The organism is Gammaproteobacteria bacterium, assembly GCA_024235095.1.
In the GTDB taxonomy this organism is placed as follows: Bacteria; Pseudomonadota; Gammaproteobacteria; order Competibacterales; family Competibacteraceae; genus UBA2383.
On the sequence record JACKNC010000003.1, the window covers coordinates 574,459 to 632,129 of the forward strand.

Annotated in this window: 55 protein-coding genes and 6 pseudogenes (1 of these 61 running past the window's edge); 27 read left to right on the plus strand and 34 right to left on the minus strand. The window is 55.8% G+C overall.

What is annotated here, in order from left to right:
* From H6973_19695 to H6973_19725, 7 genes are all read left to right on the plus strand, one after another.
* A protein-coding gene (locus H6973_19695; protein ID MCP5127750.1) for an SDR family NAD(P)-dependent oxidoreductase crosses the window boundary here: on the plus strand, positions 1–3,298 show its 3' portion. Its footprint begins 1,142 nt before the window's first position; the window shows 3,298 of its 4,440 coding nt (coding positions 1,143–4,440); its start codon lies off the left edge, out of view; its stop codon occupies positions 3,296–3,298.
* Positions 3,295–7,386, plus strand: a complete 4,092-nt coding sequence (locus H6973_19700) for an amino acid adenylation domain-containing protein (protein ID MCP5127751.1) — start codon at positions 3,295–3,297, stop codon at positions 7,384–7,386. The genes H6973_19695 and H6973_19700 overlap by 4 nt, the downstream gene beginning before the upstream one ends.
* Before the next feature lie 67 nt (positions 7,387–7,453).
* On the plus strand, positions 7,454–7,741 hold the full coding sequence (locus H6973_19705) for a peptidase (protein MCP5127752.1): 288 nt from the start codon (positions 7,454–7,456) through the stop codon (positions 7,739–7,741).
* Positions 7,742–7,743: 2 nt separating this feature from the next.
* Positions 7,744–8,415: a response regulator transcription factor gene (locus tag H6973_19710; GenBank protein ID MCP5127753.1), complete on the plus strand. Its 672-nt coding sequence runs from the start codon at positions 7,744–7,746 to the stop codon at positions 8,413–8,415.
* Positions 8,412–9,770, plus strand: coding sequence for a sensor histidine kinase (locus H6973_19715; GenBank protein ID MCP5127754.1), 1,359 nt, complete (start codon positions 8,412–8,414; stop codon positions 9,768–9,770). Before H6973_19710 ends, H6973_19715 begins: the two co-directional genes overlap by 4 nt.
* A 63-nt stretch (positions 9,771–9,833) precedes the next feature.
* A complete protein-coding gene (locus H6973_19720) occupies positions 9,834–10,205 on the plus strand; it encodes a cytochrome C (GenBank protein MCP5127755.1) in 372 nt (123 codons plus the stop codon).
* Positions 10,206–10,266: 61 nt separating this feature from the next.
* Positions 10,267–11,517 (plus strand): FAD-dependent oxidoreductase, encoded by a 1,251-nt coding sequence (locus H6973_19725; GenBank protein MCP5127756.1) that lies wholly within the window; start codon positions 10,267–10,269, stop codon positions 11,515–11,517.
* Positions 11,518–11,585: 68 nt separating this feature from the next.
* On the opposite strand, the gene H6973_19730 is transcribed toward H6973_19725, so the two are convergent.
* From H6973_19730 to H6973_19740, 3 genes and pseudogenes are all read right to left on the minus strand, one after another.
* Positions 11,586–11,990, minus strand: a complete 405-nt coding sequence (locus H6973_19730; protein MCP5127757.1) for an acyl-CoA thioesterase — start codon at positions 11,988–11,990, stop codon at positions 11,586–11,588.
* A 221-nt stretch (positions 11,991–12,211) separates the two neighbouring features.
* Positions 12,212–12,639, minus strand: a pseudogene (locus H6973_19735) (TRAP transporter large permease subunit).
* Between the two features lie 12 nt (positions 12,640–12,651).
* On the minus strand, positions 12,652–14,745 hold the full coding sequence (locus H6973_19740) for a fibronectin type III domain-containing protein (protein MCP5127758.1): 2,094 nt from the start codon (positions 14,743–14,745) through the stop codon (positions 12,652–12,654).
* Positions 14,746–14,943: 198 nt separating this feature from the next.
* On the opposite strand from H6973_19740, the gene H6973_19745 reads away from it, so the two are divergent.
* On the plus strand, positions 14,944–15,117 hold the full coding sequence (locus tag H6973_19745) for a hypothetical protein (GenBank protein ID MCP5127759.1): 174 nt from the start codon (positions 14,944–14,946) through the stop codon (positions 15,115–15,117).
* 103 nt (positions 15,118–15,220) lie between these two features.
* Positions 15,221–15,406, plus strand: a pseudogene (locus H6973_19750) (N-carbamoyl-D-amino-acid hydrolase).
* Positions 15,407–15,517: 111 nt separating this feature from the next.
* Here the strand turns inward: H6973_19750 and H6973_19755 are convergent.
* Positions 15,518–15,781: a hypothetical protein gene (locus H6973_19755; GenBank protein MCP5127760.1), complete on the minus strand. Its 264-nt coding sequence runs from the start codon at positions 15,779–15,781 to the stop codon at positions 15,518–15,520.
* A gap of 89 nt (positions 15,782–15,870) precedes the next feature.
* Positions 15,871–16,893 (minus strand): glycosyltransferase family 4 protein, encoded by a 1,023-nt coding sequence (locus H6973_19760; protein ID MCP5127761.1) that lies wholly within the window; start codon positions 16,891–16,893, stop codon positions 15,871–15,873.
* Between the two features lie 132 nt (positions 16,894–17,025).
* Here H6973_19760 and H6973_19765 point away from each other — a divergent pair, with 132 nt between their 5' ends.
* Positions 17,026–17,979: an MBL fold metallo-hydrolase gene (locus H6973_19765; GenBank protein MCP5127762.1), complete on the plus strand. Its 954-nt coding sequence runs from the start codon at positions 17,026–17,028 to the stop codon at positions 17,977–17,979.
* Here H6973_19765 and mmuM read toward each other — a convergent pair.
* Positions 17,958–18,908 (minus strand): homocysteine S-methyltransferase, encoded by a 951-nt coding sequence (gene mmuM / locus H6973_19770; protein MCP5127763.1) that lies wholly within the window; start codon positions 18,906–18,908, stop codon positions 17,958–17,960. The genes H6973_19765 and mmuM overlap by 22 nt on opposite strands.
* A 105-nt stretch (positions 18,909–19,013) precedes the next feature.
* Positions 19,014–19,880 (minus strand): NAD(+)--dinitrogen-reductase ADP-D-ribosyltransferase, encoded by an 867-nt coding sequence (locus tag H6973_19775; GenBank protein ID MCP5127764.1) that lies wholly within the window; start codon positions 19,878–19,880, stop codon positions 19,014–19,016.
* A 142-nt stretch (positions 19,881–20,022) separates the two neighbouring features.
* Here H6973_19775 and nifH point away from each other — a divergent pair, with 142 nt between their 5' ends.
* The 12 genes from nifH to H6973_19835 all read left to right on the plus strand — a co-directional run bounded on the left by nifH (position 20,023) and on the right by H6973_19835 (position 30,011).
* Positions 20,023–20,913: a nitrogenase iron protein gene (nifH, locus tag H6973_19780; GenBank protein MCP5127765.1), complete on the plus strand. Its 891-nt coding sequence runs from the start codon at positions 20,023–20,025 to the stop codon at positions 20,911–20,913.
* Between the two features lie 67 nt (positions 20,914–20,980).
* Entirely contained in the window at positions 20,981–22,453 is a 1,473-nt protein-coding gene (nifD, locus tag H6973_19785) for a nitrogenase molybdenum-iron protein alpha chain (GenBank protein ID MCP5127766.1), read from the plus strand.
* A 28-nt stretch (positions 22,454–22,481) separates the two neighbouring features.
* Positions 22,482–24,047, plus strand: coding sequence for a nitrogenase molybdenum-iron protein subunit beta (gene nifK / locus H6973_19790; GenBank protein MCP5127767.1), 1,566 nt, complete (start codon positions 22,482–22,484; stop codon positions 24,045–24,047).
* Positions 24,048–24,120: 73 nt separating this feature from the next.
* A complete protein-coding gene (nifT, locus tag H6973_19795) occupies positions 24,121–24,333 on the plus strand; it encodes a putative nitrogen fixation protein NifT (protein MCP5127768.1) in 213 nt (70 codons plus the stop codon).
* Positions 24,330–25,043: a dinitrogenase iron-molybdenum cofactor biosynthesis protein gene (locus H6973_19800; protein MCP5127769.1), complete on the plus strand. Its 714-nt coding sequence runs from the start codon at positions 24,330–24,332 to the stop codon at positions 25,041–25,043. Before nifT ends, H6973_19800 begins: the two co-directional genes overlap by 4 nt.
* Positions 25,040–25,315: a hypothetical protein gene (locus H6973_19805; protein MCP5127770.1), complete on the plus strand. Its 276-nt coding sequence runs from the start codon at positions 25,040–25,042 to the stop codon at positions 25,313–25,315. The genes H6973_19800 and H6973_19805 overlap by 4 nt, the downstream gene beginning before the upstream one ends.
* A 34-nt stretch (positions 25,316–25,349) precedes the next feature.
* Entirely contained in the window at positions 25,350–25,874 is a 525-nt protein-coding gene (locus H6973_19810; protein ID MCP5127771.1) for a flavodoxin, read from the plus strand.
* A gap of 127 nt (positions 25,875–26,001) precedes the next feature.
* The gene (nifE, locus tag H6973_19815; GenBank protein MCP5127772.1) at positions 26,002–27,453 is read left to right on the plus strand and encodes a nitrogenase iron-molybdenum cofactor biosynthesis protein NifE; all 1,452 of its coding nucleotides are present in this window, start codon (positions 26,002–26,004) and stop codon (positions 27,451–27,453) included.
* Positions 27,446–28,882, plus strand: coding sequence for a nitrogenase iron-molybdenum cofactor biosynthesis protein NifN (nifN, locus tag H6973_19820; protein ID MCP5127773.1), 1,437 nt, complete (start codon positions 27,446–27,448; stop codon positions 28,880–28,882). Before nifE ends, nifN begins: the two co-directional genes overlap by 8 nt.
* Complete coding sequence (locus H6973_19825) at positions 28,836–29,333, plus strand: nitrogen fixation protein NifX (protein ID MCP5127774.1); 498 nt, start codon at positions 28,836–28,838, stop codon at positions 29,331–29,333. The genes nifN and H6973_19825 overlap by 47 nt, the downstream gene beginning before the upstream one ends.
* Positions 29,334–29,413: 80 nt before the next feature.
* A complete protein-coding gene (gene fdxB / locus H6973_19830; protein MCP5127775.1) occupies positions 29,414–29,734 on the plus strand; it encodes a ferredoxin III, nif-specific in 321 nt (106 codons plus the stop codon).
* Positions 29,735–29,864: 130 nt separating this feature from the next.
* The gene (locus H6973_19835; protein MCP5127776.1) at positions 29,865–30,011 is read left to right on the plus strand and encodes a TOBE domain-containing protein; all 147 of its coding nucleotides are present in this window, start codon (positions 29,865–29,867) and stop codon (positions 30,009–30,011) included.
* 26 nt (positions 30,012–30,037) lie between these two features.
* Here H6973_19835 and H6973_19840 read toward each other — a convergent pair whose 3' ends face one another.
* Positions 30,038–30,745, minus strand: coding sequence for a hypothetical protein (locus H6973_19840; GenBank protein MCP5127777.1), 708 nt, complete (start codon positions 30,743–30,745; stop codon positions 30,038–30,040).
* Between the two features lie 170 nt (positions 30,746–30,915).
* Here H6973_19840 and H6973_19845 point away from each other — a divergent pair, with 170 nt between their 5' ends.
* Complete coding sequence (locus H6973_19845; GenBank protein MCP5127778.1) at positions 30,916–31,227, plus strand: DUF2934 domain-containing protein; 312 nt, start codon at positions 30,916–30,918, stop codon at positions 31,225–31,227.
* 146 nt (positions 31,228–31,373) lie between these two features.
* Positions 31,374–32,648 carry a hypothetical protein gene (locus tag H6973_19850; GenBank protein ID MCP5127779.1) on the plus strand — a complete coding sequence of 425 codons (1,275 nt, stop codon included), beginning with the start codon at positions 31,374–31,376 and terminating at the stop codon, positions 32,646–32,648.
* Positions 32,649–32,713: 65 nt separating this feature from the next.
* Here the strand turns inward: H6973_19850 and H6973_19855 are convergent, their stop codons facing one another.
* The 3 genes from H6973_19855 to H6973_19865 are packed head-to-tail and all read right to left on the minus strand — an operon-like array spanning position 32,714 to position 35,318.
* Positions 32,714–33,382: a TrkA family potassium uptake protein gene (locus H6973_19855; protein ID MCP5127780.1), complete on the minus strand. Its 669-nt coding sequence runs from the start codon at positions 33,380–33,382 to the stop codon at positions 32,714–32,716.
* The gene (locus H6973_19860) at positions 33,379–34,842 is read right to left on the minus strand and encodes a TrkH family potassium uptake protein (protein ID MCP5127781.1); all 1,464 of its coding nucleotides are present in this window, start codon (positions 34,840–34,842) and stop codon (positions 33,379–33,381) included. The genes H6973_19855 and H6973_19860 overlap by 4 nt, the downstream gene beginning before the upstream one ends.
* Complete coding sequence (locus H6973_19865; protein ID MCP5127782.1) at positions 34,839–35,318, minus strand: hypothetical protein; 480 nt, start codon at positions 35,316–35,318, stop codon at positions 34,839–34,841. Before H6973_19865 ends, H6973_19860 begins: the two co-directional genes overlap by 4 nt.
* Positions 35,319–35,440: 122 nt before the next feature.
* Between H6973_19865 and H6973_19870 the strand changes: the two genes are divergently transcribed.
* Both H6973_19870 and H6973_19875 read left to right on the plus strand, forming a co-directional pair.
* Positions 35,441–36,547 carry an efflux RND transporter periplasmic adaptor subunit gene (locus tag H6973_19870; GenBank protein MCP5127783.1) on the plus strand — a complete coding sequence of 369 codons (1,107 nt, stop codon included), beginning with the start codon at positions 35,441–35,443 and terminating at the stop codon, positions 36,545–36,547.
* A 313-nt stretch (positions 36,548–36,860) separates the two neighbouring features.
* Positions 36,861–40,094, plus strand: a complete 3,234-nt coding sequence (locus H6973_19875) for an EAL domain-containing protein (protein MCP5127784.1) — start codon at positions 36,861–36,863, stop codon at positions 40,092–40,094.
* Positions 40,095–40,130: 36 nt separating this feature from the next.
* Here H6973_19875 and H6973_19880 read toward each other — a convergent pair whose 3' ends face one another.
* From H6973_19880 to H6973_19895, 4 genes and pseudogenes are all read right to left on the minus strand, one after another.
* On the minus strand, positions 40,131–40,733 hold the full coding sequence (locus tag H6973_19880) for a DUF938 domain-containing protein (GenBank protein ID MCP5127785.1): 603 nt from the start codon (positions 40,731–40,733) through the stop codon (positions 40,131–40,133).
* 179 nt (positions 40,734–40,912) lie between these two features.
* Complete coding sequence (locus H6973_19885; GenBank protein ID MCP5127786.1) at positions 40,913–41,848, minus strand: MBL fold metallo-hydrolase; 936 nt, start codon at positions 41,846–41,848, stop codon at positions 40,913–40,915.
* 60 nt (positions 41,849–41,908) lie between these two features.
* Positions 41,909–42,837: pseudogene (locus H6973_19890) on the minus strand (IS1595 family transposase).
* A gap of 115 nt (positions 42,838–42,952) precedes the next feature.
* Positions 42,953–43,342 carry a nitrogen fixation protein gene (locus H6973_19895; GenBank protein MCP5127787.1) on the minus strand — a complete coding sequence of 130 codons (390 nt, stop codon included), beginning with the start codon at positions 43,340–43,342 and terminating at the stop codon, positions 42,953–42,955.
* A gap of 495 nt (positions 43,343–43,837) precedes the next feature.
* On the opposite strand from H6973_19895, the gene H6973_19900 reads away from it, so the two are divergent.
* Entirely contained in the window at positions 43,838–44,227 is a 390-nt protein-coding gene (locus H6973_19900; protein MCP5127788.1) for a hypothetical protein, read from the plus strand.
* A 285-nt stretch (positions 44,228–44,512) separates the two neighbouring features.
* Here the strand turns inward: H6973_19900 and H6973_19905 are convergent.
* The 19 genes and pseudogenes from H6973_19905 to H6973_19995 all read right to left on the minus strand — a co-directional run bounded on the left by H6973_19905 (position 44,513) and on the right by H6973_19995 (position 57,471).
* Positions 44,513–44,635 (minus strand): annotated as a pseudogene (locus H6973_19905) (hypothetical protein).
* A pseudogene (locus H6973_19910) lies at positions 44,632–45,806 on the minus strand (IS630 family transposase). Before H6973_19910 ends, H6973_19905 begins: the two co-directional pseudogenes overlap by 4 nt.
* Before the next feature lie 62 nt (positions 45,807–45,868).
* Entirely contained in the window at positions 45,869–46,129 is a 261-nt protein-coding gene (locus H6973_19915) for a hypothetical protein (protein MCP5127789.1), read from the minus strand.
* A gap of 152 nt (positions 46,130–46,281) precedes the next feature.
* Entirely contained in the window at positions 46,282–46,587 is a 306-nt protein-coding gene (locus H6973_19920; GenBank protein MCP5127790.1) for an AAA family ATPase, read from the minus strand.
* Positions 46,588–46,674: 87 nt separating this feature from the next.
* Positions 46,675–47,957: pseudogene (locus H6973_19925) on the minus strand (UxaA family hydrolase).
* A 307-nt stretch (positions 47,958–48,264) separates the two neighbouring features.
* Positions 48,265–49,554: a glycerate kinase gene (locus H6973_19930; GenBank protein ID MCP5127791.1), complete on the minus strand. Its 1,290-nt coding sequence runs from the start codon at positions 49,552–49,554 to the stop codon at positions 48,265–48,267.
* A 205-nt stretch (positions 49,555–49,759) separates the two neighbouring features.
* The gene (locus H6973_19935; protein ID MCP5127792.1) at positions 49,760–50,095 is read right to left on the minus strand and encodes a transposase; all 336 of its coding nucleotides are present in this window, start codon (positions 50,093–50,095) and stop codon (positions 49,760–49,762) included.
* Complete coding sequence (locus tag H6973_19940) at positions 50,076–50,324, minus strand: hypothetical protein (protein ID MCP5127793.1); 249 nt, start codon at positions 50,322–50,324, stop codon at positions 50,076–50,078. The genes H6973_19935 and H6973_19940 overlap by 20 nt, the downstream gene beginning before the upstream one ends.
* 6 nt (positions 50,325–50,330) lie before the next feature.
* Positions 50,331–50,429, minus strand: coding sequence for a hypothetical protein (locus H6973_19945; GenBank protein ID MCP5127794.1), 99 nt, complete (start codon positions 50,427–50,429; stop codon positions 50,331–50,333).
* Complete coding sequence (locus H6973_19950; protein MCP5127795.1) at positions 50,426–50,614, minus strand: hypothetical protein; 189 nt, start codon at positions 50,612–50,614, stop codon at positions 50,426–50,428. Before H6973_19950 ends, H6973_19945 begins: the two co-directional genes overlap by 4 nt.
* 70 nt (positions 50,615–50,684) lie before the next feature.
* Positions 50,685–51,245 carry a hypothetical protein gene (locus H6973_19955; protein MCP5127796.1) on the minus strand — a complete coding sequence of 187 codons (561 nt, stop codon included), beginning with the start codon at positions 51,243–51,245 and terminating at the stop codon, positions 50,685–50,687.
* Between the two features lie 75 nt (positions 51,246–51,320).
* Positions 51,321–51,773 carry a hypothetical protein gene (locus tag H6973_19960; GenBank protein ID MCP5127797.1) on the minus strand — a complete coding sequence of 151 codons (453 nt, stop codon included), beginning with the start codon at positions 51,771–51,773 and terminating at the stop codon, positions 51,321–51,323.
* A 40-nt stretch (positions 51,774–51,813) separates the two neighbouring features.
* Positions 51,814–52,341, minus strand: a complete 528-nt coding sequence (locus H6973_19965) for a DUF91 domain-containing protein (protein MCP5127798.1) — start codon at positions 52,339–52,341, stop codon at positions 51,814–51,816.
* Positions 52,342–52,525: 184 nt separating this feature from the next.
* Positions 52,526–53,224: an SDR family NAD(P)-dependent oxidoreductase gene (locus tag H6973_19970; protein MCP5127799.1), complete on the minus strand. Its 699-nt coding sequence runs from the start codon at positions 53,222–53,224 to the stop codon at positions 52,526–52,528.
* Positions 53,225–53,602: 378 nt separating this feature from the next.
* Positions 53,603–54,886 carry a Fic family protein gene (locus tag H6973_19975; protein ID MCP5127800.1) on the minus strand — a complete coding sequence of 428 codons (1,284 nt, stop codon included), beginning with the start codon at positions 54,884–54,886 and terminating at the stop codon, positions 53,603–53,605.
* Positions 54,887–55,101: 215 nt separating this feature from the next.
* A complete protein-coding gene (locus H6973_19980) occupies positions 55,102–55,488 on the minus strand; it encodes a nuclear transport factor 2 family protein (GenBank protein MCP5127801.1) in 387 nt (128 codons plus the stop codon).
* Positions 55,489–55,867: 379 nt separating this feature from the next.
* A complete protein-coding gene (locus H6973_19985; protein MCP5127802.1) occupies positions 55,868–56,212 on the minus strand; it encodes a hypothetical protein in 345 nt (114 codons plus the stop codon).
* Positions 56,213–56,298: 86 nt separating this feature from the next.
* Positions 56,299–56,838 carry a hypothetical protein gene (locus H6973_19990; protein ID MCP5127803.1) on the minus strand — a complete coding sequence of 180 codons (540 nt, stop codon included), beginning with the start codon at positions 56,836–56,838 and terminating at the stop codon, positions 56,299–56,301.
* A gap of 78 nt (positions 56,839–56,916) precedes the next feature.
* The gene (locus tag H6973_19995; protein MCP5127804.1) at positions 56,917–57,471 is read right to left on the minus strand and encodes a hypothetical protein; all 555 of its coding nucleotides are present in this window, start codon (positions 57,469–57,471) and stop codon (positions 56,917–56,919) included.
* Between the last annotated feature and the right edge of the window lie 200 nt (positions 57,472–57,671).

Genomic DNA, 57,671 nt, shown 5'->3' on the forward strand with positions numbered 1-57,671 from the left:
GGGCATCGCCGGTCTGGTCAAAGCGGTATTGACGGTCCGCGAGGGCGTGGTCCCACCAAATCTGCATTTCCAGAGGCTTAATCCCAATATCCAAATGGATGGATTCCCAGTGGTTTTCCCGAAAACGCCTACGAGTTGGCCGGCTGGAAAAGGGCCACGCGCCGCAGGCGTGAGTTCGTTCGGATTTTCCGGAACGAATGTGCATGTAATTGTGGAAGAAGCACCGAAAAATAAGGAGATAGCTGTCGACCGCCACGCGCCACTTGCTACTCGCTACTCGCTGCTTTGCCTGTCAGCCCGCGACGAGGCGGCGCTGATTGAGTTGCGCCAGCGTTACCTGGACATTTTGACCGATGAAGCGGACTTCCCGGCGATCTGCCGGACGGCGGCGTTGGGCCGGCGGCATTTTGAATACCGGTTGGCGGTCGTGGCTGAATCAGCGGCGGAAACACGAGCGTTGCTGGTCGAGGCAACCCCGACGCGGATTGCAACGCGACCGCGCGATTCTTCCCCGGTCATCCCGTCGCTGACAACCATGGATGAGCCACGCACCACGCTGCAAGCGGTGGCGGCGCGCTATGTCCACGGTTTGCCGATCGATTGGGCGACGCTGTTTGGCCCTGGCGCTCGCGCCCCCGCGCCGACCTATCCTTTTCAGCGCCGGCGCTATTGGCGCGATGTGGCCAAAATCCCCCCTAACCCCCCTTTTGCAAAGGGGGGGACTGAAGGGTTACGGTTGGGCGAGAAGGGAGAGCGCTGGTTGCCGGGAACTTGCCTGATATCGCCCGCACCGGAAACCCAGTTCCAATTGCCGATCGGACTCGACCGGTTTCCCTGGTTGAGCGATCACCGGGTGCAAGATTTGGCGCTGGTTCCCGGCGCTTTTCAAATCGCCTGCCTGCTGGGCGCTTGGCAGTCCTTGCACAGTTCCGCGCCCTGCCAAATGACTTCCCTGGTTTTCGCCCGGCCACTGATTGCGCCAGAAACGGGAAGCATTGATGCCTGGACGTTGTTGGCTCCCGATGGCGCTGCCCGGCTGGTCAGCCGCGACGGCGATGCCTGGTTGGAACATGCTGAAGTCTTTATCGCGCCGTCTGCCAAACGGGCGCCCGAAAAGCGCAACCTTGACGCCCTGCGCCGCCATTGCATTGAAGCCGTCGCGCCGGAAGCGTGGCGTCGTGAACTCGAAGCCTTGGGCATCACCATTGGTCCGGCGTTTCAAGGCATCCGGCAGCTCTGGCGTTCCCCCGGCGAGGCGCTGGCTGAAGTGACTTTACCGCCGGGCTTGCGCTGCCCAGACGGAGCGCTGCATCCCGCTCTGCTCGATGCCTGTTTGCAAGTCGCGGGCGGAGCGGTTGCAGATCAGGCTCAGGGACAGGCTCTGCTGCCTGTGGGAATTGATCGGATCGAGATCGCAGAAATTCCCACAAGTTCGGTTTGGGTTCATGCGCGCCGCACTCGCGCCGATGCTGTGATCAGCGCTGATCTTGAGTTGCTGGACGCCGCTGGACGCTGGTTGATGCAGATTCAGGGTCTGCATGTCAAACGCGCGCCGCAACGCCTGGGACGGATGGAGCGAAGCGCGGACTGGTTTTACCGCGTGGAATGGATCGACCAAGCGCCGCCGCCCGTCGCAGAGGGAACAGCATCCCGGCTGATTCTGGCTTCCGACGTTCCTGCCGGTTTGGAACTGGCGCACCGACTGAACGGCTACAACCGGATCGTCACGCCTGCTTCCGCTCTCACACAGATAACCCCGAATCACTGGCAAGCGCCGCCGGAAGCGATGGGTGAACTGGTGGGTCGACTGGGCGATGTGACCGACGTGGTTGATTTGCAGAGCGCCACTGGCGAAGAAACGGGCCAACCGGCATTGACCATGATTCGCGCCTTGTTGGCGACGACGGCTCGCCCGGCATTGTGGTTCATCACCCAAGGCGCGGTTCTGGAAACGCCACACCCGGAGCAAGCGGCGCTATGGGGACTGGGCGCGACGTTGGCGTTGGAGCATCCGGAATGGTCCTGCCGCTGTCTGGACGCCGACACTCTGGACGCAATCGCCCATGAATTGTCCGCCGCGCCATCGACCCCGGAAACAGCGATGGTCTGGCGACATGGCCAGCGCCGCGTTCCACGTCTGGTTCACGCTCGACCGAACCGGATGGCATCGCTACCGGCTTTACGCGGTACAGTGTTGATCACCGGCGCATTCGGCGGGTTGGGACGGCGAGTTGCCAATTGGGCGGTGGAACGCGGGGCGGAACAACTGGCGCTGGTCGGTCGCCAGGCGGACCGACCGGATGCTTGCGCCTTCGCCGAATCGTTCGCTGTTCCCGTGCGCCGGTTCGCGGTCGATGTCAGCCGCCGCGAGGACGTAGAACGCCTGATCGCTAGTTTGGCTGATCTGCCGCCCTTGCGCAGTATTTTGCACCTGGCCGGAACCCAAGCGCCGGGACTGCTGGCGGGCTTGGACGGGGTCGATTTTCGCGCCGCACTGGACGCCAAGGCTAACGGCGCGCAGTGGCTGCATCAGGCGACTTTGGGCCAATCTCTGGATCATTTCGTGCTCTTTTCTTCCATCGCTTCGGTGCTGGGCGCCGCCGGTCAAGGCGGTTACGCTGCCGCCAACGCTTTGCTCGACGCGCTGGCCCGACAGCGCCGTTCGCAGGGGCTACCCGCGATATCCATTGCCTGGGGACGCTGGGCGGGCGCAGGCATGGCGAATGAACTCGATACAGCCACGCTGCAACGGATCGAGGCGCTGGGTTTGTTACCCATGCCGGTTGATCAGGCGCTGGCGGCGCTCGATCAGGCGCTGATTGCTGATGAGGTCAACCCGGTGATTGTCGACATCGACTGGAATCGCTATCGCCAGCGGCACCCGTCAGGCCGACCCCCAGCCTTGCTGGATCAGTTGGAGAGCACAACCGCTCCACCACCGACCCAGGCCCGCCTGACGGATCGGTTGACCGGGCTGACCGAAACCGAACGCGTCACAGTTCTGCTGGAAGGACTGATTGAGGAAACGCGGCTCGTTTTGGGTCTGGATGCGGATCGCGCCCTGGACATCCACCGTCCGCTGATTCAACTGGGCCTGGATTCGTTACTGGCGGTGGAATTGCGGAATCGACTCCGGACTGCATTGGGGAATGCGCCCAGCATTGCCGTATTGTTGGGTGGAGCCAGTTTAGTGGAACTGGCGGCGGTGATTGCGCCCTTACCCCCAACGCCTCCCCCAGCGAATGAGGAGCGTTCATCGCCATCAACCGATACCGACTGGGAGGAATTGACGCTATGAGGGCCAGCGAAATCATTGAGGCGCTGCGTCGCCGGGGCGTTACCGTGGCGCTCGACGGGGAACGCCTGAACATCCGCGCCCCCAAAGGCGTGCTGACCGAGGACGATAAACAGGCGCTGGCTCTGAACAAGAATCCGATTCTGGCCCGGTTACGCGCGGAACGGGAAGAACCGGAAGAATTCCCGCTGACCGAGATTCAGCAGGCTTATTGGGTCGGGCGTCGCTCCATGATGCTGGGCAACGTCGGTTGTCACGCCTACCGAGAATTTGTTAGCCCGGAATTGGATCCAGCTCGTCTGGAAGCGGCCTGGCAGACGCTGATTGCGCGCCATGACATGCTACGTGCGGTGATTTCCGAAAATGGCCGTCAACGCGTGCTGGCCGAGACGCCGCCTTATCGAATCGAAATTCTCGACCTGCGCGACTGCGCCGATGCGCCGGAACAACTCGCCGCTCTGCGAGAGTCGCTTTCTCACCAGACCTTCGATCCGGCCCGCTGGCCGCTGTTCGATATCCGTCTGGTCCGCCTTGACGGGCAAACCCGCGTCCATATTGGCATGGACCTGCTGATCGCCGACGCCGCTAGCATGTTGCAGCTTTACCGGGAATGGGGAGCGCTTTATCAGAATCCGCAGGCCGTTTTGCCGCCCCTGCATCATCGCTTTGCCGACTATGCGCGTTCCGGCAGCGCTTCGCTGGAAGAGCAGGCCAAGGCTGAAGCTTATTGGCGCTCCCGGCTGGACACCCTGCCTGGCCCACCGGAGTTGCCGCTGGTCAAAGCGCCCGCGCAAATTGAGCGACCCCGCTTTACGCGCCACAGCCATATCCTGTCCGCGCCGATCTGGGCGGCGCTGCGGGAGCGGGCGCGCGCCGCTGGTCTGACGCCCTCCAATCTGCTGGTGGCCGCTTATGCCGATATTCTAGCGACCTGGAGCAAGACCCAACGCTTTTTGATCACACTGACCACGTTTCGCGCCCCAGAGGAATACGCGGGGGTTGTCGGCGATTTTACTTCAACCCTGCTGCTGGAAGTGGACGCTCGCGCCGAAACCTTCACCGAACGAGCTAAAACGCTGCAAACCCGGTTGCTTCGCGATCTGGATCACGACGCCTGGAGCGGGGTGCGAGTGATCCGCGAACTGGCCCGCGCTCGTCACGGCTTGACTGACTCGATCCCAGTGGTGTTCACCAGTGCCCTCGGTCACCGTCGGGCGACGGAAACGGCGCTGCCCACCGCCTGGTTAGGCCACGCCGACTACGCGATTACCCAAACCCCGCAGGTGTGGATTGACCACCATGTCATCGAAGACGGCGACCGCCTGATTCTGTCCTGGGACGCGGTTGAAGAACTGTTCCCTGCTGGCCTGATCGGGACGCTGTTTGCCGCGTACCGCCATTTTGTCGAAGCTTTGGCGGTGGAAGAATCGGCCTGGAACTGGCCGCTGGGCGCGCACTTGCCGGTCGAGCAACGTGAGCGCCGCCTGCGCGCCAACGCCACCACCGCGCCCTTGCCAGACGGTTTACTGCACCAAGGTTTCTTCGCCTGGGCCGAACGCCAGCCCGAACGCCTGGCGGTAGTGACCTCGCAACGTAGCCTGAATTACGGAGAATTGGCCGCGGTGGCCCGCCGGGTTGCGGAGATTGTGCGAGCGGCAGGTTGCGGTCCCAACCAACTGGTCGGCATTGCCATGAACAAGGGCTGGGAACAGGCTGCCGCCGCGTTGGGCATTCTCGCTGCGGGGGCGGCTTATTTGCCCATCGATCCCGCTTTGCCCGAGCTGCGCCGCCGTTATCTGGCCGAGAATGGCGCACTGACCCTGGTGTTTACCCAATGTTCTCCCCAGCGGGAAATGACCTGGCCAGAAAATGTGCAAGTTGTGGCGGTGGATGAGTTAGCGCCCGATGACGAACCTTTAGCGTCGTTACCCAGCACCCAGTCATCAGACTTGGCCTACGTGATCTATACCTCCGGTTCAACCGGTCAACCCAAAGGGGTGATGATCGAACACCAGGCCGCGCTCAATACCCTGATGGATATCCATCGCCGCTTTGGCATTGGCGCGGATGACGCTGTTCTCGGGCTGTCCTCGCTGAGTTTCGATTTGTCGGTTTACGACCTGTTCGGTCTGCTGGGTTGCGGCGGACGGCTGGCGCTGCCTGATCCCGAACGCCTGCGCGATCCGGGTCACTGGCTGGAGTTAATGACCCGCCACCGCGTCACCGTCTGGAACACCGTACCTGCGTTGCTGGCGATGTTGCTGGAATATGGCCAACCCTTGCCGGACGGCCTGCGCGTGGTGATGCTGTCCGGCGACTGGACGCCGCTGACCTTACCGGGACGACTCAAGGCATTAGCGCCGAACGCAACGCTCTACGTCCTGGGCGGCGCGACGGAAGCGGCGATCTGGTCAAATTATTTTCGCGTTGATCAGCTTGATCCCGCCTGGCGCAGCATTCCCTACGGCTGGCCGCTGGCGAATCAGACCTATCATATTCTCAACGAGGCGCTGGAGCCGACGCCCGATGGCGTACCGGGTCGCCTGTTTATCGGCGGGGCTGGCCTGGCGCGCGGTTACTGGGGTGATGTGGCGCGCACCGAGACCAAGTTTATTCATCACCCCGGTCATGGCGAGCGCCTCTACGAAACCGGCGATCTCGGCAGCTATCTCAGCGACGGCGCCATCGAATTTCTGGGCCGCGAAGACTTCCAGGTCAAAGTGCGCGGCCACCGCATTGAACTGGGTGAGATAGAAATCGCGTTGCGCACACATCCCGGCGTCGGTGATGCGCTGGTCATCGCCCAGGGCGATCCGGGTAGCGAACGCCGATTGATCGCTTACGTCGTGCCTGCGCCCACGGCTTCTGCGGAACCGGAAAGCGCGCTGGAGGTCGGCGATGTGCTGATGGATCCGGTGGAACGGTTGGCCTTTCGCCTGCGTCGTCCGGCCCTGCGTCCCGCGACCGATCATAACCAAATCGCCTTGCCGGGCGCTGCGCCCGATCCGGTGATCTGGCGGCGGCGCCGCACCGTGCGCCGTTATACGCCCGATCCTGTGCCGCTGGATCGACTGGCGGAACTGCTGGGCGTTTTACGCGCTTTGTCCAGCGCAGACACCGGATTGCCCAAGTACCGCTATGCTTCGGCGGGAACAGCGTACCCCGTGCAACTCTGGTTGCATGTCCAGACGGGGCGTGTGGATGAACTGGCCGGCGGTCTTTACTACTATCACCCGGATCGCCATAGCCTGGAACCGATCGCTGCCGGACTGGATCTGCCGGATGAACTGCATTTGTCCGGTAATCGACCGATTTTCGCCAGTGCCGCTTTTTCCCTGTTCTTCATTGCCGAATACCCGGCCATCCGCCCGCTCTACGGCGCGCTGGCCCGCGACTTTTGCCTGCTGGAAGCCGGTTACATGGGACAGTTATTAATGGAGGAAGCCGCCCGGTTGGAACTGGGATTGTGCGCGATCGGCGCGGTAAACCCGGATCGGTTGCCGGACAGGCTGGAATTGGGCGAGGACCGCGAGTTGTTGCACAGTTTTCTGGGCGGCCTACCGGCGGAAGATGAGCAGAACGCGCCAGGCGCACAACCTTTAAGTACGCTGATCGAGACGCTCAAAGGCTGGCTGGCTGAACGATTGCCGGACTCTATGACGCCCGAGGCGATCATTCCCCTCGATGCGTTGCCGCTGACGGCCAACGGCAAGATTGACCGTGGTCGCTTGCCCGGCATTGCTCCGTCAATCCCGCGGGACCCGGCGCCGCTGCAAAGCGCGCTGGAAGCGACCATTGCGGGTATTTTCGCCGAAGTGCTGGAATTACCTGCGGTGGATCGTGAGCGGCAGGTGTTTGAACTTGGTGGCACATCGGTTCATATCGTGCGCATCCACCGCCGGCTGAGCGAGATGTTGGGGAAGACGCTCGATATCGTGGAATTGTTCCGCTTTCCCAGTGTGGCCCAGTTGGCTGTGCACCTGGAACGGCGAGGCGAGGGCGCCGATTCTGCGGTGACTGGCAGCGCTCGGGGGGCAGCACGGCGGGCGGTTCGCAGCGAGACGACCGGACAGGAGAAAGTTTTACGATGATCGTCGATCTCCCTATTATCGCTGCTGGAATACGTCAATGTCCTTTCTTCTTTCCTCGATCGCTGCGCTGTTGTTAATCGTGGGTCTCTCCAGGCCAACAATCGCTGGGCGCGATCATGACGAAATTCGCCGTCTGCGCAACGCCGGCGAAATCCTGTCTCTGGAAATCATCATCGCTAATCATCGCCGCCAGCACCCACATGGACAATTGCTGGAAGCCGAACTGGAGCTGGAAGAAGGTCGATATGTGTACGACCTGAAGTTTCTGAGCCAGAACGGTGTAGTGCAGGAATTCGAATACGATGCCCGCACGGGTGAGCTTTGGCATATCGAGCATGGTGAAGAGGACCATTAATCATGCGTCTGCTACTGGTCGAGGATGACGCGCGGTTGAGTGGACGTTTGCGCAGCGAGCTGGAACAGGCCGGATTTGCCGTGGACATCGTGGCGAACGGTGTGGACGCCGAATTCATGGGCGGCAGCGAACCCTACGATATAGCGGTGCTGGATCTGGGTCTGCCCGGACGCTCCGGTCTGGATGTGCTGCGCCACTGGCGGAAAGCGGGGAACCTCCTGCCGGTGCTGATCCTGACCGCCCGCGACGCCTGGCATGAAAAGGTCGATGGATTCAAGGCTGGCGCCGACGACTATCTGGGCAAGCCCTTTCATACCGAGGAATTGCTCGCTCGCCTGCAAGCGCTGCTGCGGCGCGGCGTCGCCCGACCGCATGGACCGCTGCGCGCCTCGGGCCTGGAACTGGATGAGGCGACGCAAACCGTGCGGATTCTCGCCACAGGCGAACGATTTGACTTGACCGGCGTCGAGTTTCGACTGTTGCGCTATTTTATGCGCCATCCCGGTCAAATTTTGTCCAAGATCCAATTGGTTGAGCATGTCTACGATTTCGATACGGAGCGCGACAGCAACGTACTGGAGGTCTACATTAACCGGCTACGGCGCAAGTTTGGCCGGGCACTGATCGAAACCCGACGCGGCCAGGGCTACATCTTCGGCGTTGATGCGACATGACCTCTTTGCAGGCGCGTCTGTCCGCCGGCCTGATTGTAGCGTTGGTCCTGTTGACCGTATTGGTGGTCGCGGTTGGCGGCTATTCCCTGCGGCGGTTGGCGGAAGATTTCGTAGCAACGCGTCTGGAACACGATCTGGAAACGCTGCTGGCGGCGCTGGAATTTGATTCGGCGGGCCGGCCACAACTGCCGGAGCAGCGCATCAGTCCCACTTTTCATCAACCTTTTTCAGGGCATTATTACCAGATTGAAACTTCCAGCGGCGAACTCTGCTCCCGTTCTCTTTGGGATGTCGATCTGACCTTACCGCCGCTGACCGCCGACCGAGTCACCCGCCGTTTTATCAGCGGCCCGCAAAACCAGGAACTGTTATTGATCGGGCGCGCTTTCCAGGTTCGGGATCAACCGGTGGCCATTGTCGTCGCCGAGGATTTTACCCCGGTGCGCCAGGGGATTCGCCGCCTGTTGTTGCAAGGCGCCGGCATCGCCTTGCTGGTCTTCAGCGCATTGTTGCTGTTCCAGCGGGTGATGGTGCGGCGCAGTCTGGCGCCGCTGGAACAATTAAGCCGGGAACTGCCCCGGCTGGCGCGGGGTGAAATTCCCCAATTGCCGGTCAATGCCCCTGACGAGGTACGGCCGTTAGTCATGGAACTGAATCGGTTGCTTACCCTGCTCGATCAGCGTCAGCGACGGTCCCGGAACGCCCTGGGCAATCTGGCGCACGCCCTGAAAACGCCTTTGACCGCCTTGACGCAACGAGCTGAGCACCCGCCATCGTCGAACGAAACCTCGTGGTGGGTGGAACTGTGCCAGAACATTCAACAGATTCGCCATCTCACGGAACGTGAACTCAAACGGGCGCGGATCGCCGGCGGCGGGACGCCAGGACAGCGGGTGTTATTGGAACGGGAAATTGACGACCTGGTCGACACCTTGCGCCGGATTCATTGCGACCGGAGTCTGCGGTTCGAAATCCGTATTCACCCAGGTAGCCAGTTTCCTGGTGATCGCGACGATCTGCTGGAGCTGCTGGGCAATCTGCTGGACAACGCCTGCCACTGGACGGCCCAAACGATCCGGCTGACGGTTGAGGTCAACACCGAACGTCTAACGCTATGTGTAGAAGATGATGGGCCAGGTTGCCCACCGGAGCAGTTGGCGTGGCTCCGCCAGCGCGGAGTCCGGATTGACGAATCCCGCGTCGGGCACGGGTTGGGGTTGGCCATCGTTGGGGATATCGTCGAGCAGTATGACGGAACGCTAACCTTGGGGCGTTCGGAGGCCTTGGGCGGTTTTCTCGCCGAGGCCGCGTTACCGCTGGCGGCTGCCTCCTCGACATTTTTCAGTTTGAATTAAGGTTTCGATTATATATTCGGGGCGCTGCTGACGATTTGCACCCAAACCAAAGGAGGTAGCGCCATGCTTCCACGCCTGAACCGGAGGTTAACCGGTCTTTCCTGCCTGATTTTACTGGCGCCGCTGGCTGGTCAGGCGGCGCCGCCCGCTGGCCGGCTGCTGGCTTCCCAATGCGCTCAGTGCCACGGTACGGATGGCCGGGCCGTCGGTGATATCGACAGTTTGCGCGGGGAAAGCGCCTGGGAACTTTATGAAGAAATGCTGGAAATGAAATACGGGAATGAATCCAACGACATCATGCATTACCAAGCCAGAGGCTACACCGAGGGGCAAATTCGTCTGATCGCTGACTACTATGCTAGCCTGAATGCGGGCGGTGGTGGAACCGGCGGCGAGGGCGAGCATGAGGAACATGGGGAGGAACACGATGATTGATCCGTATCTTTTTCTCTCATCCCTCTCGATTCCACGTCACTGAACCAGGAAGCGAAACGCCATGAATACCTTCTCTCGTCGCCACTTTCTGAAACTGGTCGGAACCTCCGCCGCGCTCGCCGCCACGCCAATGCTGTTGAAAGCGCAGACCGCCGCCAGTGGGCGGGTGGTTATCGTCGGCGGCGGTTTTGCCGGCGCCACCGCCGCCAAATACCTGCGCCACTGGAGCAGCGGCAACGTCGACGTCACGCTGGTGGACGCTAATCCAGAGCATGTTTCCTGCATTCTCAGCAATCTAGCGCTGAACGGCTCGCTGGGCTTGTCGCAGATTACTTTCAACTACGAAGCGCTACAGCAAAAATATGGTGTCACGGTGCTGAAAGGCCGGGCCGTGGGCGCCGGGAACGGTCAACTGCTTCTGGAAGATGGACGCAAGCTCGATTATGACCGCCTGATTCTGGCGCCTGGCATTGATTTCGCGCCGATTCCCGGTTTGGATATGGACCGGATTCCCCACGCTTGGCAGGCCGGTCCGCAAACCACGCTGCTCAAGAATCAGCTGAAGGATATGCCTCCAGGCGGGGTTTTTGTCCTCACCATCCCGCCGGCGCCCTATCGTTGCCCGCCGGGACCCTATGAGCGGGCCTGTCTGGTCGCGGATTATCTGAAGAGGAACAAACCAGGATCGAAGGTGATCGTGCTGGATGCGAATTCGAAAATCATCGCTGAAGAACACACCTTCAGGAAAGCGTTCGAGCAGACCCATGCGGGAATTATTGAATACCACCCCAATGTTCTTCTCAAAGAAGTTGATTCCACAAACCGCGTCGCTAAAACCAGCCAGGGAAACTTCAAGGCCAGCGTCCTGAATGTCTTACCACCCCAGAAAGCGGGCAAGATTGTGTTTAATCTGGGACTGACCGAAGGGAACTGGGCTCCGGTGAATCCGCTGACCTACGAATCTACGGCATCCGGGGCTGAAGGCATTCACATCATTGGCGATTCCCAGGGCACCAGTCAGCCTAAATCCGGCCATATCGCCAATTCCGAAGCCAAGGTTTGCGCGGATGCGATCCTGCGGGCGTTCGCTGGTGAAGCCCCCGATCCGGCGCCGACCACCAACTCGGCTTGCTACAGTCCCATCACTGCTAAAACCGCTTCCTGGCTAACGGCCGTCTTTGCCTATGATCCGGAAACCCGAGCTATGAAACCGGTTCCGGAAGCCTTCGGCGAAGCGCCGGACGCTACCAAGGAGAATTACGAAAAGATGTTCGACTGGGCCAGCAACCTGTTCGCCGATACGTTCGCCTGATCCGAAAATGCGTTGTTCTGGGGCGACGAAGGGTTGCAGGAGTCACAAGGACTCTTCCAGAAGATTTTCTAATCCATCATTCTTTCCATCGCAGCGCGCAGTTCGCCCTCCAGGACAACCGCCTTTTCGGAACGGGTGTCGACGATGACGAAGGTGACGTCAGCATCGGCGACCACCGTGTCAGTTCCCTTGAGGGTAATAAGTTGATACATGACGCAACTACGGTTACCGATGCTCTTCATGGACGTGTCGATTTGCAGAATTTCGCTCATGCCGGCGGCGCGGCGGTAGTTGATGTTGATGTTGACCGCCACGAAGGAATAATGCCCCCGTTCCAGAAGCTCCAGAGCGCCCCGGCTTTCCAGGAAACTCCAGCGGCCTTCCTCCAGGAATTCCAGATAGCGGGCGTTGTTAACATGACGAAACAGATCGAGATGATAGCCCCGCACTTTGATGTCGATGACGTTGCTCATGGCGGATGTTCCCTTGATGACGATGAAAGGCGTTTAGTGTAGGCAATTCGCCGTCTGTACGCAGGATCATTTCGGTCGCGGTATCATTTTCCAGCGGAGCAGGGGTTCCCGCGAACCGATTTTCAGCGAAGGAGAGGTCATGGAATTGCCGGTGATTCCTTTAACCCGCCGGACCTTTGCACCACCCTATGGCGATGTGATCGAAACCGAGGGCGTGGAGGTTATCCGATTAATAGGGGAGTGCGCCTTTCTAGCCAGCGGTCGCCAGGGATGCAGCCGAGGACTAGCACCGGCATAATGAGTGCCAGGATGCTGACTCGCAGCGCCGCCCACAGGTGTTTGAAGGTCGGGCGCTCGCTGCCCTTGGGCAGGTTCCAGCGCTTGCCAAAAATCGCGATCACCGCCATGCAGATCAGCGCGATCAACAAACCCGGCAGGATGCCGGCAGCGAACAGGCAGGCGATAGACACGCCCATGATCGAGCCGTAAATCACCATCAGCGTCGAGACGGAATGGTCGGGTCAATGATCGAGCCGGCGGCAGTAACCGCGCAGGCGAAAGAGGGCGTTTTTTGCGGACTGCCTTGAGGATGGATACGCCTCGATTGATTCATGCCTGTTTGAGCCGCTTCATCATCGGTGTGATCCATCCATGGGGCAGGTTACTGCGCCGTGGAAGTGGCGAATCCACTGTCGATGTTACTGAAGTCGCTACAACCTGCGTCATTGCAGGCTTTCGCTGAATACCAGTAAGTCGTTTCCTGGACAATATTAAAGTCATTCAGGCTGGTATTCTGCATCTGTCCAATCTGCGCGCCACCGCCACTCGATGAGGTGGAGCGATAGACTTGATAGTTGGTTGCTTCGGAAACGATATTCCAGGTCACACTGATCCGATCTGAAAAAAGACCATCGCTCGCGTTCAAACCGGTGGGCGCCGATGGAACCGTAACAGGTGGTGCGGGAGGAATCGCATCCCCAGCTTGCGCTTCACGGGTTCGCAATATTTCTGTGGCGGGAGTCAGGCAACCCAGGCTGCTATCAGCCGGATTGCAAGGCGCTTCAGCAATATCCGCATCGAACTGCAAGGACTGTTGCGCCACCGGATCGGTTTGGTCAGTCAAGTCGTTATTTGTAGTCTGGCGCAGGCTGGCAAGCAATAGAAAGGCTTTGATCAGAGGGGAGTCGCACGCGGTCGATGCCACGACGTTAGCAACGCCAGCGGCAGTGGCCGCTTTCTGGACGGCGCACAGGGTCTCAGCAGTGGCCAGGCTACCGTACCAGTACGCATTCACAAACAGACTGTTAAGCGAAAATAGCGGAGACGTTTCGGTTGTAGCGGGAGTCGATCCGGAAAGTGACGCGGAAGGGGTCAAGCGCGTTTTCTGCGCAAGAGATGCGGCGGATTCTGTTTTGAACAGATTGATAATCTCCTGAAGCGCCTGCAATACGCTGGACTGAATCGACACAGTGACAGGTTCCGCCTGTGGATTGTCATTCGAGTCCACAAATTCCACGGTAACCGTCATCTCGGTGAAAGCGCTGAAACGCGCTCGGGTCCCGGAGGAGTCCTGGTACCTAGCGGGAAGGCCATCGTCGCCCAGAATCAGATCGGTGGATACCCTGGCATCGGTGTCGGCCCAGTTGACTCCGCCGATCTGCAAGATCTGTCCGACCGTATCCTTGATCGTCAGCAACCCGGTTGCTTCCTTTGAAGTGGAGCTGGCGCCGGTGACAGCAATGGGATTGCTACGGTCGGTGATGGCCGCAATGGTGGCGATTTTCGCAGGCGTCGCGGTGGTTTTGGACACCACAAAGTTTTGATGCGGTTCCGACCAGCGCACATTGGTGGTCTGATTCACTTCGGGGAAATTGGCTAACTTGAACTGAGCGTCGAGGCCGGTAAGAAAACCTTCGCTGATGGTGGTGACTGCGAAATTAACATTAGCAAACTCCACGCCATCAGCGAAAGCGCGCAGGTTATGAGCGCCGTCGCCAATCTGGTACCAGGGGAATGTGAGTCCAAAGCCGTTATCGCTATCGCCGCACACGTCTTCGGTGTCGCCGCGCTTGGTGCCATACGCCGTCGGACGCAACGCCTCGCCGTCGATGCTGACTTCGACTTGCGACGCTTCGCACACCCAGCCTCGGATTAAACCGATGCCGCTTTCATAGGAGCCTTGGGTGGGTGACTCCAGATGCGCCCGGGGGTGGGAAGGGGGATTGGGATTATCGGGAATCGAAATGGAACGGACAAAGACAAAATTCTGGTGCGGTTCGGACCAACGGATTCTCGAAGAAACTCCGGCGCTGGGAAAATTCGCCAGCGGGTATTCGCCACTGAGACCGGTAAGAAAATCCTCGCTTAGCGCGACGACGGTGAAGTTGACGTCGGCGAATACCACCCCATCGGCGAAAGCGCGCAGATTATGGACGCCATCACCGATCTGGTACCATGGAAAAGTCAAGCCAAAACCATTGTTGGTGTCGCCGCACACAGCCTCGGTGTCGCCGCGCTTGGTGCCATACGCCGTCGGACGCAGCGCTTCGCCGTCGATACTGACTTCGACTTGCGTGGCGTTGCAGACCCACCCCCGGATCAGGCCAATGCCACTCTCAACAAAGGCTTCCGGCGAGGGTGATTCCAAATTGGCCTGCGCCTGAGCGCGCAGCGGAACACCGCAAAGAACCAGGGATAGTCCCGGCAGCAAGGACGAGAGGGCGACGAAAGATCGGGAAACCGCTTTATCGGACATAGCGAGGCGCTCCGCTTTAAGTCTGAAGATGCCGCAAGATGCGAGTGGAAACATGGAAAACCAAAACAGGAAGTAGAATTACCTAACGTCTTGCAAAACATAGTACATGCATAAAATAGGTCAAGTGCAATCGGCAATTGATGTGGACTAAACAGTCCATGTTGACACTTCTCAAAATTATTTCATCCTGGAGTCGCCATGCCTGCCCTGATCACGGTTCGCGCTCATGCTTTCAGTAATCCCGCTGCACTCGAAGCCATTATCAGCGAGCACGGTCTTGAAGACGCGCGCGTCGTGAAATCACCGCTTGGCCTGGTTACGCGCCAACGTCACTGCGCTGGCTCGACGGGCTGGCTTGCGCTGCTGGACTGAACACACTGTGGTACAAGGATGAAAACGAGCGCTTTGGACTGGGCAGGGACTAGTTTTGGAACGCGGGAATTTCGACATCGGCGCAGTGGAAGGGGTACGGGGCATCATCGCGCCTTCCGGGGAAATTGTCGCCGCCTATTCCATCAAGGGTGATGAATTGGCGATTGCCCGCTGCGATCTGAACTTGTGCGCGTCGTATAAAAACACCACGTTCAACTTCGCCCGTCATCGTCAGCCCCATGCTTATCGGCTGATCACCGAACGAGCCAGCGCGGTGATTAAGGTGTAAGAGGCTGTAAAAATAAGGTTCTTTGATAGTAGGTCGGGCATAAACGTAGCATTGCCCGACCTACGGATTGCTCCCCTCGCCCCTGCGGTGGTCAGAGACGCATATCCTCTTCTAATGCGCGTAATGGCGCCGCAGATAATGCTCCGTTGTTCCAGCAACAAACTCCGCGCCACAGGTCAGGCACGAGTAAGCATAGACCGCATAGGATTGCTCAGGACCCTGCCAGGAATAAGGAATAGGTCCGCATTCGACGCGGGTGCTTTGCTCAACATGTGGGCCGCAACAATTTGGACACTTTATCCCCACCTGAGTACGCGGCGCCGCTCGCCGATCCGCCCATTCATATTCATGCTGATGCTGCAAGATAGTATTCATGGCGCACCTCACTTGCTCTTCCTGCTTCCATAAGCACAAATCATTATAGCACAAATGGCCAAATTTACCTTATAAAAATACAGGGAAAACTAATGCGTCGGCGCATAACGCCGCTGCTCCAACCAGGACACGCCCCGAATTAGCAGTCCATAAACCAGAACCCAGGCCGTTACCAAAATAGTCTGGCCCGCCAGCGACCAATGCACCGCCAGCAGCGTCGAACCCGCGCAAGCCAGCATCAGCGCATATTCCGCCAGCACGGTGCGGCGATGTCCCCAACCCAACAACACCAGACGTTGGTAATAATGACTTCGGTGCGCCTGCCAAACCTTCTCGCCCCTTAGTAAACGTCTCACTAAGGTGACTGTAGCGTCCACAATGAAAGGGGAGAATACAAGTAGTAACGCCCAGAAGGGGAATAGTCCTTCTCGCTGGCCCCAAAGACCGCAGGCCGCGGCCAGGAAGCCCAGTATTGTGGAACCGATGTCGCCCAGGAAAATCCGGGCCGGGGGAAAATTAAAAACTAGGAAACCGGCGTTGGTTGCCGCTACGATCAAACAAACCGAGGAAAATCCGGCATCCGCCCGTCCCAGCCAGGCCAGCGCGGAAAATCCGATGACCGCCATGCCGCCAGCGAAACCATCCATGCCATCCATGAAGTTGTAGAGGTTGATCATCCACACCACGAATAAAGCCGTCAGAATCACGGCGATCCACTCGGGGAGTGGCCATGATCCGCCAAGCAGGCGCAACCACCGTGGAGCCAGATCAAGTAAAACCAGACTGAGGGCGGCCCAGACATGAACCGTGAGACGCCAGCCCACGGCGATTCCCTGTTGGTCATCGAACCAGGCGACGGCAATTAATGGCAACAGTCCAGGCAACAGCGCGATCAGTAGAGGATGGGTAGCTGGAACGAAGAACGCCAGCAGGAAGCCGCCAGTCAACCCACCTACCAGAACCGCTATGCCGCCAGTCCTGGGGGTTGGACGCTGGTGCAGGGAACGGTCATTGGGATGATCAAGCCATTGCCAGCGGGCAGTAGGCCGGGAGAGCAGAAACGTCAGCGCCAACGCGGTCACAAAAGCCGCCAACGTAGTCAGGATGTTCATTTCAATAAGAAAAATAAGATATTATTGATAGGAGCTAGGGGTCAGGAACTGAAAATTGTAACATTGTGTTCAGCCATCCAGGCTCCTGTTAATCAGGCTGCGCCTTTCATTACTTCCGCCATGAGAATTCCCATGCTCGAACTGCTCCGCTACGACTACGGCATTTACGCGCTCGATGCCGCTTACATTCGCCCCCAACTGGCCGCTATTCACTTCATCGTCGAAAATGACCAGGTAGCGATTGTCGACACTGCAAGCTATACCTCCCTGCCCCGAGTTCTGGACGCACTTCAGTTCCTGGGACTGACGCCAGCGAATGTAGCCTATGTGTTTCTGACTCACATTCATCTCGACCACGCTGGTGGCGCTGGGGTCATGATGCAAGCCTTTCCGGAAGCGCGCCTCGTGGTCCATCCTCGCGGGGCTGCGCACATGGCCGATCCAACCAAATTGTTCGCCGCGGTGGGCGCAGTGTATGGTCCAGAGGCAGCCCGCCGTCTATACGGCGATCCAACCCCGGTCGCCGCCGAACGGATCATCGCCGCCAGCGATGGCGATACCCTCGACTTGGCGGGGCGCGCCCTGACATGCCTCGATACGCCGGGTCACGCGCGTCATCATCTGTGTCTCCGCGATACCCGAAGCGGTGGTATTTTCACTGGCGACATCTTCGGCATGTCCTTCCGTGAACTGGATGTAGAGGGTCGGCCATCGGTCGTGCCGACTACGTCCCCGACCCAGTTCGATCCCCCTGTCATGCATGCGTCCGTCGACCGAATTTTAAGCTATCAGCCGGAGGCTGTCTTTATGACGCATTTCGCTCGGGTTGGCGATGTGCAGCGCCTGGGCGCCGATCTGCACCGGCTGATTGACGCGCATGTCGCCGTGGCCGAACGGGAGCGCGATAGCGGTCCGGGGCGGGAAGCGCGCATCGTGGAAGGATTATGGACATTAATGGACGCTGAAGCGGCGCGGCAAGGGTGGCGGCTGGCGCCTGAGCAATGGCGCGAGGTGTTGCGCTCGGATATCGAGATCAACGCCCAAGGGTTACATTATTGGTTGGATCATGCTGCACCCGTAAGTTGACGCCTCCAGACCGCGATCTCGCGGATATGCTCGGGCGTGGTTCGACAACAACCGCCGATCAGTCGCGCGCCATTGGCATACCAGCTGCGCGCTTCAGCGCTGAAAGTCGCGCAGGTTGCAGAACCGCTCCAGCCACGCTGCTCGATGTTATAAATCTCCCCGGAATTGGGATAGACCACGATGGGTTTAGCTGTTGCTCCCTGGATCGCCGTAATGAGCGTCGGGATGTAGCGGGGCGCGGTGCAATTCACGCCGATGGCGACCGCTTGCGGGATTCGATCGAGCCAGGCGGCGCAATCCGCCAGGGGTTCGCCATGACAGATATGCAACTCATCGCATGCGCTGAAGCTGAACCAGGCGCAAGCGTCGGGAAATTCTGCAAGAAGTCGTGCCAACGCCTGGGCTTCCGTGAAACAAGGCAGGGTTTCGCAGGCCAGCAGATCGGGACCGGCTTCCAGCAGGGCCGCCAACCGTGGACGATGGAAGTCCATTAGCTCAATCTCGGTCAGCCCATAGTCGCCCCGATATTCGGAACCATCGGCCAGGAAAGCGCCATAAGGCCCGACCGAGGCCGCGATCAGTGGCTGGGGCCGATCCCTCCGATTCGCCGGGTCACACCAGAAAGCATCACGCGCCTCGATGGCCAGTCGCACTGATCGTTGTATCAGTTCCAGTGCCGTCTCGCGCGGCAACCCGCGTTGCATGAAGCCTTCTACGGTAGCTTGGTAGCTGGCGGTGATAACGCAATCAGCGCCCGCCTGAAAATAATCCAGATGGACCTGATAGATCAATTCCGGGTTTTCCAACAACACCTTTGCGGACCACAAAGGATCGCACAAGTCGCAACCGCGTCGCTCCAGTTCCGTAGCCAATGCGCCGTCCAGGATGAGAACAGGATATTGCGCAAGGAGAGGGGACAGAGGATTGATATGTAGCGGGATTTTCATGGGATTTAATTTGCTTTTCTGCGCAGCGCATCAGCGTCTGAACTCTTGTTCGATTCTCTCGATTTTTGACAAGAGGCTAATCCCGCCTCAGGCGAGCCGCTTGACCTCGTAAATCCCGCCAATCACCACATACTCGTCTTCGCTCTTGAGCATTCCCGGCAACATCCTGTTGTAGAAAAATATTTTGGATAAAGGCACTCGCGTCTGTAACAAATGGTCACCGAACTCCTCAGCCCGCTCCCGGCGGACGCTGAAGGAACTCAGGTTATTCAGCAGCACGACCATGCGGCGGCGATCAAGCTGCGCTAGCACTTGGTCATCGCTGAAACGGTTGAAGCCGCGATACAGGTTCAGATGCGTCAATTCCGGTTGGGAACAGTGAAGCTCATATTGGCAGTAGGTGTATAAGAGATCCAATTGGGCTTCGAGGGCGTTGGTGCTGTATAAGCCGTGACTGCGTGCTTCCTGAAAATGTAGATAAGCCTCCTGGGTGCGATCATCCAGCAATCCTCCATGATAGCGGGTCAACAGGCCGAACCGGGATTCCACCCAGCCTTTCAGAACCGCGCCTTCCCGGCAATCGGGATCGAAGGCCCACCCCCGCACCATACGCAGATAATCGGCTCGTCCGCGCAACTTGGGACGCCCGGGACTTAAGCCGACCTCCTCCAACGCCTCCAGTCGGAAATACACCGTCATGTAATCCATGAACTGGCGCGCCCGCTCCGTTGGGTCCGCCAAGGGCTCTAGCAACTGGAACAACAGGCGATGCAATTCCGCCACGCCATCGAGCAACAAGGGCGCTGGATGCTGTTGAAAAGTCAGCCCTCCTAACACCGCTGCGGGCAAGTTACAGCGGTTGATGGGAAGACAAGCGCTCCGTGGCAGGCGAATTCCAGCTTCCAGCGCCACGCTGGAATTGTCGTTAATCCTACAAGTCGCTGTGTTTGTCATCTATGCCACCCGTCGTTCAGACCGTAGCTAATAAATAAAATTTAATAAACAGTGAGTTAATTTTTAGTCATCCTTGGCACGGCGCTTGAACCAGGGATAGTTAAAGCAAGGTTCATTAATTTAGCGACCGGAGAGAAATACCATGGCGATGATACGTCAATGCGCAATTTACGGAAAAGGCGGTATCGGCAAGTCCACGACGACACAGAATTTGGTAGCGGGACTGGCCGCCGTTGGCAAGAAAGTCATGATCGTAGGTTGCGATCCTAAAGCCGACTCCACCCGATTGATGCTGCACGCAAAAGCCCAGAGCACGATTATGCAGATGGCAGCGGACGCAGGCACAGTTGAAGATTTGGAATTAGATGATGTTTTGAAAGTCGGTTATGGCGGCGTTCGTTGTGTCGAATCCGGTGGTCCGGAACCGGGCGTAGGTTGCGCCGGACGCGGCGTCATCACCGCGATCAACTTCCTGGAAGAGGAAGGCGCCTACGACGAAGAACTCGACTTTGTGTTCTATGACGTGTTGGGCGACGTGGTGTGCGGTGGGTTCGCCATGCCGATTCGTGAGAACAAGGCCCAGGAAATCTACATCGTGGTGTCCGGCGAGATGATGGCGATGTATGCAGCTAATAACATCGCCAAAGGTATTTGCAAATACGCCACTTCCGGTAGCGTACGGCTGGCTGGCCTGATCTGTAACTCGCGCAAGACCGACCGCGAAGCGGAACTCATTGAGGCGTTGGCCGAACGGCTGGGCACCCAGATGATTCATTTCGTGCCGCGCGACAATGTGGTGCAGCGCGCCGAAATTCGCCGCATGACCGTCATCGAGTATGACCCCAACTGCAAGCAGGCGGACGAATATCGTGAACTGGCCCAAAAAATCGTTGATAACAAAAAATTGGTGATTCCCACTCCGTTGACCATGGACGAACTGGAAGATCTGTTATTGGAGTTCGGCATTCTCGATGAAGAAGACGAATCGATTGTCGGCAAAACTGCGGCTGACGAAGCGCTGTGCGCCGCCTGAACCAACACATTAACCCTCTCTCCTCTCCACAGAGGGAGGGCGTTAGAACCGATGCGAGGAATTGATCATGACTATGAACCGCCAGGAAACTGAACAATTAATTCAGGAAGTATTGGAAGTTTACCCGGAAGCCACCGGTAAGCAACGCGCCAAACATCTGATGGCGAATGATCCATCTCTGGAAAAATCCAACAAGTGTATCGTCGCTAATAAGAAAGCCTTGCCGGGCGTTATGACTGCGCGCGGTTGCGCCTACGCCGGCGCTAAGGGCGTCGTGTGGGGACCGGTTAAAGATGTGCTGAATATCTCTCATGGACCGGTCGGTTGCGGTCAGTTTTCCCGGGCCGGTCGCCGCAATTATGTAACCGGTTATAGCGGGATCAACGTCTTCAACGATATGAACTTCACCTCCGATTTTCAGGAAAAGGATGTGGTGTTCGGCGGCGATAAAAAGCTGGCCAAGATCATCAGCGAACTCGACACCCTGTTCCCGCTCGCGAAAGGCGTGACCATTCAATCGGAATGCCCCATTGGTTTGATTGGCGATGATATCGAAGCGGTCGCTAAGAAGTCGGCTAAAGAGATTGGTAAGGCCGTCGTGCCAGTGCGCTGCGAAGGGTTCCGGGGCGTTTCTCAATCCCTGGGTCACCATGTCGCTAACGACTCGCTGCGCGACTGGGTGTTGCATAACCGGGACAAACAGGAAGGTTTTGAGTCCACTCCCTACGATGTCGCAATCACTGGCGATTACAATATCGGCGGCGATGCTTGGAGTTCGCGCGTTCTGCTGGAGGAAATCGGGCTGCGCGTCATCGCTCAATGGTCGGGGGATGGCTCGATCCCAGAGATGGAAAACACGCGTCACGCCAAGCTGAATCTGCTGCACTGCTACCGCTCGATGAACTACATCAGCCGGCACATGGAAGAGAAGTACGGGATGCCCTGGATGGAATATAACTTCTTCGGCCCCACCAAGATTGCGGAAAGCCTACGTAAGATCGCCGCCTTCTTTGACGATACGATCAAGGAGAACGCTGAACGGGTGATTGCTAAATACCAGCCGGCCATGGACGCTATCATCGCTAAGTATCGGCCCCGGCTGGAGGGCAAGCGGGTCTTGCTGTTCGTCGGTGGGCTGCGTCCACGCCATGTCATCGGCGCTTATGAGGATTTGGGAATGGAAGTCATCGGCGCCGGCTACGAGTTTGCTCACAACGACGATTATGACCGCACCTTCAAGGAAGTGCAGGATGGCGCGCTGATTTATGACGACGCGACCAGCTTTGAGCTGGAATCCTTTGTAGAGCGATTGAAGCCGGATCTGATCGGCTCTGGCATCAAGGAAAAGTATGTCTTTCACAAGATGGGCATCCCGTTCCGGCAGATGCACTCCTGGGATTACTCCGGCCCCTATCACGGCTATGACGGTTTCGCCATTTTTGCCCGTGATATGGACATGACGATCAATAACCCTTGCTGGAAGAAGTTGCAAGCGCCTTGGCAACGTGCCAGCACACCCGTGCTGCAAGCCATCGCCTGATCAGCCTGGTCTAAACGAGGAAGGTATCATGCAAGACGTTGAAGCGATCAATCCTGGTTATCCGCTGTTTAACAGTGATGAATACCAACAGGCATTCGCCCGCAAGCATGTGTTCGAAGAAGCCCCTCCCACGCAAAAACTGGAAGAGGTTTTTCAGTGGACGACCACTGAGGCTTATAAGGAACTAAATTTCCAGCGTGAGGCGCTGACCATCAACCCGGCCAAGGCGTGTCAACCGCTCGGGGCTGTGTTGTGTGCGCTGGGCTTTTACAAGACCCTGCCTTACGTTCACGGCTCCCAAGGTTGCGTGGCCTACTTCCGGACTTACTTTAACCGGCATTTCCGTGAACCGGTCGCCGCGGTCTCCGACTCGATGACCGAGGATGCGGCGGTGTTCGGCGGACAGAAAAATATGTTCGAGGGGCTGGAAAATTCCATGACCCTCTATAAACCGGAAATGATTGCAGTTTCCACAACCTGTATGGCGGAAGTGATCGGCGATGATTTGAACGCCTTCATTAACAACGCCAAGAAGGACGGGCGGGTGCCCATGGAGTTCCCCACGCCGTTCGCCCATACCCCCAGCTTCGTCGGCAGCCACACCACCGGCTGGGACAACATGCTGGAAGGTATCCTGCGTTACTTCACTCTCAACGAGATGGAGGGCAAGACGGTTGGATCCAACGGCAAGCTCAACATCGTAACTGGCTTCGAGACCTACTTGGGCAACTACCGCGTCATCAAGCGGATGCTGAAGGAAATGGACGTCGAGTACACCATGCTGTGCGATCCCGAGGAGATTCTCGACACCCCGACCGACGGTGAATTCCGCATGTACGCGGGCGGCACAACGATTGCCGAAATCAAGGATGCGCCCAATGCGATCGACACCTTGTTGTTGCAACCGTGGCATTTAACCAAGACCAAGAAGTTTGTGCAGGAGACCTGGAAGCAACCGGCGAACGCCATTGACATCCCGATGGGTTTAACGGGAACCGATGAATTTCTGATGAAAGTCTCCGAGTTAACTGGCAAGCCCATCCCCGAGTCGTTGGCCTTGGAGCGGGGCCGGTTGGTGGACATGATGACCGACTCGCATTCCTGGTTGCACGGCAAGCGCTTCTCGGTCTTCGGCGATCCTGATTTTGTGTTGGGGTTGTGCGAGTTTCTCATGGAATTAGGCGCCGAACCCTTGCATGTGCTGTGTCACAACGGCAGCAAGCGTTGGACCAAGGAAATGACCAAGCGGCTCAAGGACTCGCCTTATGGTCAAAGCGCCGAAGTCCATTTTGGCAAGGATCTCTGGCATTTGCGTTCACTGGTGTTCGCGGACAAGCCTGATTTCCTGATCGGCAATTCCTATGGCAAGTTCATTCAGCGCGACACCTTGCACAAAGGCAAGGAATTTGAAGTGCCGCTGATTCGCCTGGGATTCCCGTTGTTTGATCGTCATCACCTGCACCGGGACACCACGCTGGGCTACGAAGGCGCGATGTATATCCTCAAGGCGTTGGTGAATGCAGTGATGGAGAAACTCGATCAGGACACCATGACGATGGGCGAAACCGACTATGCCTTCGACTTGATTCGTTGACCCGCAGGTGGACGGACATTCAGCCGGTTTAACGGGCAGGAAGTCCGTCCCACCGTTCACAGGAGATGCAGTCATGCCCAATGTGATGTTGCGAAATAATGCAGCCGGTCAGTTGGTGTTTTATATCACCAAAAAGGATCATGAAGAGACCGTCGTGGCGCTGGAACATTCCGGCCCCGATGCTTGGGGCGGAGAAATGCAACTGGCCGATGGCTCGCGCTTTTATCTTGAACCGTTCGCGCAGCCGCCCAAGTTACCCTTAACCGTCAGAGTGAAGCGGCTATGACCGTCGCCGACTCACTGCCGCGTTGCATCGCGCTGCGCATTGCCTTGGCAGCGCGACGATTGCCCGACACCAGTTCTGGCCGGTTGCTCAGCATCCTGCTGACCGCGCTGGACGAACCCTTGACCGAGGACAAGCTTAACGGTCTGACAGTCAAGGATCTCAAAATGGCCGCCGATGGCGCGTTACGGGAAGTCGATGGCGCGCTGTTGCGCCAGGCGTTGAGTGATCTGAAAGGTGAGAACGAGGTCGATGAGGCGGCGGAAATCCCACAGCCTCAGCCTTATCGTGAGGGCGATATACCGCATTCGATCCGGGTTGCTTGCGCCTCGAATGGCGGCGAGCGCCTGGACGGTCATTTCGGTTCCTGCGCGCGGTTTCTGATCTATCAGGTTTCAGCGACCGAGACACGCTTGATTGCGGTGCGGTCTGCTTCCAACGTCGCCCGACTCAGTATCGATCACAGCGCGGATCGCGTAGCGTTGATCGCGGATTGCGATCTGTTATGTGTGTTGTCGATCGGTGGTCCTGCCGCCGCCCGAGTGGTCAACAGCGGCGTTCATCCGATCAAGCGCGCATGGCCCGGTCAGGCGCAGCCGGTGCTGGATGAATTGCAAGCCGTACTGGCTGGCGATCCGCCGCCCTGGCTGGCTCGGATTATTGGCCGCGCCTCGACCGTTCAATCCCCGGTTGAGATTGAGGAGGCGTCATGATCACCTCGCGCCAACTGAACGACATCGCCCAGTGGGCGTCAACGCACGGTGTTGATTACGCGGCACTCAGTCACTTGCGCCAAGTGTACCCCAACCTGTATTTCACGGATTGTCTGGACGACGACATTAATGATGCAGAACCGGTGCTGCAAGGCGAAGGCGTCAATGTGTATCTGGTCGATAGCCGTCAGCACTGTTTGCACCTGACCGATGATCCTCAGATTGCGACCGGGGTCGTGCTCGCGGTGACGACGGAATGTGTAGATTCCTGATTGAAAAAATTTTTAACTCAGTGAGGTAATAATCATGGCCAAGATTGGTTTGTTCTACGCCACCGATACCGGCAACACCCGCAAGATCGCCAAAAAGATCAGGAAGCAGTTTGCCGAAGATGAAATTGAGCTGTTCGATGTAGCAAAGACTACTCCCGAAGCAATGTTGGATTGCGAAGCTCTGATTGTTGGCATGCCCACTTTGGGCGATGGCGAATTGCCTGAACCCTTGGCGGAGTTCCTGGGGAAGGTGGAGGCCAGCCATCTGGAAGGAAAACCGATTGCTTTGTTCGGATTGGGGGACCAGGTCGGCTATCCCACTGAATTCGTCGATGCGCTGGGCATCACCTACAAAAAGCTCAAGAAACTGGGCGCCCGTTTTATCGGGAGTTGGTCGGCGGAAGGCTACGAGTTCGAGAAATCGAAGGCGTTACGCGACGGCGAATTCGTAGGGCTGGTTCTCGACCAGGACAATCAGGCGGATCTAACGGATGAACGGCTGGAGGAATGGCTGGAGTTGGTGAAGCCAGAGTTGCTGGGCGAAGCCGTAGCAAGTTAATTGTGGCAGGTGAATTGGGCGGTTGGACGGTAACCCGCGCTGAAAACCGCTGGTGCAAAATTCTCCCCCGACCCCCTTTCAAAGGGGAAGGCGCGTACTTAACCTTTAACTTTTGGCCTTTAATCTCATGAAAGCTAGCGATCTTGCCGCCTTACGCGACGAACCGGCTTGTGCGCATAATCAGCAAGCCGCTAAATCCGGTTGCGCCCGCCCTGTACCCGGTGCGGCGGCTGGGGGATGCGCTTTTGACGGCGCGCAGATCGCCCTGCTGCCGATTGCCGATGTCGCCCATATCGTGCATGGGCCCATCGCTTGCGCTGGCAATTCCTGGGATAACCGGGGGACGCGCTCCAGCGGTCCAACCTTGTTCAAATTGGGTATGACCACCGATTTGAATGAGCAGGACGTGATTATGGGCCGGGGCGAAAAACGCCTGTTTCACGGCATTAAGCAAGCCATTGATCAGTATTCTCCAGCGGCAGTGTTTGTTTATAGCACCTGCGTAACTGCTTTGATCGGCGATGATTTGGGCGCGGTTTGCAAGGCCGCGACTGAACGCTGGGGAGTGCCGGTCATTCCCATCGATTCCGCTGGTTTCTATGGCAGCAAGAATCTGGGTAACCGTATCGCCGGTGAAGCGATGGTGAAGTATGTGGTGGGCGGACGCGAGCCGGAACCGCCGCCGGTTGATCCGGCCCGGCCTGCGCTGAAAGTCCATGATATTAATCTGATCGGCGAGTACAACATTGCCGGCGAGTTGTGGAACACCTTACCACTGTTCGATGAGTTGGGCTTGCGCGTGCTGTGCTCCCTGTCCGGCGACGCCCGGTTCCGGGAAATTCAGACCATGCATCGCGCCGAAGTCAACATGGTGGTCTGTTCGCGCGCCATGCTCAACGTTGCTCGCAAATTAAAGGAGCGCTATGGCGCGCCCTGGTTTGAAGGCAGTTTCTACGGCGCTCAGGAAGTTTCCAACAGTCTGCACCAGTTTGCCGAATTACTGAACGATGCTGACTTGCGCCAACGCACCGAAACGCTGATTGAGCGTGAGGAAGCACGCATTGACGCCGAGTTGGCGCCCTGGCGGGAGCGGTTGCGCGGCAAGCGCGCCCTGCTCTATACCGGCGGCGTGAAATCCTGGTCGATTGTTTCTGCTTTACAGGAGTTAGGGGTCACCGTAGTAGCAACCGGGACTAAGAAGTCGACTGAGGAGGACAAGGCGCGCATTCGCGAACTGATGGGCGCGGAAGCGCACCTGATCGAAGATGGCAATCCTCGCGGTTTGCTCGACTTGGCTCGCACCTATCAAGCCGACATTCTAGTGGCTGGTGGCCGTAATTTATACACGGCCCTCAAGGCGCGCCTGCCTTTCCTGGACATCAATCAGGAACGAGAACACGGCTATGCCGGTTATCAGGGCTTGGTCACGTTGGCCCGGGAGTTGACCCGCTCGCTGGAAAGCCCGATCTGGGACGCCGTGCGCCGACCCGCGCCCTGGAATGTCCTCCCCTCGTCCGGTCGGAAAATCGCGGCAAGTGAGGGCGGCAATGTCTGCGAACTGGAGAAAGCGCATGGCTGAGATCATCCGTTGCAGTAAACCGTTGTCGGTCAGTCCATTGAAAACCAGCCAACCGCTGGGCGCAAGTCTGGCGATCCTGGGACTGAATCGAGCCATTCCCTTGCTGCATGGCGCGCAGGGTTGCACCGCCTTTGCCAAGGTGTTCCTGGTGCGGCATTTCCGTGAACCGATTCCGCTGCAAACCAGCGCCCTGGACCCGATCAGCACCATTATGGGCGCTGACGACAACCTGCTGGATGGCTTGCGCACGGTTTGTGAAAAACATCGGCCCGCTGCGGTCGGATTGCTGACGACGGGTCTGACCGAAGCGCAAGGCACGGATATTCAGCGTGTGCTGAAAACATTCCGGGAGCGTCATCCGGAATTTCAGGCGGTTCGCATCGTTGCCGTTAACACCCCTGATTTCAACGGCTCTCTAGAAAGCGGTTTCGCCGCAGCGGTAAAAACGATGATTGCCGAATGGACGCCGGAATTAGCGGTGACCCGGATCAAGCGCAGAAGATCTGATCATAGTCTTCGGCAAATTAACGTCCTGTGTGGGGCTTCGTTGACGCCGGGCGATCTGGAGGCTCTGCGCGAGTTGATTGAGCATTTCGATCTACACCCGGTGCTGATTCCCGATCTCTCCGACTCCCTGGATGGGCATCTCGATGTGGAGGATTACCATCCACTGACGACTGGCGGCACGCCACTGGCCGCTTTCACCAGTTTGAGCGATGCGGCTGCAACCTTGGTGATCGGCGCTTCGTTGTATCCAGCGGCTGACTTGTTGCAGGAGCGCACCGGCGTACCGACGCATCGCTTCCCGCACTTGTTTGGGTTGGATGCGACTGACCAGCTGGTGATGACGCTGGCGGGGATTACAGGGCAGTCAGTGCCGGCGCCGGTAGCCCGCCAGCGCGCTCAGTTGCAGGACGCCATGCTGGATACTCATTTTTTACTAGGCCAAGCGCGGATAGCAATCGCTGCAGAATCCGATTTATTACATGGTTTCAGCCAATTGTTGGCGGATATGGGCGCTGAGGTGGTTGCTGCGATCGCGCCAGCCGCAGCGCCGATGCTCTCTCAATTACCGCTAGCGCAGGTCCACATTGGCGATTTGGCGGATTTGGAGCGTCTGGCCGATGAACGCGAAGCCGAACTGCTGATTGGTAGTTCCCATGTCGCTGAAATCGCTCAACGACTGGAATTGCCGTTATTACGCGCAGGTTATCCGCTCCACGATCAATTTGGCGGTTATCAGCGTGCGTGGATCGGTTATCGAGGCGCTCGCCAGGCGCTGTTTGACTTGGCCAACGCGCTGCTGGCCCATGCTGAACATGCCGTAGCGCCTTATCACTCGATTTACTCACTCAAGTCTGACGAACGATGGGAGACGTGCTATGGCGCTGCTCAGGCATCTGCGGATTCTGGCTGGCGGCAGCACTGAGGAGCCGAGTATGCGTCTCATGATTAAGGCTGCGTTCGCGACCAGCGACCGCCAACGAGTTAACCAGCATTTCGGCGCGGCCAGTGGCATTTTGATTTACACCGTGACCCCTGATCAGGCGACGATGGTGGAATTCGCTCAATTTGGGGCGCTCGACCGCGATGGTCATGAGGACAAGCTCGCCGCCAAACTGGCGATGTTGCGCGGCTGCGCCGTGATCTACTGCGAAGCCGTAGGCGGTTCCGCCATCCAGCAATTATTGACGCTGGGCGTCCAGCCGCTCCGCGTGGATTCGGGCGCGTCCATCACCTCCCTGCTCGCTGATCTGCAAGCGGCTCTCAAAGGCGACCGGCCCGCTTGGCTGGATCGCGCGATTACCCGGCAAAACAAGATTGATAGCCCGGTTGAGGCGCGTTTCGCCGCGATGGAAGCCGAAGGTTGGCAGGATTGAAAACGATAATGGTTCTTTTCATTGCCCGGTCCGACGGCGCGTCCGTGCCGGGCTTATTAAAGTAAGCGAGGTAGCATGTTATGGGCGCAGAACCCAATATCACCGGCGTCACCCGGGGCGGCACGTCCTGGATTCCTCAATTCGTCACTGAGCTGGATGAAAGTAAATGTATCGGCTGCGGGCGTTGCTTTAAGGTGTGTCCGCGCGATGTGTTGACGATCGTGCAGCGGGCGATTGATGATGTCGATTTGGACGATGACGATGATGACGATGATGATGACGATAGCGACAATTCTTTTATGACGCTCTCCAACGCCATGGACTGTATCGGCTGCGAGGCTTGCTCGCGGGTTTGCCCTAAAGCCTGCTTTACGCATTCTGCATTGCCGTTGGCTGCGTGAAGTAGTCGCCACGGGGACATCGTCGGTTCCCGTAGATTGTCCATCGTTCAGGGCGCTGACTGGGAGCAGCGTGAATCGTTAACCGGCGGCGCACTGGCGATGAAAGAGAAATTTCGCACGGAGATCGACGATGAAAATCAGCGCCAGAAATCAGTTCAAAGGCCGAGCAACGGTTCTGCATATTGGCCAAATCAACGCTGATGTCAGTGTCGATATCGGCGGCGGGGATCGCATAACCGCCTCGATTACCAGAAAAAGTCTGTTAGTTTTTGTATAGCCTTCAAGAGACTTTTCGTACAGCTTCTAAGCGGTCAATTGAATGAAGGGTTCTAATTGGGGAGTGATCGCTGAGAAGATCTGGCGAGCGAGTCGGTGCGCCGGTGTGTCTTCATTGCGCTGAGATGAACCCGGTTGTTCTGTGGTCGGTTGCCGGGAATCTTCATTGCGCTGGGTTAGGCCGCCTTGCCCCGTGGTCGATTGGCGACTCAATTCTACTCGCGCGTTTGCAGCCATCTGACTAGCCTTGGCGGCAACAGCGCGATCCTGGCCGGAAGGATCGGCGGGCGCCATGGCGGCTGCCTGGATGGTTCGGGCTTTTTGCAGGGTTTCTTCAGGCGTCTTGCCCGGCGAAGTGTCGATATTCACATGACCGCCAATAGCATAGTTTTGCCCGTCCGGACCGCGTTGATAAGTATAGCGAGGCCCGCCTTGAGCTAAACCACCGCTGGCCGCCAGGTGCGCCATTTCATGTTGACGCACTTGCCGGTCGCGCTGCTTCAATTCGCGCACCATCGCCAGTTCTGCTTCATTCAACTGGTTTGGGGCTTTGGATGATTTAGACGTCCCGGTCTCCGCATTTTCCTTGTCCACCTCAACATTGTTCTTGCTGTTCACATCGTTGGCAGATAAGGATTTGTCACTGTTTTCTTGTGGGCCGCATGACGATTCGCCCCCGCTGCAACGAACCAGTGGAATGTAGGAAGAATCGCTGGAGTTGATGCTGCCAATCATTGCCATTTCTCGAATTTAAAGTTTCATTCATTCATGCTCAATAACTGCTTGAGAATAATACTAGTCTGCTCTTGTTATTTTAGTATAGACAATCGCAGCTCAATGAAATTTCCATTTTCGGGAGACTGGCCGATTCAATTTTCAATCTGGTAGCATGAGCATTATTTTTCTTGCGACCTTCGGGAGCCTGCACCGTGTCAAAATCCAAGCGAATCTACCGAATAGTTCCTCCCGAGGAACGGCATCATCTGATTGCAGAGGCCGCTTATTTCCGCGCCGAAAACCGGGGGTTTCAGGGAGGATCTCCTGTCCAGGACTGGTTGGAGGCGGAGCGCGAAATCGATCAACTACTCTCTCAACCCCCGCCGCCGCGAGGCGCACTGGTGTTTCTGGCAGGTAAGCAACGGCGGCATCCTCTGCTTGCGCCGGCATCCGATGAATCCAATCGATCCGAAGAGGTCGCCATGAGAGAAATTGAGTAAAATTCGCAGAGGACTGTCAGTTTGCGAATCGCGTCTGCGGTATAGAGACAGAAGGCGCATCTAGTGCAGCCGATGCCTCTTCCCGTTATTCACTGATGGCCCTGCGAGACAATTAGCTTTTCATCGCTTACTGTGAGGTCAATCTCTTGGATAATCAGACCAACGCGCATAGCCTGGATTTCTGTTCCGGGGTGCTTTGCATCGAGCTGAACAGTCAGTCGCCCCTGTTTACCAGTAAGACGCCGCCCTTACTGACCCCTAAAGCCGCTAATGATCTGGCCGATCGGGTTGCAGACGACTTGAATCGTCTGCTGGAGGAAGGGATTGCCCCTGCCGGCCTGGTGCTGGCCGGAGCGCTTTATGACCAGACCGATGTCTTTCGTCCCGGGTTTCCACTGTTAAGCGCCTTGGCCGATTTCATGCGCCGCGCCCCCCGCCCCGCCGGAGCGCCGCCGCCCCGCTTGGCGCTGGGTGCAAGCGGCGACCGCTTTCCGATTGACGCCCTCAACCCTCAGCCCCGATCGAGTTTTGGACCCTTGGCGCTGTTACCGTTCTGTTTGGTGGGAACCAATGAGGTTATGGACCGCTTGTTTTTGGATATGGAAGAGAGTCTGACCCGGAATGGACAAGCCTCCCCCGCCACTCATGCAACCCTGCAAAGCGCGTTTGGCGTCCCGGTGATCAATCTGTTCTATGCAACCTTGGGCGATTTATGCGCCTGGCTGCGAACCCAGATGGAAAATAACGACTTGCGGGAACTGTGGCAATTGCTGGAGCCGGCCCTGTTCGAGCGGCCCGGTCCTCATCAGATCACACTGACAGACGGTGGCAACTGCTACCTGCTGATGGATGATGTGGCTTGGGCGCCGTTTTATACTTTTGATGACTGGGCGCGTTTTGGCCCTGGCCGGGGAGTTTCAACGAGCTGGTTAAGCGAGGGTTATCAGCGCTGGTTGCGACAATTCCGGTTGTATGCGGTGGCGCTGCCCGCCTATGGGTTGCCCTTGCGGCGGGTTCTGGGTGCGCCGGCGATTCAACAGGAGGAAACCGCCGCTGTCTTGGCTGCTCTTCAGGCAGCGCCGGCTTTAAACGAGGATTATTTGATCGAAACGGCTTACGCACAGGCCGGTAATACACCGCCGGCGCGAATGGTGGCGACTCAACATACCGAGAAGGAGCTGGATGTGATTGCCTACAGCCTGGCGACTTTTGCGTCCGATGGTGAGTTGCTGAGCCTGGAGCATTTTTACCCGTTGTCCGCTAATGGGTTAGGGATGATTGCCCGTCTCATTCAGGAACGGGGCGAGAGCCAGGGGATTTTGCCGGCCATCAAGCAACCCGGTTGGCTGACGTATTCGCCAACGGAGCGTTGCCTGGGCGCGCTTGACGAGAATGACCAGGTAGTGACGGCGCCAACATAATCTTATTGAAGATTCGATGATCGGACTTCAAATCAATGTCAGCATCAGGAATCGCTCAAAAGGGATCAATCGGATTCCGTCTCGGTTGGGGCGCCCATCCAGTGATCCCGCAATTCTCGCAGACTGCTTTCATGCGCAAGCAAAACCACCTCATCGCCGAGTTCAAGCTGAAAATCCTTAGCGGGCAGCATCATCTTATCATAGCGGTAGATGCAAATCGCCATGCACCGCTTTGGCAAGGATAAATCTGCGACTGCGCCGATTTCTTCCTCGCGCACTGCAAAAGAGAACAGTCGCGCACCATTTTTGAAAAAATTGGCGAAATCTTCCGGCAATGCGCCGCAGGCCAGATCGGCCAGCGCTTGCGCCGCCTGCCGATGCGGAATGATGAGATCCGTCAAACCCAGCTCCAGACAGACATGCTCGAATTCGGCATCCTCGATCTGGGTGATGATTCGGCTGAACCCCAGCGAACGCCCGACCAAGCTGGCCAGAATGTTGGATTGATCGTTGTCAGTCAGGCAGCACAGCACATCCGTGTGTTGTGGACCCACCTCGCGCAACATGGCCGGTTTGGAGCCATCGCCATGAATGAAACCACAATCCAGCATTTCCGCCAGCGCCTCGATGCGCTCCTTGTCCTTTTCGATAATCACTACATCTACTCGCCGGCGAATCAGAATGTCCGCCGCGCCGACCGTGATCGGACCGGCTCCCACGAATGCGACTCTCATTGCTCCTCCGAATGCCTGCCTAACCAAGTGCGAGGATAGACCAGAACCAGCAGCGCGATAATCTCCAGTCGCCCCATCAACATATCCAAGCACAACACCAGCTTCAGCGCGGGATGCAAATCCGGCGCAGTCACTCCGGCGCTCAGACCACAAGTCGCCAGCGCTGACGTCACCTCGAACAGAGCCGCCAGCGGTGCGATGCCGGCTAGTAGAAACGGCAACCAGGAGAGTAGCGCCGCCAAACCAAATGCTGCGACGATACCCACCGCCGCTTCGATTTCGCGTGACTCCAGGCGTCGACCGCCGATTTGCAACGCCAGGACAGCGTGACGCGGCACGGCAACGCGCGCCAGTAATAATTGCAACAAACGCAGTAGAATTAGCAACCGCAAAATCTTGACGCCGCCCGCCGTCGATCCCATGTCGCCGCCGATGCCCATGCTTACCATCAACACTAATTGAGCCGCATCCGGTAAATCAGCGATCGGCGTCGTGGCGAAGCCGGTGGTGGTCTGCGCGGAAACCGCGAGAAACGCCGCGTCGGCAAATCCATCATTTCCCGGAAAACCAGCAAGGGCAAAACTGGCGGCCAGCGCCAAAAAAGTCAGCAGAATACACCACAGCAAAGCCTGTAATTCCGGATCGGCGCCAAGTACGCGGATTCCTTTGATCCAGGAGCGAAATTGCAGCGAGAAAGAGATCGCGCCGAACAGCATGACGAGAGCCAATCCGGCGAGAACCGGCCATTGACCCAGGCGATCCAGCCGGTCATAACCGGCAAAGCCTCCGGTGGAAACTGCCGCCAGGGTGTGAATCACTGCATCAAACCAGCCGGCTCCCGCAATCCCGAGCAATAGCACGCCGCCAAGGGTCAGCGCCACATACACGGCCAGCACATGCCGTGCGCGCCAGCGAGTGCCCATCACTAACTCGGTAGAATCGGTCTCGACGCCCGCCAGGCGGCGGGTGGCCGCGCCTGGGGTCAGAATGAAGGCCAACGCCAGCACAGTGATGGCCAGTCCTCCGCACCATTGCAGCCAGGCGCGGGCGAACAGAAAGGCAGGACTGCGATCCTCGACCGTTGCGAGGGTGGACAGGCCGGTAGTCGTCACTGCGGAGATAGCTTCGAACAGGGCATCGATCATGCCCAAGCCCTCGGCCATTAAGGGCCAGATCATCGCCAGGGCGGCGGTCAGGAAGGTCAGAGCCGTGATAGCCAGTGCTTCATTAAGTTGAATGTGCGGCGGAGCATGAAGACGCGCCAGCCCTCGTCCAGCGATCCACAGAATCACTGTTACGATACCAAAGCGGAGCGCGGACAACGGGTTATCCAGGAACAAGGCGGCCAGTGCTGGAACGGCGGCCATGGCTACGATCGAGAGCAGCAAGACGCCGAAATATTTCAGCACGACCCGAGGCCGGACGGCGACTGCCAGCAACCGGACGCTTTGCCCGGTCATTGCTTCTTGCGCTGGGACAATAGCCAGACGGTAGCGGTATTCGCGGCTTCGCTGTCACCATGCCGGTCCGGGTGGCATAGCCAGAGGAGCCGGCGCAGAATGCCGGGCGGAATCACCGGTCGCCGCGATGCTCGGGTCGCCAGCGCCTTATAATAGCGATCCATCCATTGATCACGTTCGGTTTTCAGATCCACGCAGGCGCGTTCAAGCATCGCCAATTGATCGACCATCCCCAGATAGGCTTGCCGTTCCTGCGAGAGTTCCAACCGGATCATTTCCAGCTCCATGCGCAACAGGCGCATTTCCGCCTCGGGATCATGCTGTGGGGCATCGGAATCGAATTTAATGTGTCGATAACAAGCATGACAGTGACTATGCCAACTCCAGCCGATAAAGCGCGTCCCGCATTTAGCGCATTCACGAAGTTCACGGGCTGCCGGCAGTCCGGGTAAGGCCTGGGGATCAGTGTCGTTCATTTGTGAGGCTGTTAGGAGAATTTGCAACCTTGCATAGCATAGTAGATGGTAACAAAACTGTCGCTGTTCCCGTGACCGGACTGTTCAGGCGCGATCAAGATGAAAACCGGTAAGATATGTTTATGAAACATCATGGATTCTTCTGGATAGTGTTGATGCTAACCCTGTTGGCGGTCAGCGGTTTTGTCGGCTGGCGGTGGCTGGGTCCGATGACCGTGGAAATAACACATCCAATCCGGGGGCCGGCAGTGCGGGCAGTCTATGCCACGGGCACGGTGGAGCCGACAGTGATGTTGCCCATTGCGCCGCGCAACACCAGCCGCCTGGTGGAGCTTAAGGTTGATGAGGGCGACCGGGTTCATGAAGATCAACTGTTGGCGCGGCTAGAAGACGAGGATTTACGCAAGTCGGTGGATGAACTCGAAGCGCGCGCCCGTTTCGCCAAAACTCAGTTTGACCGCGCCCAGGCGCTGCTCAACCGGGGCCTGGGTACCGTGCTGGAACAAGACCGGGCGCGTTCCGAGTGGCAGGCGGCGGAGGCGGTTCTGGCCCGGGCGCAGATCTTGCGCTCGTTCATGACCCTGACGGCTCCAGCAGATGGGCAAATCCTGCAACGCGATGGGGAGGTCGGGCAGTTGATTCCCGCCAACCAGCCGGTTTTTTACTTTTCCTGCTGTGCTCCGTTGCGGCTCGAGGCGGAGGTCGATGAAGAAGACATTCTGTTGGTCAAACCGGGACAGCGGGTGTTGATTCGCGCCCCGGCCCTGCCTGAGCAGACTCTGGAAGGCCAAGTGGCGGAAATTACTCCGAAAGGCAACCCGGTCACGCGCAGTTACCGGGTGCGCATTGATTTTGTTGGCGATTGTCCGTTGCGCATCGGTATGACCGCCGAGGTGAATATCATTGTCGAGCAGCGCGAGAACGCGTTATTGATTCCATCGACTGCGGTGCTTAAGGGGCAGGTCTGGATAGTGCGTGAAAGCCGATTGCAACGTCAACCGGTTGAAATCGGAATTGTCGGTGAAGTGAAAACCGAAATCATTTCCGGTTTAACCGAGATGGATGTGCTGGTTGCGCGCCCTGTGAACCGGTTGCAGGAAGGACAGTGGGTCAGGGTTAATGCTCGCCCTTCCAGCTTGCGCTGTTCAAGCGACGTCACTGAAACCAGCACTGGCTTTTCCTGCAAGCCGCCGCTGGAGGTCAGCACCGTACCGAACGATCAACACTGACCTTTTTCCAGTTTGGCCAGACGTTCGCCTCATTCACCCTTCGACACGCCCGTGGACTGGCTGAGCAGTCGCTTGTTCATAGGTACCGGGGTTGTTGCAGCGGTATCAAAATACAGAGGGGTAATAATGCTGTGGTTGATTTCTATCAGCCGCATTTAAAATGTACTTCTTATCAGTAGATTAACTGATGTAACGTTTCATCTCCTCTCACTCGCTTGCAAGAGAGGGGCTGATGAAAAGGGTTCAGACCGGTTTTTTTATTGGCTGAAGACGTTAAAATATCCTTACTATGCTCAAGTCCAAGGGTATTCTTATGAATACGCCCCCCCAACCCCATTTTCCACTGTTCCTGTTGGGAGCTGCGATAGTTCTTATCACAGCGATTGGCGTTACCGGCTGGTTTTATGTCGAGCAACAACAAGTTGATCTGCGGCTGAACATTCAGGAAAAGCTGACTGCTATTGCTGATTTGAAAGTCCAGCAAATTGTTAATTGGCGCAAAGAACGTCTGAGCGACGCCCAGTTTTTCTTCAAAGCAGCTTTCGTCGCTCGTGATATCCAGGCTTTTCTGAACGAACCCACTTCTGAAAGCGCTCGGAATGAAATTCTCAATTGGCTGAATTTACTGAAAGATGGTGACCGCTACGCTCAGGTCACTTTATTCGATCCTCAGGGTGAGGCACGCATTGCTGTCCCAGATTGGCAGGTTGAGTCCTCTGTTTTTGTGCGAGAGGAGATTGCCAACGCACTGTCCGCCCGCGATGTCATCATAACCGAATTGCATCGCGAACCCTATGGCGACAGGGATATTCACTTCTCAATCCTGTTTCCGATTCTTCCTCCACACACCTTTTCCAGCCATTCTCCAGCTGATCCTTTAGGCGTTATTCTGCTGCGGCTCGATCCTTATCAATTCCTTTATCCGCTGATTCAGACTTGGCCCACGCCAAGCCAGACAGCGGAAACGCTACTCGTTCGCCAGGACGGTGATGAAATCGTATTTCTGAACGAGTTGCGCCATCGCTCGAACACGGCGCTCAGTCTGCGCTTGCCCCTGAACCCTTCATGGCCTTTACCTGCAGCGATGGCCATTCAAGGCCAGGAAGGCATCGTTGAAGGTCGGGACTACCGCCAGGTTCCAGTACTGGCCGCGTTGCGCGCTATTCCTGACACTTCCTGGTTCCTGATCGCCAAAGTGGACCAGGAGGAAATTTACGGGCCGCTCAAAAAACAGGCGACCGCTACCGGCATGATTGTGGCCTTGCTGATGTTAATCGCCAGTCTCGGCGTCAGTCTGATCTGGCGCCATCGGGATTCCCGCTGGCTCCAGCGGCAACTGGTCATTGAGCGTCAGCGCCAGATGTTGGCCGAACGCGTCGAGCATCTGCTGAAAAACGCCAATGACATCATCCTGCTGACTGACGCCAAGGGCTGTATTCTGGAAGCCAATGATCGCGCTCTGGAAAGTTACGGCTACTCCCTGGAGGAGATGCAGCAAATGGATATCGTAAACCTGCACACGCCGGAAGCGTGCCCTGGATGCGCCCCTTATTTGACGCAATTGCTCAATGAAAAGCGCGCACTCCTGGAAACTGAACATGTCCGGCGCGATGGCTCCACCTTCCCGGTCGAAATCAGCAGTTGCGTCGTGGAAATCGGCGGAGTCAATTATCTGTTGGGCATCCTCCGCGATATCACCCAGCGCAAGGCGCACGAACGGGAAATCGAACGGCTTACTCGACTTTATGCAGCATTAAGCCAGGTTAACCAGGCCGTGGTGCGAGCGACCGGTCATCAGGATCTTTGTGATGAGGTGTGCCGCGTTCTGGTGGAGTTTGGCGGTTTTCGCATGGCGTGGATTGGTCAGCTTGATCCAGAAACTCATGCGATTGCTGTTATCGCGCAATGTGGCGATGAGTCGGATTACCTTGGCGATATTCGCATACGCGCCGATGATTGCCCTGAAGGCCGTGGTCCCACAGGCGTGGCGATTCGTGAGAATCGCCCCTGTATCTGTAATGATCTTATGCGCGATCCACGCACCCTGCCTTGGCGCGAGAAAATGATGAAACAAGGCTTTCACGCTTCGGCGGCGTTTCCCATTCACCTGGATGACCGGGTGTGGGGAACCTTAAATATTTATCTCGCCGAAAGCGGTTTTTTTGGCGAACGCGAGATTGCATTGCTGGAAGAAGCGGTCACGGATATCTCTTTCGGACTGGATCATCTTGAAAAAACAGAACGCATTCAGCACCTTGCCTATTATGATGCGCTGACCGATTTGCCTAACCGAGCCTTTCTCCGGGAGCGCGCTGCTCAGGCGCTGGCCACTGCCCACCGCAAAGGAACCGAGGTTGCACTACTGTTTCTTGATCTGGATCACTTCAAGAATATCAATGATTCACTGGGTCATTCGGTGGGCGATCAGCTACTGCAAGCGGTCTCCATGCGCCTGAAGAATGCCGTGCGGGAAACTGATGTTGTATCGCGGCTCGGCGGGGATGAGTTTCTGGTGATTCTTACCGAGACCAGCCTGGAGGGCGCAACACAAGTCGCTCGAAAAATACAGGAAATCTTTGAACGCTCCTTTGAATGGAACAGCCGGATTTTGCATCTTTCCACCAGCATTGGCATCAGTCTGTATCCCCGGGACGCCAGCGACTTTGAATCGCTGCTGCGCTATGCCGACGCGGCGTTGTACCGGGCCAAAGAGAGCGGACGGAATACTTTTCACTTCTTCCATCCGGAAATGAATGCGGCGGCGCAGGAGCGGCTGGTGCTGGAGGAAGCCTTGCGCCAAGCCCGGTCCCGTGACGAACTTGAGCTTTACTATCAACCACAGGTGGCGCTGGACAGCGGTCGACTGATTGGACTGGAGGCGTTGCTCCGCTGGCGTCATCCAGAACGCGGTCTGATCGCTCCGGCCAAATTCATTCCGGTGGCGGAAAGCAGCGGCCTGATTGTTGAAATTGGCGCCTGGGTGTTGTGCGAGGCCTGCCGCCAGAATCAGGTCTGGCGGGAAGCAGGATTATTCAGGGTTCCCATCGCAGTCAATCTGTCCGCTGTGCAAATTCGTCATGGCAACCTGTTGGCGATCATCCAACAAATACTGGCTGAAACCGGTCTTCCGGCGACGGAACTTGAACTGGAAGTCACGGAAAGCCTGTTGGTGGACCATAATCAGACGGTGCTTGACCTGTTTCGGGATTTGAAACATCTGGGCGTCAAGTTCTCGATTGATGATTTCGGCACCGGTTATTCCAGCCTGGCCTATCTCAAGCGCTTCCCCGTCGACAAACTCAAGATCGACCAATCCTTCATTCGCGACATCATAAACGACTCAGATGACCTGGCTATTGCGCGCACCGTGGTCAGTATCGGCCACAGTTTGCGTCTCAAAGTAATCGCCGAAGGCGTAGAGAATCTGGAAACGATTTGCCTGCTGCAGAAAATGCGTTGCAATGAAGCCCAAGGCTACTTTTTCGCCAAACCCATGCCGGCTGCGGAAATACCGCAGTGGTTGACCGGCCGGTCATTGAGCAGGTAATTCCACAGCACATTATCTAATATACCGGCGGTATCCTTAATTTTTTACCCAAACTAGAGTACGGTTATTGACCGGCATTGAGTAATCGCGCAGCAGCCGCAGGCTATTCTCCCGCGCCAGACGGTCGAGATCATCAAAATCCCGAATGCCGCTGGCCGGGTCGCGATCTTTCAGGAAGGCGTCAAATTCCGCGTTGCTGGCGCTGGTATAGCAACTGCCATAGTTGAATGGCCCATACAAGCAGAAAGCGCCGCCCGGCTGGAGCACTCGACCCACTCCCCGGAATAAGCCCTCCACGGCAGGCCAATTCATGATGTGGGTGGTATTTGCGGAAAAGACCCCTCCTGCCTGGGTAACCGGCCATGGTTTACAGCAAGCATCCAACGCCAGTGGCGGGCGCAGATTTGACAATCCCGCTTCCGCGACCCACATCCAAATGCCCGGCAGGCAGTCCGCCTGATCGGTCGGTTGCCAATCCAGATGCGGCAATTCCCGGGCAAAATGAACAGCATGTTGCCCGGTGCCTGCGCCGATCTCCAGAATCAATCCCGGTTCGCTAAAAACTTCCCGTAATACCTTGAGAATCGGTTCCTTGTTCTGTTCGCAGGCTTCGGAATAAGGCTTGGCGTGAAAGTTCATGGCGTTTCCTGGAAGTAAGGCAGCCCACAAATGCGAATTAAGAGCTAACTAATATCCTTAAATATAAATATGTTACGTTACTCATCGAATTGCTGACGAAAATCCAGAAATCGGGTTTTCAACGAGTTGAGGATGAAGCTCTTAATTCGCATACAAGCATTTTAAGAAGTAAAGCTCTCTCAGGCCAGTTCCACCACGTCGCCATTGCCCACAAACAGTTCATTCTGCGAACCATTGCGGGCTGAGCCGCGCAGGACGGGTAAACCGGTTTCGAGCATCTTCTCCACAGCCCGCCGACCAGTGCAGTGGTTGCAGGCCAGTTTAGCGATGCCGTACTGACCCAGGGACTCGACCATTCGATCCCGCGACTCGTCCCAGTCCTCCAGGGGCGCGATGTGGAGTCCACCGTAGAGCGCGTGAATGCGATCGCCACCCTGGAAGGTGCGACGGGCGTAATCCAGCAAATTCAGTACGCCGCCATGTCCGCAACCGGTCATCATGGCCATGCCTCGGTCCCGAATCCGGGCGTAAAGCACGTTTTCGCCATCCACGCGCAGCAGAGTATGCATAGGGAAATTGACTATAGCCAGTCCAGGAAATAACAGCAGTGGCTGATCAGGGGGGATCGTAATCAAGCGACCCGTGTGGCCTTGCTCTTTGATAAAGGCCAGCCCTTTTGGATGAAAGCCTTCCGGGATATAGAGGGTGATGTGTGGACAATGCCGAAGGGTTGAGCCGATTCCCCAGAAGTGATCAAAATGCTCGTGACTGATCACCAGCGCTTCGATTTGTCCGTCCTTCAAGAGTTGATCAATCCCTTCCTCGGCGAAACGTTTATCCATCCAGGCTGGATTCCAACCGGTGTCGAATAACACGCGATGTTGGGCGCCATCAGCGGTTTCCGCTTCCAGCAGGGCGGCGAATCCGGCAGCGTTATCCTTATGCAGGTCGCCAAACGGCGGCCATGGGATAGCATACTGGTCGATCTCAGCGCCACCAGCGTCCCGAATGTCGTCAAAGACTTCCTTGGTGTCGAACCAGCCGGTTTCGGAGATGCAGAGAATCCGCAAACGGTTCAGAACGCCAATGTCCAAAAGTGATTGAACGGTAGTCATGACCATAACCTCCTGCTGTAAAATTATTGGCTCAATATGGATTCCAGTCAGTTGGCGTTGTTAGGCGACCAGCAGTTCCAAGAGAGGTCTGAGCAAGCCTTTGCCCCGAATGCGGACGTTATGCACGAACTGAAAGAAGCCCAGGTAGAGCGGCAGCTTTTCTTGCGAAATTCCTCGATGGGGTCGCAACCAGGAACGCAACAGGGACCAGAAACCCTCAGCGGTATTAACATGAATCTCATGGAAGCCATCGCCATCGTCGTCGCGGGCGTATTCACCCCGGCTGTGACACACCGTATGATGATCAAAGCCCCAATCCTTCAATGGGTTATAGATTGCATATTCATCGGTATACACCCGGGTTCCCGGGGCGATGAAAGTCTGAAGGAGCGGTTGGATGGTCGCTTGCTGGACATTATCCAGCATCCGGACGACCACCGCGCCGCCGCGCTCAATCATGCCGAGAATCGGCGGCTTTTCCTGCTCCAGGGTGCCTCGACCCCGTGCCCCCTTCAGCCGGCGACGCCGCCCGCGGCGGCCTTTTTTTTCACCGCGTCCGGATGCCCTTTATGCCCGGCCACCATATAGACCTCGTCGCATTCCACTTCCCCCGCCAAGGTGGGTTCGGGTTGGCGGGCGACGATACCTTGGCGCAGTTGCTCGGTCATCCGCTGCACGTCGTCCGGATTCAACGCCAACTCTTGGGCAATCTGGGCATTGGACAAGTTCAAACCCATAAAATATAAACATAATATCCAAATTCGTAACGGCGGGTGGTGGCCGGCCAACACCGTCCCGGTTAGATCGTCAAAAGAGCGATGGCACCCGGCACACCGATATTTCTGTCGCGCCGGTTGGGTCGTGTCGTGACCCTGCTTCGTCACGTTCGCCGCCCCACAATGGGGGCAGTGAACCCCATCGGGCCAGCGCAGTTGGCGGACCGTTTCGTAACACCGGACATCGTCCAGTAGATTCTGAAGGTTGATCATCGACGGGAAACCTGGAGCGCGGCGGTTCAAAACCTCTTCAGTGTAGCTCCTGTCCCTTGGCAGGGCGAGCCATCTTCAACAGCCTGGAATCCATATTGAGCCAATTATTTACCCTTTAGTGATGACAGTGGCCTTCGTGTCGATGATGATGCTCCCCTTCGCCATGTGCATGCGGCTCCGGGGTTCCCATCGCCAACGCGCCCGCCAGATAAGCGGAAACGGCCTGATCAGGATCGGTTTCCGGCGTCACCAGACCGGTAATGCCTTTCATAGCCAGTCGTTGCCACAGTCCTTGACCCATGCCGCCAGCGATCAGAACCTGCACGTCATCCAAGGGATGCGGTTCGTGTGGTGAACTGTCATGAAAGCTTTGGTCCTTGGGCAATTCGAGCAACTCCTTGTTCACCGTCTTACCCTGTTCGACCTGATAGATCCAGAATTTGCGACACCGACCGGCATGTTCGGTGATCGCGTGGCGATTTTGACTGGCAACAGCGATTTTCATGGTTGAAGCTTCCTCGCAGGAATTGAATAGGGCGATCCTTATTCGCTGATCACAAAAAACTAATTAATATCATTGGTGCAAGCCACCAGCATTGCGAATTCTCAAACAATGCGCACGACCCTTGATCATGTCAATCGCGATTACCTGGAATGTCTATAATCTATTGATGAAAAAGTATTCGGCGCTTGGGCAACCGTACTGTTCTGACTATAAACAGGGTTTTACAAAAATAGTGCTGTTCGATAGAGTTGTTCCCACTTAGGGCAATTTTGACAAAGCCTTTCCGAACAAGTAGATACCGTCTTGACTGTCAAGGAACGGAAATCCAGTTGATCTGATAGAGTTGTTGATGTTTGAGGACGCCGAACACCAGGTGGACGAGTTTGCGCATGGCCGCGCCGTATGAATTTGGGGTTTTAGTATAAAAACCATGTCTGGAACACTACCCAATTCGAAACTTCGCTTACACTGGGTCAAGAATCAGGAGATTGAGAAATGACTGAAGGAAGTAAAAACGATTTTGTCGAGAGAAGAGGAGGGCAAGACCTGCTGCTGCGGATCATGAGTGGGTTAGGCATTGTCGGCTGGGCATTCCTGTTGGTGGTAATGGTCGTGATTGATCGTGCGAAACCGGATGATCCCGCCTTCATTCCCAATGAACGCATTTTTGAGATGACTGGCACTCCTTATCACCTGCGGACGACCTGGGATCAGAGTCTGTTAACCTATATTTTTTATCTGTTAAGCGTCGGTCTCGTTCTGGGGATCATCGGTCTGGCCGTCAATTCCCGGCGGCATCGACGTCGTGGTGATTATTACCCGATTCATCTAGTGCTGTTAACCGCAATCTCAGCCATCGGTATTCTCTATTACCTTATTTTCTGATGACCCTCGGCAAACAGGCTTCAGGAGAGTTGGGATCTGATCAGGATACGTATAATAAAGTTATCACTTCGATTGATGAAGGTGGAATTGTGAGTCCTTGGCCACCGAACAGTGGGTTCAAAAAACGCTCGTTTTTTTCAGGCTCTTCGAGGGTTTTTGTGGAATCGGCCCGTGTGACCGGAGATCAGCCACACCAAGTGGGCCATATATCTTTCAAGATCAATTTGTTAGTTTCATAGTCAGCTCGCCGGTTGGGTTGCTCCACAAAAACCCTCGAAGAGCCAAAAATACCAAGGATACGATAGATGAGTCGGGTTCCGTCTTGATCAACTGCAGGGCCGGACGCACCGTGTTGGCGGTAGTATGCACCGCGCCAGAGACGAGGCCATCGACATCGCCCACCGCTAGTGGGCTGACACAGAAGTTTTGACAGGTTCAGAGGTTTCTAGGTCCACCGGGGTTTCAGAAGATTTCAAGGGAGGATAGAGGCGCTTGAGTTTGACCCGGGCCAAGTCGGTGCCGAACTGCCAGTGGATTTTGGTCTGACGTAGGTTGCGTGGGCCTTGCCAAGCGGCGATTTCCTTCCGCAAAGTTTCGAGGTTCGCAATGCGGCGATTCAAACACTGGCCGGCGAGAACAGCGAACTCACATTCCGCCATATTGAGCCAACTGCCATGCTTGGGGGTGTAATGAAATTCGAGCTTGCGGGTGATCCGGCGGGCTTCCTCTGGAGAAAAGACACTATACAAGGCCGCAGGAGTGTGGGTATTGAGGTTATCCACGACCAACCGGATTCGCTCCGCCTTCGGAAAGTACACATCAACGAGTTGCTGCATTTGCTGGGCAAAATCGCGTTTGGTGCGCTGTTTCGTGACATTAACATGACGCCACCCGCGCAAGGGTTGTACGAATAGAAATAAATTGGCGGTGCCTTCGCGTTTGTATTCACAGTCATAGCGCGCCGGTTGACCCGGGCGGGCGGGTTGAGGACAGCGGGTTTCGCTGGTCAATTGCACCGGACTTTCATCGAAGCACACTTGGGGGTATTGAGGATCATCGGGTTCGGCGTACAGGTCCAACACATCCTCCATATGCCAAACATAATCGGGACTGACACTGGGAATACACCATTCTTGACGTTGCCAGGGTTTGAGGTCGTTTTTTTAAGGATGCGCCGCACACTCTCACGGGAAATGGCTTCGATGGGCCGGAGTTCCATGAAGCGGTCCGCTAACAATTGGAGAGTCCACTGACAACGGCCAGCGGGCGGGGTACTACAGGCCAAGGCGACCAGAAAGGCGGCCTGTTTGCCGGTCAAGGCCGGGGGCAAACCGACTCGTGGCCGCTCGCTTAACGCCGCCAGCAACCCTTCGTCGACAAACCGTTGACGGGTACGATGAACGGTCGAAATCCCCAAGTGAAGGCTTTGGGCAATGGCCTCATCCGTCGCCCCTTCCGCAGCCTGCAGCAACACATGGGCACGGGCAACCTTGCGCGCCGCTGCCTTGCCTTTATGAATGACCTTCAGCAGGTCTTCCCGCTCCTCTTCAGTTAGATCAACCAGATACTTGTGGGCCATGGTGATTCCTCCTGTTGATCTCAACCATAGGGCACCCACCGCTACCTGTCAAAACTTCTGTGTCAGCCCACTAGCATCATCGTGCCGAGTACCACCGTGTCCTGCAGCTGTTCGCGCGCCTGACCGGGCGTAAGACCTTTATTCTTGCGCAATTCGACCATGCGTTCCACATACCGCTCGCGTACGGCTTCCGGCTCGATAATTTCCACGGTGGGCGGCAGGTCGACACCCTGTCCGGCGGCCACCGCTTCGATGGTAACGCGCGAACCGAGCAGCACACAGCGAGCGATGCCCTTTTCCGCGCATACGACGGCGGCGCGAATGGTGCGCGGTGTCGTCGGCGAGAACCGCGCTCGGCATGTGGTCGATCTGGGTGGCGGTGATAAAACCGTCGTTGGCCACGCTCAGGATGGGCAAGCCGCTCGCGAAAGCGTGCGAGGCCAGCTTGCGATGGATGGCCTCGGTGTGCAAGCTCTCAGACTAGCACGTCGGTACCTTCAGCGGCGCGCAGGCACAAGCCGACGAGGTCTTCCAGCAGATCTGGTTCCTGGCCAGCCGCCAACCGCTCGTCCGCTCGGACGAGCGACACCGGATCGGGCATCTCAATCGCATAGATCGCGCGGGCGAAGTGAAGCGAAGGCTCGTTAGCCGCCTCCTCCTGCGCTACCGGCTTGACAAAGTTGACCCAATACCCCTGTCGTTGCAGGGCGCGGACCACGCCGAGGGCGACGGGCTTCAACCCGACGTTCTGACGGATGGGAATCAGGTAGAAAATCTGCATCACGAACACTCCAGGCGATCACGGGCACCACTTCGCACGCCAGAACTTCGATCGCAGACGATGGCACGTACTCCAACGATCTTGACATCAGGTCACGGGTCCCGGATTGAACAGGACCAGCGCGTTATGCAGCTTCCACTGTTCGGCCCAGGTTTTCTGGCACCCGCTGGCCACCTCCAACAGCTGGCGGAACAGCTCCCGGCCGACTTCCTCAATGGTGGCTTCGCCGGTGGCGATGCGGCCGGCGTCAACGTCCATGAGGTCATGCCAGCGACGGGCCAAATCGTTGCGGGTGGCGACCTTGATGACGGGTGCGGCAGCCAAGCTGTAGGGCGTACCACGTCCGGTGGTGAAGACGTGCAGCGTCATGTCCGCCGCCAGTTGCAGCGCGCCGTGAGCTGGTCGATGCCGGCGCGTACTTCGGTGATTTCGGAGAACAGCACGGTGGCGCCGGCCCGGACCAGGAGATCCGTGCAAAAACCGACGGCCGGGTTGGCGGTGACCCCGGAAAAGGCGTCGCTGCCGCCACATTGCACGCCCACCACCAGCTCCGAGGCCGGGCAGGTTTCGCGCCGGTGTGCGTTGAGCTGTTCCAGATGCGACTCGGCGCGGGTCATGATCGAGGCGATCATCGACATAAAGCCGATGTGATGATCGTCTTGCAGACACACGACGTCCAGAGGAGGCTCGGCGTTTTCGCCCACATCGGCCACGGGACGTTCGTCGATGATCGGGATTGTGCCTGGCGGCAGTAGGCGCTGCGGTTGCAGCTTCTCGCAACCGAGACTCACGACCAGGACCTCGCCGCCGAAGTTGGGGTTGAGGCTGAAGTTGCGCAGGGTGCGGATCGGTACGACTGTGTCCGGCGCATCAATAGCTACGCCACAGCCATAGGTATGCTCCAATCCCACCACATCATCGACGTGGGGATATTTCGGCAGCAGCTCCTCCCGGATGCGCTGGACCACGACATCGACCACGCTCGCCACGCACTGCACGGTGGTGGTGATGGCCAGGAGATTGTGCGTACCGACCGAGCCGTCCGGGTTGCGGTAGCCCTCGAAGGCTACACCTTCGAGGGGTGGCGGCGCTATCGGTTCCCGGGTAGCGATGGGTAGGTCATCGAGCGCACGCGCCTCGGGCATTCGCAACCGCCGCTCATGCACCCAACCACCGGCTGGAATGTCCTGCAGGGCGTAACCGATCGTGGCGTTGTAACGGAGCACGGGTTGCCCGGCGGCGAGCGCGACCAGCGCCACTTTGTGGTCCTGTGGTACGGATTCGGTCAGGACCAGGCCGCAGGGAAAGCGGGCGCCGGCTGGCAGACCGTGGGTATTGACGACGATCGCCACGTTGTCTTGGGGATGGATTTGATGCAGAAGGGTTCTTCGGTAGAGGTTTGCGGGTGGCTGGACATGAGGGTGGACGCTCCTGATCGAATCGGTGGCAAGGGGTCGGCGGAACCTGTTTTTGCGGCGCCCGGTCCTGCGGGTGGCGCGGCGTTATCGGGCAACGCGGGGGCATCACGTCGCTATGTTCAGCGCAGTGGTAGGTGAAGATGGCCACGCCATCGCCGGTGATAAATCCGTGCTAGGTGACTTCCCGTTTACAGAAAGGACACCTTTCGACCGGGATCGATGAAAATCTGATGCGATTATTCATTAGCGCACACTCCATTTACCGCCTGGCGGGTTCGGTCACCAGGATCGCCCGAAAATCATTGACGTTGGTCAAGGTCGGCCCGGTGATCACTGAATTACCCAAGGCTTGGAAAAAGCCATGACCGTCGTTGTTGGCTAAACGCTCGCGCGGCTTAATGCCTTGCGCCCAGGCGCGGGCCAGGGTGTCCGGCGCGAGATACGCGCCGGCGATGTCTTCCTGACCATCCACCCCGTCGGTGTCGCCGGCCAGGGCGTGGATGCCGGGCTGACCGTCCAGGGCGATACCCAGCGCCAGCAGAAACTCGACGTTGCGCCCGCCGCGTCCCTGACCACGCACCGTCACGGTGGTTTCGCCGCCGGAGAGCAGTACGCAGGGCGGCGAAAACGGCTGGCCGCGCAAGGCGACCTGCCGGGCAATGCCGGCCATGACCGTCCCCACGTCGCGCGCTTCGCCTTCCAGACTGTCACCCAGAATGTGAATGGCGAGGCCCGCCCGACGGGCTACGGTGGCAGCGGCTTCCAGCGCCATTTGCGGGGTCGCGATGAGATGCGTCTCGCCGCTGGCCAAACGCGGATCGCCCGATTTGACTGTTTCGCCCACCCCGCTTTTCAGCAGCGTTCGCGCGGTGGGCGGCGCGTCGATCCCGTAGCGGGCAAGAATCGCCAAGGCGTCGGCGCAGGCGGTCGAATCGGCCACGGTCGGCCCGGAGGCGATGTCCATGGGGTTGTCGCCGGGTACATCGGAGATCAGTAGCGTCACCACCCGGGCCGGGTGACAGGCCGCCGCCAGCCGGCCACCCTTGATCGCCGACAGGTGGCGGCGCACACAGTTTATCTCCGAGATCGTCGCCCCACTGTTGAGTAAGGCGCGATTGATCGCCTGTTTGTCCGCCAGGGTCAGTCCTTCCCCTGGCAGCGGCAACAGGGCCGAGCCGCCGCCGGAGATCAGGCACAGCACCACATCGTTGGCGTTCAACCCACGCACCTGGTCGAGAATTCGCCGGGCGGCGGCAAGACCGGCAGCGTCTGGCACTGGATGGGCGGCTTCGATAATCTCGATGCGCGGGCAAGGCACGGCGTAGCCGTAGCGGGTCACCACCAACCCCTCTAGCGGACCGGGCCAATGGTCTTCCACCGCCTTAGCCATGGCTGCCGACGCCTTGCCGGCGCCAATCACGATCAGCCGGCCGGCGGGCGGTTCTGGCAAATAGGGCGGCACACACCGCGCCGGTTGGGCGGCGGCAATGGCGGTCTCGAACATCTCCCGCAATAACGCCTGGGCGTCGACAGTCTTCGGTGTGTCCATGATCTTCTCCGCGGGGGGTGATACCGATTCTCAATGGAATTTGAAGTGTGAATTCTGGTTCTGTTACGTTAGCTGAGAGGGTCCGATTTCGGTAAGCTACACGGCCCCTGTTCTGACTTGAGAACCCGCATGATCGACTTTAGAGGCCACCGCTTTGAACGAGACCTCATTCTGACGAGTGTCCGGTGGTACAGTCAAACAGTTTTTAGATAGTTTTAAAAACCGCTGTTAGAGCATCAAAAAGATTTTGGCAATTTAGAAGGATTTTTTTCAATTTTCCCTTGAGAATAGCCCAATAGTTTTCGATAGGATTCAAATCAGGTGAATAAGGAGGTAAGAATAACAATTGGTGCCCATTTTCTTCAATAATATTTCTTGTCTCTTCGGATTTATGGAAACTCGCATTATCCATAACGATAATGCAATTTTTTGGAAGCACAGGGATTAGGCATTTCTCAAGCCAATTATTAAATATCTCCGTATCCGTATTACATGCATAGGCTAGGGGAGCAATGATTTCATTATTGATGAGACCACTTATTCAGTTTTTCAGTGGGTTTGCTTTTCCGCTCACCGATAATAATTTCGCCTCTTGGACTCCAACCCCATTCATTTCTAATATTGTCGTGAAATCCAGATTCATCAACATATTGGGCTCCATTTTCACGCGACGCATTTTGCTCTACTCGTTGAGTAAACTCCATTCTTTCTTGTTCATCTCTTCCTTCGTACAGAAACGTTTTTTTATAAGTGATCTTGAGTGCCTTCAATCTTGCTTAAACGGATGAAGGCTTAACAGAAAAGTGTTCTGCGATCTGTTTTATGGTCACAGAAGGATTGTTTCTAATGTAATCCGCTAAATCAGAGTCACTCAATTTCCTTGCACGAAATTTGGTTCTTTTTTTGGTTTAACATCCCCCGTTTGCAGATACTGACGAACCCAACGATTCAGAGTATCCATCCCTATTTTGAAAAGTGTAATGATGTCCATCTTCGACAGGCCATTCAAGTAGCTCTGTATCACTCTTGTTCTTAAATCTTCACTATACGGCTTGGACATTGCACTACTCCATTTAGCTAATTTCTCCATCATATATTAACTAATAAAAACAGTTTGACTATATGTGTTTTCACAGCTTCTTTGCCTCTTTCCACAGCCGTTCCTTGCCAACTCGTTGGTGCCAGCTATCGAACTCCTCGCGGTACTTCGACAAGGGTTCAACGAGTTGCCGAGGATCTTCACTAAGAGAATATGCCATTCCCTCTTTGAACCAATTCGGCCTCAACCACTGGCCAATTACACCCAGCTGCTCCGATTGAAGATGGTGAATAATTTCATGGCGCAGAATAAACTCATTCCATCCAGCAGGGCCAATTACGATGCCAGATACGCCGACAGTCTTCGCCTTGGCCGGAGCGCGAAACCCGAATGCCTCAAAACACTTTGCAGAGGAACAGAACGTTGCCCGGGGCTTGTTGTGTATTGCGCCGACAGACGAATTCACGAAACTCAGCGCCAATTCGTAGATGGAGTTCGCTTCCTCCGCCCTTGCGAGATCTTCAACGCACACTTCTTCAGAGACGCAAGTAACCTCATTCCATTCCGGATCCAGTACACGCATTGGCTTGTAAAATGCCCAGCCCACTACTGGTGCGAGCAACAAACCAATCAATGTGATTCTTATCAACATGCTGATCGTTTCAACACATAACGGCCTGGCTCACAGGAGAGCGAACGAAGTGAGCGAATCCTGTGGAGCCAATTGTTAAGTTTCATTGTCACTGTATTCCAATGATTCTTTAACTAGGCTGCGATATTCGTTAATGAGACGATAATTATTTTTTGCCTCACCGTGTGTGCCACCACTGCTAAATTCAACCACTTGTCTTAGATGTGGATTTGATTTCTTAGTTAAGAATTGAGAAATGTTACTTAAAAAGCGTCCACTTTGACCTACATTTTCGCCAATCCCTGATTCAAATAATTTTTGTTTTATATCTTCCCTGTCAAATACTTTGTCATCAGAGAGTAGCAATTTGAAAAATACTTTTAATCTTGGCGTTAACTCACTATCTCGGTTAAACGTAGATATAAGTTCCCTTTTCAATGAATCAGAATCTAAACTGGATTTTTCTAAAGAAAATGAACTTTGTTTAGGTAGTGACTTTTCTTTATTCTTGGTTTCTCGCCGTTTTATATAATCTTTTGCTTCAGGCAATGGAATAATGATAGAGGGGTTTATATATAAGTTATTGTCTTCATCTATAATATGGCTCTAGCTTTACACACTCTATATCGATACCAAAACCAGTTAGCCACAATACAGCTGATATAACGTCAGAATGAAATTCCTTTGATGCAAGAATAATTCTCTGCTGGTTATTTAAGTTGTCTATTTCTTCATCGATGAAATCTTCGATTTTTAAACCTGCTTCATCTTCATTTGATCCAAGATATTCAGCATAGATATTTTTTATTTCTTCATATGTGAAGTTTGAACAATAAGAAGCATACTTAATTGATTGCCATTCAACAGCAGTACCAGAATCATCTCTTTTTAATTCAACGACTACCAAGTTGGCTTTTTTATCTATAGCTAATAAATCCAACCGAGATCGAGTTGGTAACTCATATTCTTTAGCAATAATAAGTAATTGTTCACCTAATATTTCAGGTGTTTTTTCTATCCATTCTTGAATATCAAAACGTTCTCTCAATCCCAAAGAGCTAAATGTTGCTTTGGATAATTCCTTGAGCGTTTTATTCTCTATATCAACTTTGTACATGTTTCTTCCAAAAACTTAACGACCCAATCACCGAGCCGACGGAGTGGAGCAATTTTTGTGGTAAAAGAGCGAAAGCGACACCACAAAAATTGTGCAACGTAGCTGGCTCCGCATGCATTAGCTTGTTAGATTGATTAATTACTTTGTGTGTAATTATGTGTGTCTTTTTCTTTTTACCGTCAACTCACCATCTAACATTATTGCCAAAACGATCTAGATATCGAAGACCAGCTTTTCCCTCTTGCGATATAATAGTATCAACAATATCAACTATCACCTCTTCGACGGAAAATTTCGCATCTTCACCTCCGATATCTGTCTTAATCCATCCAGGTGCCAAAAGGAGAATTGCATGGTCTTTTCCCTGACGAACTGAAAAACTTCGCATGATCATATTCAACGCCGCTTTACTTGCACGATAAACGTCATTTCCACCTTTTTCATTATCAGCTATGCTCCCCTGACCAGATGACATAGCACCAACAATTCCACCTCGACGAACATTCCCGGCAATCTGTTCAAGAACTCGCATGGGTGAAAGCGTATTTGTTACCATAACTCGAATAAACTCTTCTATTGAAATTTCACCGATGGTTTCTTTCATGCCATTTTTATTGGCGACTCCCGCATTAACGAAAAGGAGATCTAATATCTCGCCAATAATATTAGATTTGAGACGTTCAATTTGATCTGGAAGTGTTATATCGAGATACTGTATTCGAAGTGATTTTTCCCATTTTTCAGCCAACTCATGAAGCTTGGTCCTATTACCTTCTCGTACAGTTCCAATTACATTCCATTTACGTTTTAATAATTCTTCTGTAATCGCCAACCCAAGTCCTCTTGACGATCCAACTATCAGGGCTGTTTTGGTTTCTGACATACTAACCCTCCTTTGCGTTTTCGCCGAAATTTCATTACCCAGGCACTCTTTCACTTTTGTATTATACCTGTGGCGCACAACGGAAATCTAACGGGCGCGAGTTGAGCGTCATCCCGCACGGAGCGTCTCTACCGCCCGGCCAGGGAACTATGAAGTTCCATGAGTCGTGGTGAGTGGCAGGGACGCGAGTACGGGACGACGAAGTCGCCCCGAAGGGGTGACGTTCCAACGAGGGTTGGACGGCACGCAGCGCCGAGAACCTGAAGTTGGCAACTCGCGCCCCGTTCGTCGGCGCGCAGCGCCGACGAACGTCGAAGGTAACGGGCGGCCAAACAGGCGGCGAAGCCGGCCGTTTGGGCGTCCCCGTTGACCGCAGTGCTAGCCGCCGAAATGCTTCTCGACGACATCCTGGATGAACCGCCTGCAAATAGCCTCAACCTTTTCCGAGCGTGTACTTCCATTCTTGGCCCTCACCACAAAGGCTTCCTCATCAAACTGATATCCGATCTCAACAAAGGATGGGACATTTGGTGCTGACAATGCGTCAAGCTTTTCGTAATGAAATGACCCTGATGGTTCCTCTCGACTGATATGTAGTGTTACGTCTGCTTGGTTCTTCAGTGCATAGCTTGGTGAACCGAAAAAGAAAAGGTAGCGACTAGCTTGCGCACCGCTACGAACGTCGAGACGGAAAAACCATGTTTTCTTAGCTGAACCAAAGTTCTTAAGCGACAGATATTTCTCGAACTCAAGCATGCCGAAGTCTCTAAAGTAAACGTCTCCTAGGTCACTCGATGCCGCAAGAAACTCCACATTTTGCTTGAATAGGCTCTTTAGAAGCTCCATTGCATTCTTCCAGACTTCATATTGATTTGATGCGCGGGTCTTCTCTTTCTGGTCGAACTTGCTGGCGAGTGACTTAGCCCATTCGATCTTTTCTCTTTGCTCCTTGGCGGCCTCTTCGTATTCCTCAAGGCTTTCCTCGACGCACTCGGCTATTAGGGAAGCGAAGGGGGTAAGGTCAGAAGCTTGTGAAAACTCTAGCGCATCGTAGTACCTGAGGCGGTCTTCCCTAGTAACGACCGCAATAGGAAACCCGAAACGCATAAGAATAAGGTTCATCAACAACCTTGCTACGCGACCGTTCCCATCAATAAATGGATGGATCGTAACAAACCAGGTGTGGGCTGCGCTCGCGGCCAGTAGTGCCTCAGGTGTTTCAAATAGATCGCCGGGTACGCTGGCTTTTTGTAGCCATTGCCCAAACTGATCCATCTCGCTTGCTACGGATTCTGGTGCGGGTGGCTTGAACTCCGAGCCTCCGATTTCGACAATTACCGATCTATATCGCCCCGCCTCGTTGTCGTTAATACCTTTTAGCACTAACAGATGAATTTGACGTACATCGGACTCAGTGATGGGGCGACTGGGATTCGCTGCCAGTTCCTCAAGAAAGTCGAGAGCCACCGACAGGTTTCTTGCTTCTGCTTGATCCTTTAATGGTTTTCCGGTAATTGTGAGGCCGAGCTCCACGACGGTTCGAGTTTCGCCGACGTTTAGCGAATTGCCTTCGATTGCATTTGAGTGGTATATGTTTTTTATACGGAAGTACTTTCGAATAGTGTTCAATACTTCCGGAGTCAATGATCCCGTCGCGCGCATTGATGAAACGCGCTCCCCAATATTCCTTAGTAGGGTAAGCTGCGACGCTTCAACGTCGTAGGGGGTTCCCTTTACTTGCGGCATAGCAACTCCATTATAAAAAAGATAAATGATCGGAAATTCGCGCGACTTTGGCGGCTAACGTTCGAGCTAACCGGGCCGCCGCGGCATGCCGCCGAGGGTCCGGTTGAGCGAGGGGTTAGCCCGCACTCGCCTCACGCAGACTCCACGATCTTCCAGTAGGAGTCCTTGCGGATCACCTTCCCGCCACGGAATTCGTAGTGATCGCACCCACGGACCCTGACCTTCTCTCCGTCCGGCTTGGTACCCGTGAGGAGCCACTCGGACGCGACCATGTTGAGGTCTCCCCAATGGCGATCCTCGCCGTAGTGAACATCCGGAAGACCCTTGAAGCGGCCGGCCAAGCCCTCTCTCACCGCCGCGCGACCGACAAACCGCGTGCCCCAAGAATCTGGCCCACGAGGCATGTCAAGTGTGCAGTCTTCGGCGAAGAAGCTCATGACTTTGTCGAGGTCATGAGCATTGAACGCCTCGAGGATGGCCTTCGCCGTTTGTACGGCGTCGAATGGGTGTTCAGGCATTTGGGCGTTCTCTTCGTCGCGGGGCACCAAGCGTTGTCTATGCGGGCTAACGGGCGCGAGTTGAGCGTCATCCCGCACGGAGCGTCGCTGTCGCCCGGCCAGGAAACTGTGAAGTTCCGTGCGTCGTGGTGGGCGGCAGGGACGCGAGTACGGGACGACGAAGTCGCCCCGAAGGGGTGACGTTCCAACGAGGGTTCGACGGCGCGTAGCGCCGAGAACCTGAAGTTGGCAACTCGCGCCCCGTTCGTCGGCGCTTCGCGCCGACGAACGACCTGCTTCACCTGCCCCGCGTAGCGGGGTCAGGTGCAAGCCCCAGTTAGGCTGGTTGCGAATGTTGGCTTGCCAAAAAAGCGATAACTCAACCTACCGGCTAGATCGACTAAATCCGTGGTGCAATTTTTCCCAGTTTTTCTAGCCGCGATTGAATCGCTCCTGACGTTCGCCGATGTTTTTGCGCCAATTGCAGAATCGTCAAGCCCGATTCGAATTTAGTACAAAGTATTCGATCTTCAGATTCGTCCCATGATTTGCCAGCGTTCTCAGGTAATCGCTGTTCACGTTTTTGTCTTTCTTCAAGGCGTTCCAAAGCTCGTACTGCAATAAAAAGAGCACGTAAAATAGATGGTTGTTGATAGGGACTATCATCAGGAAATATCTCGCCTGTACATGGATCAACTCCATCTACGAGAGATTGAATGATTTCCAATGCTTCAGAGGGTTTCATGATTTTTTGGGTCGGGCCTAACGTCTTTGCTCACCGGGGCCACGTCAGCGGCCTCCGCTGCAATGCCCAGTTAGGCATTCTCGTCGTTACCGTTCATTATTATCTGCCGCTGAAAGCGTGGGCCATGATACTCGCGCATGTGTGCCATCACCCTTCGATAGGTTTTTTCTACAAATAAATCGTCCTTCAAAAGTAAAATCTTCGGTTATTTTTACTATCAATAACTTATTAAAGTTTCCAGCACGTTTAACTTGTATTTTATCCGTAATCTTTTCTGGGGAAATAGTTTTTATTTCAATAAAATCATTTCCCAGCCTGCCATCCGAACCTCTAGTATGTGGCTTGTGTCGCTTAATGCCATACTCGACTTCAGCGTATAGCTCTCCTAATTCACCCCAAATTTGCAGGTAGCGTCCTGTGAGCGCATGGTAAGACATTGCGTTCTCGACCAAGCTGTCGAAAATCATCACTAGCTCAAAATCGGGCTGTGAGTGCCCCACTGACAATTCTTTCTCGTGTATAGGCTGCCACTCCCAAGGGTTATATCCACAAGCAGCGGCATCAGCTATTTGCTCTGGGCTATAGCCGTCATTATGCATATCGTGCAGAAAGTCCCAATCGCTCATATGTTCTCCTTGCCTAACGCCAGCCATCACCGGACCTGAGCGAGCGCAGCGAGTGAAGGGTCCGCGTGAATGGCATTGTTAGGGCTTTTTCTTACGATTTTGGAATATAACAACCGCTGCTATTAATATCACGAACTGCCCGATTGGATATAAAAGGTAATTGACCCATGTTCTCTCAAAATCCGGAATATACGCAGCGGCAACGATGAAAGGCGTAGAAATTAGAGCAATCCCTGCAATTGCTGCTCGATTTCCTCCTGGACTTGCAAAAGGCAATAAAATTGCGAATAGAACCCATGGGGAAGCAGCGGCCATGGCTTTTAGATACGGCTCCTTAATGCTAAATGGTGTTGAATCGTGACTAACATAACGCTCCAAATCGCCCGTGATGGATTTGAAAATATTGGAAAGCTCTTCATTTCCAGTATCTCTGACTTTTGGTTGAAGCTCCGTAACTTCTTTAAGAAGTTCTACTGAGCGTTCTATACGCCCTAGCCTGAAATACCCAGTGTAGCTTTCGTACCAGACTAGGCCGCTTACAAACAATGACGAGACCAAAACAATGAATAGCAATCGCGCCCAACTGAATTGGGTGATTAATTTTTCAAAAAACTCGATTACTGGGTCTAGCACTATTGAGCCCTAACATCAAGTAGGCATCATAAATGACGCCTGATCTTACGTCAAAATTGACGCCTAATCACCAAAAGCTTGATCAACTTCTTGATCAATATAGCACGTTGTGCGATAACAACGACACTAAAGCGCATGACCTTGGCGTCAGTGTTTCAGGTTCGCTTCTATTTGCCATTGCCTGCAGGAAATCAGCATTT

Coding starts and splice junctions, on each gene's coding strand:
- H6973_19700 (MCP5127751.1), top strand. CDS start 3,295: ATGAGGGCCAGCGAAATCATTGAGGCGCTGCGTCGCCGGGGCGTTACC.
- H6973_19710 (MCP5127753.1), top strand. CDS start 7,744: ATGCGTCTGCTACTGGTCGAGGATGACGCGCGGTTGAGTGGACGTTTG.
- H6973_19715 (MCP5127754.1), top strand. CDS start 8,412: ATGACCTCTTTGCAGGCGCGTCTGTCCGCCGGCCTGATTGTAGCGTTG.
- H6973_19720 (MCP5127755.1), top strand. CDS start 9,834: ATGCTTCCACGCCTGAACCGGAGGTTAACCGGTCTTTCCTGCCTGATT.
- H6973_19725 (MCP5127756.1), top strand. CDS start 10,267: ATGAATACCTTCTCTCGTCGCCACTTTCTGAAACTGGTCGGAACCTCC.
- H6973_19730 (MCP5127757.1), bottom strand. CDS start 11,990: ATGAGCAACGTCATCGACATCAAAGTGCGGGGCTATCATCTCGATCTG.
- H6973_19740 (MCP5127758.1), bottom strand. CDS start 14,745: ATGTCCGATAAAGCGGTTTCCCGATCTTTCGTCGCCCTCTCGTCCTTG.
- H6973_19745 (MCP5127759.1), top strand. CDS start 14,944: ATGCCTGCCCTGATCACGGTTCGCGCTCATGCTTTCAGTAATCCCGCT.
- H6973_19755 (MCP5127760.1), bottom strand. CDS start 15,781: ATGAATACTATCTTGCAGCATCAGCATGAATATGAATGGGCGGATCGG.
- H6973_19760 (MCP5127761.1), bottom strand. CDS start 16,893: ATGAACATCCTGACTACGTTGGCGGCTTTTGTGACCGCGTTGGCGCTG.
- H6973_19765 (MCP5127762.1), top strand. CDS start 17,026: ATGCTCGAACTGCTCCGCTACGACTACGGCATTTACGCGCTCGATGCC.
- H6973_19775 (MCP5127764.1), bottom strand. CDS start 19,880: ATGACAAACACAGCGACTTGTAGGATTAACGACAATTCCAGCGTGGCG.
- nifH (MCP5127765.1), top strand. CDS start 20,023: ATGGCGATGATACGTCAATGCGCAATTTACGGAAAAGGCGGTATCGGC.
- nifD (MCP5127766.1), top strand. CDS start 20,981: ATGACTATGAACCGCCAGGAAACTGAACAATTAATTCAGGAAGTATTG.
- nifK (MCP5127767.1), top strand. CDS start 22,482: ATGCAAGACGTTGAAGCGATCAATCCTGGTTATCCGCTGTTTAACAGT.
- nifT (MCP5127768.1), top strand. CDS start 24,121: ATGCCCAATGTGATGTTGCGAAATAATGCAGCCGGTCAGTTGGTGTTT.
- H6973_19800 (MCP5127769.1), top strand. CDS start 24,330: ATGACCGTCGCCGACTCACTGCCGCGTTGCATCGCGCTGCGCATTGCC.
- H6973_19805 (MCP5127770.1), top strand. CDS start 25,040: ATGATCACCTCGCGCCAACTGAACGACATCGCCCAGTGGGCGTCAACG.
- H6973_19810 (MCP5127771.1), top strand. CDS start 25,350: ATGGCCAAGATTGGTTTGTTCTACGCCACCGATACCGGCAACACCCGC.
- nifE (MCP5127772.1), top strand. CDS start 26,002: ATGAAAGCTAGCGATCTTGCCGCCTTACGCGACGAACCGGCTTGTGCG.
- nifN (MCP5127773.1), top strand. CDS start 27,446: ATGGCTGAGATCATCCGTTGCAGTAAACCGTTGTCGGTCAGTCCATTG.
- H6973_19825 (MCP5127774.1), top strand. CDS start 28,836: ATGGCGCTGCTCAGGCATCTGCGGATTCTGGCTGGCGGCAGCACTGAG.
- fdxB (MCP5127775.1), top strand. CDS start 29,414: ATGGGCGCAGAACCCAATATCACCGGCGTCACCCGGGGCGGCACGTCC.
- H6973_19835 (MCP5127776.1), top strand. CDS start 29,865: ATGAAAATCAGCGCCAGAAATCAGTTCAAAGGCCGAGCAACGGTTCTG.
- H6973_19840 (MCP5127777.1), bottom strand. CDS start 30,745: ATGATTGGCAGCATCAACTCCAGCGATTCTTCCTACATTCCACTGGTT.
- H6973_19855 (MCP5127780.1), bottom strand. CDS start 33,382: ATGAGAGTCGCATTCGTGGGAGCCGGTCCGATCACGGTCGGCGCGGCG.
- H6973_19860 (MCP5127781.1), bottom strand. CDS start 34,842: ATGACCGGGCAAAGCGTCCGGTTGCTGGCAGTCGCCGTCCGGCCTCGG.
- H6973_19865 (MCP5127782.1), bottom strand. CDS start 35,318: ATGAACGACACTGATCCCCAGGCCTTACCCGGACTGCCGGCAGCCCGT.
- H6973_19870 (MCP5127783.1), top strand. CDS start 35,441: ATGAAACATCATGGATTCTTCTGGATAGTGTTGATGCTAACCCTGTTG.
- H6973_19875 (MCP5127784.1), top strand. CDS start 36,861: ATGAATACGCCCCCCCAACCCCATTTTCCACTGTTCCTGTTGGGAGCT.
- H6973_19880 (MCP5127785.1), bottom strand. CDS start 40,733: ATGAACTTTCACGCCAAGCCTTATTCCGAAGCCTGCGAACAGAACAAG.
- H6973_19885 (MCP5127786.1), bottom strand. CDS start 41,848: ATGACTACCGTTCAATCACTTTTGGACATTGGCGTTCTGAACCGTTTG.
- H6973_19895 (MCP5127787.1), bottom strand. CDS start 43,342: ATGAAAATCGCTGTTGCCAGTCAAAATCGCCACGCGATCACCGAACAT.
- H6973_19900 (MCP5127788.1), top strand. CDS start 43,838: ATGACTGAAGGAAGTAAAAACGATTTTGTCGAGAGAAGAGGAGGGCAA.
- H6973_19920 (MCP5127790.1), bottom strand. CDS start 46,587: ATGCAGATTTTCTACCTGATTCCCATCCGTCAGAACGTCGGGTTGAAG.
- H6973_19930 (MCP5127791.1), bottom strand. CDS start 49,554: ATGGACACACCGAAGACTGTCGACGCCCAGGCGTTATTGCGGGAGATG.
- H6973_19950 (MCP5127795.1), bottom strand. CDS start 50,614: ATGTCCAAGCCGTATAGTGAAGATTTAAGAACAAGAGTGATACAGAGC.
- H6973_19955 (MCP5127796.1), bottom strand. CDS start 51,245: ATGTTGATAAGAATCACATTGATTGGTTTGTTGCTCGCACCAGTAGTG.
- H6973_19965 (MCP5127798.1), bottom strand. CDS start 52,341: ATGTACAAAGTTGATATAGAGAATAAAACGCTCAAGGAATTATCCAAA.
- H6973_19970 (MCP5127799.1), bottom strand. CDS start 53,224: ATGTCAGAAACCAAAACAGCCCTGATAGTTGGATCGTCAAGAGGACTT.
- H6973_19975 (MCP5127800.1), bottom strand. CDS start 54,886: ATGCGCGCGACGGGATCATTGACTCCGGAAGTATTGAACACTATTCGA.
- H6973_19980 (MCP5127801.1), bottom strand. CDS start 55,488: ATGCCTGAACACCCATTCGACGCCGTACAAACGGCGAAGGCCATCCTC.
- H6973_19985 (MCP5127802.1), bottom strand. CDS start 56,212: ATGAAACCCTCTGAAGCATTGGAAATCATTCAATCTCTCGTAGATGGA.
- H6973_19990 (MCP5127803.1), bottom strand. CDS start 56,838: ATGAGCGATTGGGACTTTCTGCACGATATGCATAATGACGGCTATAGC.